Here is a 43,378-nt window from a genome sequence, read left to right as displayed (position 1 = left end):
GGCCGAACCGGAACCGACCAGAACGTCGACAGACTTCAACCCACCGCCGTGACCCCCGGTCACGGCGGTGGTGTCGTCTTGGGGGGCGGGTTACAGGGCCCGATTTCTCGCCGGCTACTGGACAGCCGCGCCTCACCGGTCAAAGGGAAGGGTCGTGTCCGTCTTCCGTCACCCCTTCCCTGCGCCTTCTCCTGACAGGGGAGCCCTTGTCGGTCGCCGCTTCCTGATCGCCAGCGCGCCGTTCGGCCCCTTTGCCCGGGATCTGGCCGCCGCAATCGAGTCCATCGGCGGTGAGGTGCGGCGCCTGATCCTCAACATGGGTGATCTGCTCGACTGGCGTCGGGGTGGGGGCCGCGTCCACCGCGAACCCTTCGAGACCTTTCGCGCGGCCCTGCCCGACTGGATCGGGGAATTCACGGACGTGATCGTGTTCGGAGACACCAGCCCCCATGCGCGGGCGGTTCTGGCCGAGGCCCGCCAGCGGGGACTGTCCACCTGGATCCTGGAGAACGGCTATTTCCGTCCGGACTGGATCACCCTGGAACGGCGCGGGGTCAATGCCGAGGGCTGCAGCCCGTCGCGCCCCGAGGCCTATGCCGATGTGGAGGCCCGAGAGCCTCGGCCGGTGCCGGTCGGGCGGATCCTGCCCTGGCACGTGATCCATATCAGCCTCTATTATTTCATCGAGCTGATGGGGCGGGTGGCGTTTCCTCGCTTTCGACCCGAGTACGATCCCCCGCCCTGGCGTCAGGCCTTTGGCCATGTCGGGCGGGCGATGAAGAGCCGCCGACTTGCAACCCGCCGGCGGATAGAGCGGCTGTTGCAGGGCGATGTGCCGTTCGCTCTGGTCTGCCTGCAGCGGGACGGGGACAGCCAGCTGGTGCGTCATTCCGCCCTGCCGACCAATGTCGCGTTTCTGGAGCGGGTGCTGGACAGCTTCGCCACACACGCCCCGCCGGACCTGCATCTGGTGGTCAAGGGGCACCCGCTGGACGCCGGTGTCGACGACATGGAGGCCCGCACGGGGAGGCTGGCCGAGGCACGCGGCGTAGGCGCCCGGGTGCACTATCTAGACGGCGGCGCCCTCGCGGACCTGTGCCGGGCCTCGACCGGGCTGGTGGTCAACAACTCCAGCGCGGCCCTGTCGGCGCTCGGGTTCGGGACGCCGGTCAAGGTTCTGGGAAAGGCCTTTTTCGACATGGAGGGGCTGACGGATCAGCAGCCCCTTGAGGCGTTCTGGATGAACCCGATCGCACCCGATCCGGATCTGTTCGCCCGGTTTCGCACCTGGGTGATCGACAACACACAGATAAACGGCGGCTTTCACGGACCGGAGGTGCGGCGCGCAACCGCGCTGGCCCTGGTCCGGAAGTTTGCGGACAATCCCGGGCCCGGGGCGTCCTGAGGTCCGGGCCTGCTCTGGAGGTGTGGCACTCCCGCCACCCTTCGGGCCCCGTCACGCGTTTGTCATATTAGTGTCGTCGGAGCTTCCGACGTGCGGCCTAGAGGGAGCCCACTTGTCATCTTTCGTCGCGATTGAGTCCCATTCCGGGCCGTTTCGTGGCGAGTCAGCGGGGATACGCCAGACATGCTGAAGAAGTTCGCCTACGGGGCCTCGGTCGCCGTACTCATGATGACCGCGGCCACCGCGGTTCATGCCCAGGAAACGACCGGCGCCCTTCGCGGCACCGTGCTCGGCGACAACGGCTCGCCGGTGGCCAACGCCACCGTCACCGTGACCCACGTGCCGTCGGGCACCCGTTCGATCACCGTCACCGGCGCCGACGGCCAGTACAACGCCCGCGGCCTGCGCGTCGGCGGCCCGTACATCGTGTCGGTCGACGCTGCCGGCCTGTCGGGCACGCGTGACGTCGCCAGCATCGGCATCGGCGACGCCTCTGTCGCGGACGTCTATGTCTCGGACGGGTCGACCGTCCTGGACGAAGTGGTCGTGGTCGGCAGCGTCGGCGGCGTGGTGCAAACCGCCATCGGCCCCAACGCCGTCTTCACCGCCGAAGACCTGCAGAACGCCCCGGCGATCAACCGCGACCTCCGCGACGTGATCGCGATCGATCCGCGCATCTATGTCGACGAAGCCTTCGTTGATGCCGTCCAGTGCGGCGGCGCCAGCCCGCGCTTCAACAGCCTGACCGTCGACGGCGTCCGCCTGAACGACAATTTCGGCCTGAACTCCTCGGGCTATCCGACCGAGCGCATGCCCTTCTCCTACGACGCCATCCAGCAGGTGGCCGTGGAACTGGCCCCGTTCGACGTCGAATACGGCAACTTCACCGCCTGTAACATCAACGCGGTGACCAAGTCGGGTGGCAACACCCTGTCGGGCGGCTTCTTCTACGACTTCAGCAACCAAGACCTGACGGGCGACTCGCTGGAAGGCAACGACATCGACCTGGGCGAGTTCGAGGAAACCCGCTGGGGCATCAATGTCGGTGGGCCGATCATCCCCGACCGCCTGTTCTTCTTCGCCGCCTATGAAAAGCTGGACGGAACCAACTTCTTCGACCGTACCCCGGCCGGCGGTGGTGGCGCCGAAGTGCAGGGCCTCTCGCAAGCCCAGTACGACGAGATCCTGGACATCGCCCAGACCGTCTATGGCTTCGACCCGGGCGGCGTTCCGGCGCCCCAGGCGAACGAAGACGAAAAACTGCTGATCAAGCTGGACTGGAACATCAACGACCAGCACCGCGCAGCCTTCACTTACAACTATAATGACGGCTTCAACATCACCGAGTCGGACGGCGATTCGAACGAGTTCGAATATTCGGGCCACCTGTACGAGCGCGGTGCCGAGCTGAACGCCTATGTCCTGCAGGTGTTCTCGGACTGGTCGGACAATTTCTCGACCGAGTTCCGCGTCTCCTATTCGACCCTCGACGCCCGGTCCATTCCGCAAGGCGGCCTGGAGGTCGGTGAAATCCAGATCACGACGCTGAACGACCACGACAACGACGGTAACGACTCGCGTGCCACCGTCTATCTGGGTGCCGACGACTCGCGTCATTCGAACGTGCTCAGCTATGAGACGACGAGCTACAAGGCGGCCGGTGCCTATACCTGGGGTGATCACCTGTTCACCTTCGGCTATGAGCGCGAAGAACTGGACGTCTTCAACCTGTTCGTCCAGCACAGCCAGGGCGAGTTCCGCTTCAACAGCATCAACGACTTCCGCAACGGCAATGCTTCGCGCGTCTATTACGGAAATGCGGCCTCGCTGGACCCGAACGATGCAGCGGCCAGCTTCGGCTACGCTAGCAACACCCTGTACGGCCAGGACGAGTGGGTCTTTTCCGACGACCTGACCCTGACCTTCGGACTGCGTTATGACTGGTACGGGTCGGATGATGAGCCGATCCGCAATGCGAACTTCGCAGCACGCAACGGCTTCGACAACACGTCGACCCTCGACGGCAAGGGTCTGCTGCAGCCGCGTTTCGGCTTCCGCTATGACTTCAGCGACAATCTGCAGTTCCGTGGTGGTTTCGGCCTCTATTCGGGCGGCAACCCCAACGTCTGGCTGTCGAACAACTATTCGAATGACGGCATCACCAACATCCAGGTCAACCGTCGCAACATCAACGTCTTCACCGGCACCAGCGGCACGCCGCTGTTTGATATCCCGGACATCCTGGTCGCGGACGTGACCTCGGGTGCCCCGAACGTCAGCGTCAACGCGCTGGACCCCGACTTCGACCTGCCGTCGGCCTGGAAGTTCGCCATCGGCGCGACCTACTGGTTCGACGCGCCGGTTCTGGGTCAGGGCCTGCGGGCCGACTTCGACCTGCTGCATTCGGAAACCCAGGACGCGGCCATCCTCAAGGATCTGACGCTGGCCCAGATCGGCACCATGGTTGACGGTCGCCCGATCTATCGCTCCATCGACCGCAGCGATCCCGACTGTGTCAATCCGTCGGCTGCTGCTTGCTCCAGCCGTGCCTTCAACCAGGACTTCCTGCTGACCAACACCGAGGGCGGCTCGCAGACCGTGGTCTCGGCCAGCCTGACCCAGTCCTATGACTGGGGCTTCGACTGGACCCTCGGCTATGCCTATACCCAGGCTGAAGACGTCAACCCGATGACCTCGTCGGTGGCCTTCTCGAACTATGCCAACGTCGCGGTGTTCGACCCGAACAACCCCGCCGTGGCCACCTCGAACTATGAGATCCCGCATCGGATCACCCTGCAACTGAACTATGAGCAGGCGTTCTTCGGTGACTACATGACGCGCTTCACCCTGTTCGGTCGCGCCAACGAGGGCCGCCCGTTCGGCTTTGCCTTCGCGGACGATGACGGTGATGTGTTCGGAGACGGAATTGACGGCCGTCACCTGCTGTACATCCCGACCGGTCCGTCGGATCCCAACGTGGTGTTCCAGCCGGGCTTCGACCAGGCCGCCTTCTTCGACTTCATCGACGAATATGGCCTGGGTGAGTTCGCCGGTTCGACCATGCCCCGCAACGCCGTCGAGACCGGCTGGTGGAGCAAGTTCGACCTGCGGATCGAACAGGAGCTGCCGGGCCTGATGGAGGGTCACCGCTCCTCGGCCTTCATGATCGTGGAGAACGTGGGCAACCTGCTGAACGACGAATGGGGTATCCTCAACGAACCCTCCTTCCCGCTCACGCAGGACGTGGTGAACGTGGACCGCAACGGTGCCGGCCAGTACGTGTTCGAGGAGTTCTTCCAGCCCGCGGGCCAGTCCCGCGTGACCGGTGCCTCGCTGTGGGCCGTGCGTGTCGGCCTGCGCTACAGCTTCTAAGCCGTAGTCACAGACTGAAGATTGAGGGCGGGCCGGAAACGGTCCGCCCTTTTTCTTTATGGGCCCTGTCGCGCGCGACGCGGGGGAGCGCTGCTTCAGCGCAGCTTGAGGGCGTATATTTCCCATAGCGCTCGCGACGCGGTCGCTCGCTGCTTGAGGGGGAAGCGGTTCATGCCTATCTGGTGCGGCCTGCCCGTATGAAGGATGATCCCCGCATGACCACCTTTCCCGTCCCGGCCGAATGGGCGCCGCACCGCGCCATGTGGGTGGGCTGGCCCAGCCATGCGGAGCTGTGGGAAGACGACCTGGAAGCCGCGCAGGCCGAAGTCGAGGCCTTGGTGCGGGCCTTGGCCGGACCCGGCCGCGAACAGGTGCGGCTCATGGTCGGCAAGGCCGAGGCGCTGGAGGCGGCGCAGGCCCGCTTCGCGGACGTGGAGGGCGTGACCGTCATCGACGGCCGGTTCGGCGACATCTGGCTGAGGGACACGGGGCCAATCTTCGGTCAGGGCTCGGCACGGGCGGCGGCCTTTCGCTTCAATGGCTGGGGCGGCAAATATGAGCTGGAGCATGACGACACGGTCGCCACCCAGATCGGCGAGGCCTCGGGCACGCCTCTCGACCGTCACGACTTTATCCTCGAGGGCGGCGCGCTGGATCACGACGGGCGCGGCACGGTGCTGACGACGCGTCAGTGCCTTTTGAACCCCAACCGCAACCCGGGCTGGACCGAGGCGGTGGCCGAGGCGGCGCTGACCGAGGCGCTGGGGGCAACGCGGGTCGTCTGGCTGGGCGACGGACTGGCCAATGACCACACGGACGGCCATGTCGACAATCTGGCCCGTTTCGTCGGCCCGGGCGTGGTCGCCTGTCCGGTTGGCTGGGGCGCGGACGATGCCAATGCCGACGTCTATGACGCCACGGCACGGGCGCTTACGGCCGAGGGCCTGACGGTCATCCGCATTCCCTCGCCCGGCCGCATCGAAAACGAGGACGGCGAGCCCATCCCCGCCAGCCACATGAATTTCCTGATCGCCAATGGCGCGGTGATCGTGCCGACCTATGGCGACGAGGCCGCCGCCGCTGCGGCCTGCGGGGCCCTGGCGACCATGTTCTCCGGTCGGCAGATCATCGCCCTTCCGTCGCTCGCCATCCTGACGGGCGGCGGATCGTTTCACTGCATTTCCCAACAGGAGCCGGCATGACCCGCTCGATTTCTGTCGCCGCCATCCAGACCGCTTATGGCGAGGATATGCAGGCCAATATCGACAAGACGATCGGCCTTGTGCGCGAGGCGGCGGGCAAGGGCGCGCAGGTGATCCTGCCCAGCGAGCTGTTTCAGGGGCCGTATTTCTGTGTGTCGCAGGAGGAGCACTGGTTCGGCACCGCGTATCCGTGGCGTGAGCACCCGTGTGTGACCGCCCTGTCGCCTGTGGCGGCCGAACTGGGCGTGGCGATCCCGGTCTCGATCTTCGAGCGCGAGGGGCCGCACTATTTCAACAGTCTGGTGATGCTGGATGCCGACGGGCGACCGCTGGGCGTCTATCGCAAGAGCCATATTCCCGACGGTCCGGGCTATCAGGAGAAATACTATTTCCGGCCGGGCGATACGGGCTTCAAGGTCTGGGACACGCGGTTCGGGCGGGTCGGGGTCGGCATCTGCTGGGACCAGTGGTACCCCGAGACGGCGCGGGCCATGATGCTGCAGGGTGCCGAGGTGCTGATGTATCCGACCGCCATCGGCTCGGAGCCCCATGACGACGAGCTGGACACGGCCGAGCCCTGGCGGCGGGCGATGCAGGGCCATGCGGTCTCCAATGTCGTGCCCGTCGTGGGCGCCAACCGCATCGGCCACGAGACGGTGACCGACAAGGGCCAGACCTTTTACGGGCATTCCTTCATCGCCAATCACCGCGGCGATCTGGTCGAGAGCCTTGGCCGGGGCGAGGAGGGGGTGCTGGTGCACAGCTTCGACCTCGATTTTCTGGATCGCCACCGGGCGGCCTGGGGCTTTTTCCGCGACCGGCGCACGGACCTGTACGGACCTCTGGTCAGTGCCCGGCCCTAGGAGCGCAGGGCCAGCCGTTCAGCCGCGCAGGCGGGGTTTTCGAGCGGGTCCTGTTGCGCCCGGTCGATCTCGGACGTGGCGCGCCCGACAAGGTCCGCATAGGCCGGATCGATGCGTGCCGCCTGCCAGACGCTGTGGCCCAGCCTCTGGCCCGCCGCGACGTCCTGGGGCCAGGCGAGCCCGCAGATCGACAGGCTGAGGCCGATTTCCTGGCCGATGCGACGCACAGGCGCGGCGCGGTCGGGGGTGAGGTCGGCCATGGCCTCGGCCCAGACGGTGGCCAGCGCCGCGCCGCCCGAGGGTGACCAGCCATGGCCGCTGTCTCCCTCCGGTAGGCGGATGCAGGCGGTGCGGTCGGTCCCGAGATCGATCGGGCGCGGACGGGCGGTTTTCAGCCTCTGCCACACCGCCTCGACATCCCGTCCCAGCCGCGTGAACAGGTCCATCACAGCGGGGGTTTCGGCCGCGCCCAGCCGGGTGCCGAGGGCGCAGTCGAAATGCTGGGGCGCGAAGGCGGGGCGCAGCTCGACATGGCGGATGGCCAGGTACCAGCGGTCCGTACCGGGCGTCTGGCCCTCACGCGCCCAGATCTGGCGGTCGGCGGCGAGATCGGCGGAGGTCGGGCCGGGAGAGGGGCGATGCGCGCCGGCAATGGCGTCGATCTGATCCAGTGTGACGAAGCCCTGAGGCGTCGAAGGGGCGGACAGAGACGGCAGGTCCGGTCGGCGCTCGGACAGGCTGCAGGCGGCGACCAGCAGCGGCATGAGCAGGAGGAGGGGCGGGCCCCACCTCCTCCGTGTCACTGGCCGGCCGTCCATGTGACGGACACCCGGGTCTGGCTCTCGTCCTCCTCGGAGGGCTCGGCCACAACCTGCAGGGTGGCGCCGCGTCCCTCGGGGTCGACAGCGGCATAGGCCTGGGCCTGGCCCTGTCTGAGGGCCGATACGGTCGACAGGCCGCCGTCACGCGCCCTGGCCTGATAGAAGTCGATCACGGCCTCGGGGCTGTCGGCGGTGGTGAAGGTGGCCGTGCCGCCGAGGTCCGTGTCGGGTGCGTCCGACGGACTGGGGACGGCCCCCGGGTAGGCGGCGGCATAGACGGGGGTGCCGGAGGGCGTGACCTCTGCGGCCGCCGCGCCACCCGCAGGTGTCGCCGGCGCTTCCGATGCGGCAATTTCGGCGTCGGCGGGCGGGGTCTCGTCTTCCGCAGCGCCCTGACCGCAGGCGGCCAGCGCCAGGCCCGCGGCAAACGCGGTCGTCACAGCAAGACGCGCGGAAATTCGGCGCGGGATCGGTTGCAATCTCATGGTCCCGTTCCTGGGTTGGGTCGCGGAATCAGCCTTCTGGCTGGAGCCGGGGGGCACGTTGGCGCAGGACGTGGGCGCCATCAAGGCCATTGTTCAGCCGGTGGAGGCGTCGGCCTCATCGCCGGACGCGCGGTCCTCGCCGGTGTTCTTGACGGGGCCGTTCCCCGGCAGGGCGGCGGGCTGTTTCGACCCGGTGGCCTCGCGGCCCATGCGGGACAGATCCGCATTGATGGCCTCGGAGTCCGGATCGATGTCCGAGCCAGAGGCCGAGCCGCCGCGCAGGGATCCTGCCCGGGTGTCGGAGCCGGAATCGCTGCCGCTCAGGGCCATGTCGAGATGGGCCTGATCCAGGCTGTCGGACAGGGCGTCGGGCGTATGGCCCAGATCGGTGCGCTCACCGACGGCACTGGCCTCACGGCCCTCGTCGGTATCGGGTGGTGTGTCGGGATCGGCCATCTGCGGTCTTGCCTCCATTACAGACGGTAAGCGCCGGCAGACGGCCAAGGTTCCGGACGGATCGGGGCCGATCAGGCCTCGAACAGCTTTTGCCAGCGGCGCTTCTCGCGGTTCTTCCAGGCGCCGCGGTGGTAGGCGTCCGAGCCGATCAGGGGCACGACGGTGGTGGCTTCGGCAAAGACCATCTGCTCGTGGGTGGTCTGGACCTTGCCCCAGCTGGCGGCCTCCTTGAGGGTCGAGGAGGAGCAGGCGCCGTCGCGGACGTCGGCGACCGTGATCTGGACCGCATAACGGTGCATCTCGGCCTCGACGCCGAGGATTTCGGCGCAGACGACCGTGTCCTGGGCGAAATTCTTGGGCACGCCGCCGCCGACCATGAACAGGCCGGTGACGCCCGCCGCGATCTTGATGTCGGTCAGTTCGCGGAAGTCGGCGATGGCGTCCAGCATCATATAGGGCTGGCCGGCTGCGGCCCGCTCCTTCTGGTGCTTGACGAGGCCGAAGCCGGCCGAGGAGTCGACGAAGGCCGGGCAGAAGATCGGCACGCCCTCTTCATAGGCGGTCTGGATCAGCGAGCCGGGCTTTTTGGCATTCCCTTCGGACAGCCACTTGCCCATTTCCCAGATGAATTCGCGCGAGGAATAGCCGCGCGGCTCGAGGCGGTTGGCGATCTCGAGGATGGTGTGATCGCAGGCCTGGAGCTCTTCCTCGTCGATATAGGTGTCGTAGATCCGGTCGATGTAGTTGTCGCGCAGGACGTTGTCGTCCACCTCGCCGGCGGCCTGGTAGTGTTTGAAGCCGAGGGCCTCGAAGAAGTCCATGTCGACGATCGAGGCGCCGGTGGCGACCACGGCGTCGATCATGCCCAGCTTCACCATGTCGCGGTAGACGTGCATGCAGCCACCGGCCGAGGTCGAACCGGCCAGGATCAGCCAGGGCGAGCAGTCCTTGTCTTCCAGCGCCATGTTGAAGATGTCGGCGGCGCGGGCCGTGTCGCGCGACGAGAAGCTCATCTTGCGCATGGAATCGATGATCGGCCGGGCGTCAAAGGACGTGATGTCGATGTGCTCGACGGTGTTCTGGAGCAGCTGGGCCTTGGTGTTCGGCGTGACGGATGCGTTCATTTCAGCGGTTTCCCTCATGATTTGAGCGCCCGTCCGCGAATAGGAAACAGCGGCCCGGACGGAGCGACGGGCCGCTGCTTATACCAGTGTCTGTGTAACCGTTCAGCGTCGGCGCTGTTTGCGCTGTCCGGCCTTGCCCTTGGGACGGCTGAAACGAACGACCTTGCGGGCCTGTTCCTCGGCCGAGGTGCGGACGGTCGGGATCGACCGCGGCGCCAGACCGTAGAGCGAGGCCATCGGGGCGTCCTCGACCATGGCGATGTCGTGCACGCCATAGCCGTTGAAGCCGGTCGACATGGCCACGCCATAGGCGCCCAGCATGCCGATCTCGATATAGTCGCCTTCGCGGATATCGGCGGGCAGGTAGAAGGGCCCGGGCATGTGGTCGATGGAATCGCAGGTCGGGCCGTAGAAGCGGAACGGCTTGAGATCCGTCGAGGCCGAGGCGTCGCGCACCAGCTTGACCGGGAAGGGCCAGCGGGAGTGGGTCGCGTCGAAAAGCGAGCCGTAGGAGCCGTCGTTCAGATACAGGGCATCGCCCTTGCGCAGTTCGACCTGGCACAGGATGGAGCTGGACTCGGCGACCAGCGCCCGGCCGGGTTCACACCACAGCTCGGTGGTCTCCGAGACGGGCATTTCATTGAAGCCGCGATGGATGGCGTCGGCATATTCCTGCATGTCCGGCGGGACCATGCCCGGATAGACCGAGGGGAAGCCACCGCCGACATCGACGATGTCGACGAACACGCCGGCGCGGCTGATCGAGCGGCCAACCTGGGCCATGGCGGCCTCATAGGCGGACGGACGCATGCACTGCGAGCCGACGTGGAACGACACGCCCATCAGGCCGTCCTTGACCGCCTGGCGCACGGCCAGCAGCAGGGCGGGAGCCTGATCCGGCGAGACGCCGAACTTGCCCGACAGGGTATAGGCCGCGCCATCGGCCGAGACGGCCATGCGCACGATCAGATTGAGGTCGGCGGCCTGACCGGTGGCGTCCAGGATCTTGTGCAGCTCCTCGACGCAATCCAGCGAGAAGGTGCGGACTCCATGGTCGAAATAGGCGCGCGTAATCGCCGCCCGGCTCTTGACCGGGTGCATGAAGGCCAGACGTGCCGAAGGGCTGACCGAACGGACCAGTTCGATCTCGGCGAGGGAGGCGACATCAAAGGCAGTGACGCCCGCCTCGACCAGGGTCTCGACGACCCAACGCGACGGATTGGCCTTCACCGCATAGAAGACGTCGGCTTTCAGATTGTCCTGGAACCAGCGCGCCGCTACGGAAACTGAACGCGGCCGCACGAGGGCGACGGGACGTTCAGGGGACCGCTCACGGACCAGGTCCAGGGGAATTTGGTACGTGCGCAATTCACGTAACCCCCTGTAAATTGTTAACCCAGACCGGCGTTAGCGGCGCAAGCATGGGACCTACGGGGTCCGCCGGAACCCGCGATATGGGGAAAAGCCCCTGTCATGTAAAGCGGTAATTTCGTGTCCGTTCCATGCGCACCGCTTGCGGGGGCGGGCCTGACGCCGCATTCAGGGGCGCAAAGACCGGTACGGGGGCGCGGCCACAGATGATCATGACGCCGGACATGCTGCGCGATTTTCTGCGGGGGCTGGGGATCGCGGCGATCGCCGGGGGGGTGCTGGCGGTCAGCGGCGCCTTCAGCGGCCCGGGTCTGCCGCTTGTCGACCGGCTTCTGTACTGGGTGCCGCTGATGGTGGCCGGCGGACTGTGGGGGCAGGTTTGTTCGATGCTTGTCGACCGGTTCGTCAATCTGGATGACCGGCCCTGGCTGATGGCGGCCGCGCTTACGGGGCTGATGTTCGTCCCGATCCTGCTGATGGTGTGGCTGGCGACCGGCCTGTTCTTCGACAACCGCATCTATCCGTTGTCGGCCATGGCGCAGATGGCGGTGCCGGTGCTGGTGGTCACAGGCACCATGAGCGCCATCAATGTGTTCGTGACCAAGGCCCAGACGGTCCAGACCCACGAGGCCCCGCCCGGCCAGGCGCCGTCCCGCTTTCTGGATCGCCTGCCGCCGAAGCTGAAGGGGGCGCGGCTGATCGCGGTGCAGTCCGAGGACCACTATCTGCGGCTGCACACCGACCGGGGATCGGACCTGATCCTGATGCGGCTGGCCGATGCCCTGGCCGAGCTGGAGGGGCTGGAGGGCGCCCAGACGCACCGCAGCTGGTGGGTGGCCCGCGATGCCGTGCGCGACGTGACCCGCGGCGACGGGCGCGCTGTCCTGACACTGGACGGCGGGCTGACGGTGCCGGTCAGCCGCCGCCATGCCCGGGCCCTGCGCGCCGCCGGCTGGTACTGATTAATCGAGAGCCTGATTCACGGCATCGGTGGAATCGCGAAGCGATTCCACCTCAACCGACCAGGGCTCTAGTCCGCCCAGATGCCGTGGAAGCCGGCCGGCAGGGCCGTGTGCGAGCGCCAGCTGGCCACGGGGCCGTCCGACAGCCGGGCCATGTCCAGCACATGCAGTTCGGTGGTGCGGGTCTTGAGGTTGATGGTCGGGCCGACCAGCCAGGCGGAATCCTCGGCGGTCTGACCGGGCTTGGGCACCACGACCATTTCCTCGACCACATGATCGGGGCCAAAGTCGTACTGGTGCGCCTGACCGGTCGACCAGTCGTGCAGGCCGATGGCGGTGGCGAAGGGCCGGTCGGGCGCCTCGCCCGCCGTATGCAGGCTGAAGCGGCGGGACAGGCCGGCGCGGCGCGGGTCGCTGCGCGGGAATTCAGCCACCACAGAGGTGCGCTCCAGCCGGGCAGACCCATCCGGCGACAGGACGGCCAGCGCCAGCCGTGCGGGCTCTCCGCCCAGGGGGACGCCATTCAGGATCTCGGTCGCGCCGGTCGCGGCAAAGCGCATGTCGGCATGGGCGCAGACGTCGAAGCGGATGGTGCCGTCGGCTTCCTCCCAGGCGTCGCCCAGATGGAAGAAGCCGAAGTCGGGCAGGTCGAACAGGCGGCGGCTGTCGAGGTTGTCCTTGTCCAGCACCAGCACCTGGGTGCCGGTTCCGGCCTGCCAGTCGAAGGCGGCCGAGAAGGGCATGGTCTGGCGCACCTGCACCCAGGGCTGGAGTACGATCACCAGATGCCGGGCCGTGGCCGTGAAGTCATGGACATAGGCGGCGCGAGGCAAGCGGACCACGCGGGCGTCCTCGAGTGCCCCGTCGGCGGCCAGGCGCCAGACGATGGCCTGGGCCCCGTTCATGCCCAGATTCCAGATGCGGCCGTCCGGCTCGACCCGGGGGTGGGCGAGGAAGGGCATGCCCTTCAGGTCGTCGCGCAGGGTGACAAAGCCCTTGGTCTCCAGCGTGTCGGCATTCAGGGCCATGGGTGAGCCCGCTTCCCACAGGGCCCAGACATCGTCGCCGACCTTGAGCACCGAGGTGTTGGCGGCATTGGCGTCGTCGTTCGATCCGATCTCGGCGCGCGGGTCGGAGGGGGTGCCGAAGCCGGGCATGACCATGGCGTCCAGCCGGGTTTCCTGACGGCGCTTAGGCGTATCGGCAAAGCGGGCGGCGAGCGTGGCCTCTCCGTCCGAGACGCTGAACTTGCGGATCAGGCCGTCGCCGTCGAACCAGTGCTCGGCCGAGCCGCCGGGGCGGCGGAATTTGGCCGGGCCGTTGCGATAGAGGGCGCCTTCCAGCCCCGCCGGAGCCCGGCCGTGGATCCGCGTCAGCCGGTGCGGGGCGATGTCGCCCTCGACGTCACGGGTGGCCAGTCCCCAGTCGGTGGTGAGGGCATCCTGTGCGGTCAGCAGGCGTGCGGCCTCGGCCACATCGGGGGTGATGACGGTGCTGCCCATGGCGGCGGCACCCAGCAGGAAGGATCGACGGGACGGGATCATGGCGGGGCTCCGGGTTTCAGGGGGTGCGGATCAGCGCAGGCTGATGGTCTGGACGACGGCGCCGTTCACATTGAAGCGGGCGCGCTCCCAGCTGGCGGGGCCCATATTGCCGAGGGCACTGTTGGAGAAGGCATAGGGCTCGATCGGCATGCCGAACGGATTGAAGTTCATCTCGCCGTCGCCGTTCAGGTCATGGAACGACTTCATGCCGTAGGAGCCGGGGGCCAGGCCGTCGAAGGTCACGGCCACCGGGCTGGCGCTGGCGGCGACCGTCATGGAGGCGACGGGCCGGTCACTGTCGTAGCCGGCCTTGGAGCTGAACAGGACGACCATGACCGAGCCGGTGCGGGCACCGGTTTCAAACTCGAAGGTGACGCTGGAATCCTGGGCGAGGGCGGGGGTGACGGCGACGGTGCCGAGGGCGGCGACGGCGGCGGCGATCAGGGCGATACGGGTCTTCATGGCGGTCTCTCCGGTCAGGGGACGGGGCGGTGCGCCCTGTCGATGACCAGACCCTGAGCCGGGCCGTCCGGTGCCGCCACCGCGCTTACGGAAAGCGCCGCGCGGCCTTCGCCAACGGACAGGTCAAAACCGCGCACGGCGGTTGGCGATACGCGAATGGACAGGCTGTTTCCGGCGGGATGCCGTCAGTCGTCCTCGATGCGGTCGATGTCGTCGTCGGTGAGGCCGAAGTGATGGCCGATCTCGTGGATCAGCACATGGGCGATCAGGTCGGTGAGGCCGACATCGCCACGCTCGCACCACTCATCGAGAATGGGCCGCCGGTAAAGGAAGATGCGCGAGGGCTCGGCCGCCGGTCCCATTTCGTCGCGCCGCCCGACATCGACGCCGAAATAGAGGCCGGTCAGCTCGAAGGGTTCCTCCATGCCCAGCGCCTCGAGCGTTTCGGCATCGGCGAAGTCATCGACCCGGAGGACGACGTCCTGAGACAGGCCGCGAAACGGCTCGGGCAGGGCATCGAGGGCCGCGCGCGCCACGGTGGCGAAATCGTCCAGCGAGGGGGCGACGGGATTGTCGCTCCACGGCCGGTTCGGGGGAGATTTGGCAGCGGACAGGGGGTGGTCTCCGGACCGCGCGGGCATGGCGGTGCAAGCGCGCCATCTTGGGGTATGGTGAACGGGCGAATCAAGCCGCCGGGTCGGGTCTTTGGCGGATGGAGGAATGGCAAGCGTGATCGCCGGTGCGGACATCGCCTATGTGGCCACCGTGGGGGCTGCCGGTCTGGCGCTGGCGGTCAGTGCCTGGGCGTGGCGTCTGGATGCCCGCGCCCGTCGCAGCGAAGCCGCGCTGGAAGCCGAGCTTGAGACCCACGCCGATCTGATCGCCACCCGTGATGCCTGTCTGGCGCTGATGCGCGAGGTCCGGGTCCAGATTCTGGGCGACGCCGACGGCGAACTGCGGGCCGGTCAGGTTTTCGGGGATCCCGACCTGATCGCGACCCTGACGCAGGCCGATCAGGCCGCCGGCGATGTGCTGATCGCCCGGGTGCGGGACGCCGATGCGGCCCGGCTGAAGGCGCTGGTCCAGTCAGGGGTCGCCTTTGATCTGGCGCTTCAGACCGATGAGGGCGTGTGGCGGATCGAGGGCCGGGCCCTGGCCGGCTCGGCCTGGCTGCGCTTTACCGATGCCGAGATTTCCGCCGGGCTCGGCGCAGGCGACAGTGCGGCCGGCCTGCTGGCCGATGCCTCGCCGGTGCCGACCTGGGTGGTGGACTCGACCGGCCGTCTGGCCTGGGCCAACCGCGCCTGGCTGGCGGCGGTCAAGGCGGGCAGTCTGGAAGACGCCCTGCAACGCCAGCTGACCTTTGACCGGGGGGCCGAGGCGATCGTCGCCGACGCCCTGCGCCAAGGCACGCGGCAGGAGGGCTTCCGCTGGACCGCCACCGACGGGCGGCGCAAGGCCTGGCGTATTCTGGCCGAACCCAGCGTAGGCGGCGGGGCGGTGACCGCCTTTGCCATCGAGATGACGGAGGCCGAGGAAACGCGCGATACCCTGCGCCGCCACGTCGAGGCCCATGACGAGACGCTGAACCATCTGGCCGATGCGGTCGCCATCTTCGGCCCGTCCAAGCGGCTGGCGTTCCACAACACGGCCTTCCAGACGCTGTTCGACCTGGACCCCGCATGGCTGGACGAGCGGCCGACCCATGCGGAGCTGCTGGACCGGTTGCGGCAGCGCCGGCTGCTGCCCGAGGTGATCGACTATGCCGGCTGGCGGGCGCGCGAGCTGGAGTTCTACGGGGCGACCCAGGCGACGCCCGACGACAGCTGGTCGCTGCCCGACGGACGAACGCTGCGCGTGGTGCGCCAGCCGCACCCGCTGGGCGGCATATTGCTGATCTTCTCGGACATCACCGATGAGCTGAACCTGCGCAGCCGCTTCAACGGCCAGATCCAGGTGCAGCGGGCGACGCTGGACAAGCTGAACGATGCGGTGGCGGTGTTCGGCTCGGACGGGCGGCTGCGGCTGCACAATGAGGCGTTTTCGACCTTCTGGGGGCCGTCGCCGCATCGCTTCGACCCGCAGGCCGATTTCGAGACGGTGGCCGAGACCTGTCGCAAGGTGTTGCCCGATGCCGGGCTGTGGCTGGGGCTGAAGGCGCGGGTCGCCGATCCCGATCCCGAGAGCCGGGTGGCCGTGTCGGGTGAGGGTCGGACGGTCGACGGCCGCATTGCCGCCTGGCAGACGCGGCCGCTGCCGGACGGGGCGACGCTGGTGGCCTTTTCCGATGTGACGGCCCAGCGGGCGCTGGAGCAGGCACTGGCCGAGCGCGAGGCGGCGCTGGCCGAGAGTCAGGCGCTGAAGCGCGAGTTCGTCGGCAGCGTCTCGTACGAACTGCGGACACCGCTGACGACCATCGTCGGCTATTCCGAACTGCTGGAGGCCTCGGGCGAACTGCCGGAGCGTAGCCGCCAGCATGCGGGGGCCATCCGCATCGCCGCGACCCAGCTGGCGCGCTCGATCGACGATGTGCTGGACATGGCCCAGATAGACGCCGGCGAAATGGACCTGTCGATCCAGCCGATCCGTCTGGCCGATCTGCTGGGGGAGGCCGCCGAGGCGGTGCGGGCCCGGATCGAGGGGCGCGGGGCGCGGCTGACGGTCAGCATTCCGCGCGGCATCGGCGAGATCGAGGCGGACCGCACCCGCGTGGCCCAGGCGCTGGATCACCTGCTGGACAATGCCGCCCGGGCGGTGTCCGAAGGCGGGCTGGTGACGCTGGAGGCCGTGGCCGGCGAGAACGAGGTCCGCCTGCGCGTTTCCGACACCGGGCGCGGCATTCCCTATCACCTGCAGCCGCATGTATTCGACCGGTTCGTGCGGCGCGAGCGGGGGGGGCCGGGCGTGGGTCTGGCCCTGACCAAGGCGCTGGTCGAACTGCACGGCGGCTGGGCCGAGGTCGAGAGCGTGCCGGGCGAGGGGGCGACCTTCAGCCTGCACCTGCCCCGGATGGCAGCGGCGGCCCCGGCCGACGGTCTGGAACGCTTTGACACGGCGGGCCCGGCTCACTAACCCGTCGCGGCATCGCTGCCGAGGGAAAGACCATGGCCAGACCGCTGCTGAAGACCGCCCTGATCTATGATTTCGACGGCACCCTTGCCCGCGGAAACATGCAGGAGGTCAGCTTCATCCCCTCGGTCGGGATGGAGAAGGGCGCCTTCTGGGAAGAGGCCGAGACCCTGACCCGCCAGGCCGACGGCGACGGCATCCTGATGTATATGCAGCTGATGCTGCAGCGGGCGCGCGAGAACGATGCGCCGATCACCAGGCGGACGCTGCGCGACCACGGCCATGATGTGAAGCTGTTCGACGGCTTGAAGACCGACCTCACCGGGCCCGGCTGGTTCGACCGGATGAACGCCTTTGGCCGTCACTACGGGCTGGATATCGAGCACTATATCGTCTCGGCCGGGCTGGAAGAGATGATCGACGGCTGTCCGATCCGCGACGCCTTCCGCCACGTGTTCGCGTCGAAATTCGTCTATGATGAGCACGGGGTCGCCGTCTGGCCGGCCGTCGGCGTCAACTACACGACCAAGACCCAGTATCTGTTCCGGATCAACAAGGGCGTGCTCAACCACTATGAGCATGACCGCATCAACCGCTTCATCCCGGATGCCGAGCGGCCGGTGCCGTTCGAGCGGATGATCTTCCTCGGCGACGGCGACACCGATGTGCCGACCATGAAGATGATGCACACCAAGGGCGGCTTTTCGATCGCCGTCTATGACCCGCGCAACAGCGAGCGTGACCAGCAGAAGATCTATTCCCTGATCAGCGAGGACCGGGTGAATTTCGTGGCGGCGGCGGACTATCGCGAGGGCTCGCCGCTGGACCTGATCGTCAAGGGACTGGTGGGCCGGATCGCCGTCAACGCCGGAACCATGCCGGCGGGCTGAGGGTCTGCATCCAATTGCGGCCCTGGCGGCGACTAGAAGACGAAGGGTGCGCGGGCGGTGGTCGTCCCGGCCCGGTTCGTGGAGAGTCGCCCATGTGGAACACCCCCTTTGTGCGTGCCGTGGCCGTCTGTATCGGCGCGCTGGCGCTGACGGTGACGGCGGCGCCGGTCCGGGCCCAGGAGGCGGTGGCGGAGGCCGCCATCGAGGTGACGGCGGTGCCCGGCATTCCGCATGCGCAGGTCTGGCGGCTGGCGGGAGACGAGGCGCGGCCGGTGGTCGTGATCCTGCACGGCGCCGATGGGGGCGATGAGGCGGGTCGGGTGATGGGGCCGATGCTGGCACGTCTGGGCTATGCGGCGGTCGGCCTGCCCTATTATTCGCCGGACTGGGGCGACTATGGACCGCCGCCGCAGTTCCCCGATCTGCCCGGCAGCTTCCTCGACATCCGCGTCGACCAGCTGGCTGATCTGCGTCAGGCCCTGGGGACCATGCCGGGCGTCGATGTCGAGCGGTTCGCCCTGTTCGGTGGATCCAAGGGGTCGGAGTTCGCCCTGATCGCCGCCAGCCGCTATGCGTGGATCGACGCCGTGGTCGCCTATACCCCGTCAGACGTGGTCTGGGAGGGCTGGGGGCTGGAGGTCATCGAGGCCGAGGGCACGCGCTCGTCCTTCTCGTTCGCCGGCGAGGCCCTGCCCTTCATGCCGTACCGGGGCTTTGTCGACGGGCTGCTGGCGGGGGATGCGGCGGACCTGCGGGCCATCCACGAGAACGGCCGGGCCGATCATCCGGAGCGCGAGGCCGCGGCCCGCATCCCGGTCGAGGCCTATGCCGGGCCGGTGCTGCTGATCGCCGGTGAGCAGGACGCCCAGTGGAATTCGGCCCGTCAGGCCCGGAACATCGTGGCGGCGCGCGAGGCGGCGGGTGTGGAGACCGAGGCGCTGATCTATACCGAGGCTGGCCATGACCTGATCGGCGACGGCGGCCCGCGTGACGCGCACAAAAGCGGCGGCACGCCCGAGGCCAATGCCGCCGCCCGGGCCGAGGCCTGGCCGCAAGTGGTGGCCTTCCTCGCCCGGCATCTGCAGCCGTAAGGGATCAGCGGCCGCCGGCGCGGTGCCAGGCGTCGCGGACGGCGATCAGGCGGGACGGCACCAGACCGCGCAGGGTGGCGCCCTCGCCGGTGCGTTTCAGGCCAGCCTCCATGCCCTTTTGCCAGACGATCTGGACGGGGGTGGCGATGCCGGTCGGCAGGTCGACGATGAAGGCCGTGCGCGGCAGGCTGACCGAGCGGTCCAGCCGGATGCGCAGGCCCGAGCGCGACTGGTCGATCAGCCGGCAGGTTTGCTCGACCGCCGGGGCGACCATCAGGGCGCGACCGTCGATCGGGCTGCGGGGTTCAAGGCGACGCTCGATACTCATCCGGCGATAGAGCCCGGTATACGGTTTCGATCCAGTTTAACGGTGACATCGGCCGTCACACCGCCCGCCAGCATGCGCCGGGTGATGCGCTCGAAATACTGGATGAAGTCGGCCAGACGCGCGCGCTCTGCGTCGGGCAGGTCGGCGGGGGCAATGCCCAGCAGGTCGGCTTCCTGCTGGCAGCGCCAGTCCAGCACGACGTCGAACGACGGGGCCTGAAGGAACAGGATCGCATCCAGGCTGTCGGCAAAGGCCCGGTAGGGTCCGGCGATCTGCTCATGGATGGCGGCCCGCCAGCGTCCGTCGGCATCGCGGGTCTGTTCCAGGGCATTGACGGGCCGGGCCAGCGCCGCCGTGTCCTCGGCCACGACGCCCAGACACCAGGCGTCGATCAGTATGGCCGAGGGCCGCCCGCGAAACGGCCGCCAGCGATCCCTGGGCAGGCGGTCATCGCCACGCTTGTCGAAGTCGGGCAGCCAGGTGGTGTCGTCGGGTCCGGCCGCCGCCAGCTGGTCCATGATGTCCGACAGCAGGCCCAGATCATGGGTGCCTGGCGGGCCACGCATGACGAACAGGGGGTGGGCGTCGCGGGCCACGGCCTCGCGCTCGGCCCGGGTCAGATAGACATCGTCGATGGAGATCTGGGCCGCGCCGAAGGCGTGGGCGGCGGCGCGGGCCAGGGTGGTCTTGCCCGAGCCCTGTGCGCCGACGATGGCGATGCGGGCGGGGCGTCCGGCGGGGGCCGCCTCGATCAGCCGTCCGACGAGGGCGAGAAGGTCCGGCGCGATCCGGGGACCGGACACCTCAGTGCTGGTTTTCGGGCAGGCGCACGATCAGCCCGTCCAGATCGTCCGATACCCGGATCTGGCACGACAGGCGCGAGTTCGGCTCGACGTTTTCGGCGAAGTCGAGCATCGACTCCTCCATGGCGCTGGCCCGGCCCGTCTCGGCGGCAAAGGCCTCATCGACATAGACGTGACAGGTGGCGCAGGCGCAGGCCCCGCCGCAGTCGGCGTCGATGCCCGGGACATTGTTGCGGATCGCGCCTTCCATGACGCTGAGGCCGTTCTTGACCTCCACGACATGCTCGGTGCCGTCATGCTCGATATAGGTGATCTTCGCCATCAGGCCTCGGCCTTGGCCTTCTTGCGACCGGGGGCGACCATCAGCTTCTTGGTTTCGGCGATGGCCTTGGCCGGGTTCAGGCCCTTCGGACACACCTGGGCGCAGTTCATGATGGTGTGGCAGCGATAGAGCTTGAACGGGTCCTCGAGGTCGTCGAGGCGCTTGTCAGTCGCGTCATCGCGGCTGTCGGCGATCCAGCGGTAGGACTGCAGCAGGGCGGCCGGGCCGAGGTATTCGGTCTGGTTCCACCAGTAGCTGGGGCAGGAGGTCGAGCAGCAGGCGCAGAGAATGCACTCGTACAGGCCGTCCAGCTTTTCACGATCCGCCGGTGTCTGCAGGCGCTCGGTGGTCGGGTCCGGCTCGTCGGACTGGAGGTAGGGCTGGATCGAGTCGTACTGGGCGTAGAACAGGGTCAGGTCGGTGACCAGATCCTTGACCACGGGCTGGTGCGGCAGCGGCGCGATCGAGATGTTCGACGAGGAGCATTCGTCCCAGCCCTTGGTGCAGGCCAGGGTGTTACGCCCGTCGATGTTCATCGAGCACGAGCCGCAGATGCCCTCGCGGCACGAGCGGCGGAAGGCCAGCGTCGGGTCGATGGTGTTCTTGATGTGGATCAGGGCGTCCAGCAGCATCGGGCCGTGGTCGTCGGTCGAGACCTCAAACACGTCCCAGCGCGGATTGGCATCCACCTCGGGGTCATAGCGATAGACCTTGTAGGTCTTGACGTTCTTCGCCCCCTTGGGGGCCTTGTGCACCTTGCCCCGCTTGGGCTGGGACGCACGGGGGAGGGAAAGTTCAGCCATGGCTTAATACACCCGCGCCTTGGGTTTGATGTAGTCGATCTCGTCGGTCAGGGTGAAGTCGTGGACGGCGCGGTAGTCGATCCTGACCGTCTGGCCCGGCGATTTCCACGCCAGGGTATGCTTCATCCAGTTGGCGTCATCGCGGTCGGGGAAGTCCTCGCGCGCGTGAGCCCCACGGCTTTCCTTGCGGTTGGCCGCGCTTTCGATGGTGACGACGGCCTGGGCGATCAGATTGTCGTATTCCAGGGTCTCGATCAGGTCGGTGTTCCAGATCATGCCGCGGTCGGTGACGCGGATATCGCCGATGGCGTCATCGATGGCGCGCAGCTTGGCCACGCCCTCGTCCAGCGTTTTGCCGGTGCGGAAGACGGCGGCGTCCGACTGCATGGCGCGCTGCATGCTGAGGCGTAGCTCGGCGGTCGGGGTCGAGCCCGAAGCGTTGCGGAAGCGGTCCAGACGGGCGATGTGGGCGTCGGTCGCCGAGGCCGGGGCGTCGGGCACCTTCGAGGCCTTGTCGACCACTTCACCGGCGCGCAGGCCGGCGGCGCGGCCGAACACCACCAGATCGGTCAGGGAGTTGGAGCCCAGACGGTTGGCGCCGTGCACCGAGACGCAGGCGGCCTCGCCCACGGCCATCAGGCCCGGGACCACGACACTGCCGTCGTCGCCGGCCTTGGTCAGGACCTCGCCGTGATAGTTGGTGGGAATACCGCCCATATTGTAGTGGACCGTCGGCAGCACCGGGATCGGCGCCCTGGTCACATCGACCCCGGCGAAGATCTTGGCCGACTCGGAAATGCCCGGCAGGCGCTGGTGCAGGACCTTGGGGTCCAGATGGTCGAGGTGCAGGAAGATGTGGTCCTTGTTCGGACCGACGCCGCGCCCCTCGCGGATCTCGATGGTCATCGAGCGGCTGACGACGTCGCGGCTGGCCAGGTCCTTGGCCGAGGGGGCGTAGCGCTCCATGAAGCGCTCCCCTTCCGAGTTGGTCAGATAGCCGCCCTCGCCCCGGGCGCCCTCGGTGATCAGGCAGCCGGCACCGTAGATGCCGGTCGGGTGAAACTGGACGAACTCCATGTCCTGCAGCGGCAGGCCGGCGCGCAGCACCATGGCATTGCCGTCACCCGTGCAGGTGTGGGCGCTGGTGGCCGAGAAATAGGCGCGGCCGTATCCGCCGGTGGCCAGAATGACCATCTTGGCGCGGAAGCGGTGCAGCTGGCCGGTGTCGAGCTGAAGCGCGGTGACGCCGGTGCAGGCGGCGGGGCCCGAGGCCTGCTCCTGCATGATCAGGTCCAGCGCGAAATATTCCACGAAGAACTTCACCTCGCGGCGCACGGACTGCCCGTACAGGGTGTGCAGGATGGCGTGGCCGGTGCGGTCGGCGGCGGCGCAGGTGCGCTGCACCGGGCCCTCGCCATAGTTCTTGGTCATGCCGCCAAAGGCGCGCTGATAGATCTTGCCTTCCTCGGTGCGCGAGAAGGGCACGCCCCAGTGCTCCAGCTCATAGACGGCCTTGGGGGCCTCACGGACCAGATATTCGATGGCGTCCTGGTCGCCCAGCCAGTCCGACCCCTTGACGGTGTCGTACATGTGCCATTTCCACGAGTCCTCGCCCATATTGCCGAGCGAGGCCGAGATACCGCCCTGGGCCGCGACCGTGTGCGACCGCGTCGGGAAGACCTTGGTCACGCAGGCGACCTTAAGGCCCTCGCGGGCCGCGCCCAGCGCCGCGCGCAGGCCCGAACCCCCGGCGCCCACGACAACGACGTCATATTCGTGATCGACGAATTCGTAAGAGGCCAAACGACTAGACTCCGAAGCCGGCCGGCAGCGGGTCAGAGCCCACCGCCAGTCGTGTGATGAACAGCAGGCCGATGACGGCCAGAGACAGGCACAGCAGGGTGTTGAGGCCCAACAGCAGGCCCAGCGTCGAGCGCTTGTGGATGTAGTCCTCGACGATGACCGTGATGCCCATATTCATGTGCCAAAGGGTGAACAGCCAGGTGGCGGCCAGCAGCCAGGCGTTCAGGGGCTGGGCAAACCAGTCCAGCGCGCCTTCATAGCCCGTGCCGGCGATCATGGCGGCCGACCACAGGGCCCACAGGGTCAGGGGCACCAGCACCAGCGACGACAGCCGCTCGGCCAGCCAGCCGCCCGCGCCCTTGCGCTCGGCGACCTTGACGTTCTTGCGATAGACAGACCTGTGCGCGCTCACAGCGTCACCTTTCCGGAAGCGAACAGCCAGCCCCAGAAGGCCAGGGTGGCGACGACGGCAAACACCAGCGTCACGGTGGTCAGGGTCGAGGCGCCTTTCGGCGACAGGCCCGCGCCCGTATCCCAGATAAGGTGCCGGACGCCGGACGCCAGGTGGTAGAAACCGGCCAGCGACAGGGCGAACCAGACGATCAGCCCCAGCGGCGAGCCGGCCAGCCCGACGAAGGTCTCATAGGCCTGGGGCCCGAAGGACAGCGCGCCCAGCCAAAGCACGACCAGCACGGCGCCGCCCACCAGACCCGAGCCGGTGATGCGGTGCAGGATCGATCCCAGCATGGTCACATGCCAGCGCCAGATCTGCAGGTGGGGCGAGGTCGGACGGACGCGGCCGTTCGGCTGGGGAGTATAGAACTGGGGCGGTCCGGCCGGATCGGCGGGGCTGCCCGAAAGGGGTTCCGACATGCGAATGGTTCTCAAAAAACCCGGGACAAAACAACGGACGGGAACGGCCAAGGCTTTAGAGAGCCGCGCGAGCCCCTGTCAACGAAACGCCGTGTCACAGGGGAAGTTACGAAGCCGGAAACGTGCCGGGATTGCCGGGGTGGCCATCTGCCGCAGTCGCGCGTTAGGCTTGGACCATGATCGCGACTGTTCCTGCTCTTCTGATCGTTCTGTCCGGCCTGCAGGATCCCGGCCCGCCGCCGCAGGATCCGGTGCCCCTGCCCAGCCAGTCCCTGTATGAGGCCCCGGCGATCCGCCCGTTCGAGCCGCCCGCCGGCTTCGGGGACGATGGCGCCGAGGGCGACGACACCACCGGCACCTATCGCGGTCCGATCCGCGGCATGGTGACGATCAATGCCTATGAGGGCCAGTTCGAGGCCGGACCGACCGATGCGGCCCTGGCCTATGACCAGGGTGTGATCTCGGCCGAGATGCGCATGGATCAGCGGATGGGCCCGATGGACGGCGCCTGGCAGCTGGTCGATCCCGAGGGTGGGGTGCTGATGTCGATCATTCTGGTCGATTTCGGCCCGGGTCAGCCGATCGAGGGGGCGTGGATGTCGCGGACCACGCCGGCGGCGGGCACCCTGACCTCGGGGACCCGGGACGGGGATACCGTCAGCCTGCTGCTGATCGGCCAGGGCGCGGCCGAGGGCGGGCGGCTGGAGTTGCAGCGGGTCGGGCGCGGCTGGTCCGGCACGCTTCAGGGCGAGCGCCGCCGGTTGACGGTAAGCCTGGTCCCGAAACCCGACTAGTCAGCCCGAATTATCGTCATCAGGGTCTCGCGTTCGGGGGCGGTCCACGGCTGAGGTGTGCCGCGTCCCCAGACCGGATCAGGCCAGACCGGATCATCGCGCCGTCGCCCGATGACGTGCAGATGCAGCTGGGCCGTGACATTGCCCAGGGCGGCCATGTTCAGCTTGTCGACCGGCCGCCCCACAGTCTCACCGAGGTGCCGGACCAGCGCCCCGGCCCGCAGCCCCTCGTCCAGAAACCGGGTCCGGTCGTCGGGCGTCAGGTCCTCGATCTCGACCAGACCGGACACGCGCGGGATAAGGATCAGCCAGGGAAAGCGCGCATCGTCCTGCAGCCGCACCTGACAGAGCGGCCAGTCGGTGACGGCGAGGGAGCCGGCATCAAAGGCCGGGTCGGCGACAAAGGCGGTCATGCCTCAGCCTTGCAGTGCGGTGCGCCCGGGTCTAGACCGCCGCCCAGACTTTTTACCTCCCCATCGCTGACTGGAGACTGCCCATGGCTCGCGCCAAGATCGCCCTTATCGGTGCCGGAATGATCGGCGGCACCCTGGCCCACGTCGCCGCGCGCGAGGCGCTGGGGGATGTGATCCTGTTCGACATCGCCGAGGGCATGCCCCAGGGCAAGGCGCTGGACATCGCCGAGGCCACCGCCGTGATCGGCACCGACGTCGCCCTGAAGGGCGCCAATGACTATGCCGACATCGCCGGCGCCGACGTCTGCATCGTCACCGCTGGCGTGCCGCGCAAGCCGGGCATGAGCCGCGATGACCTGATCGGCATCAACCTCAAGGTCATGAAGGCCGTGGGTGAGGGCATCAAGGCCCACGCGCCGAACGCCTTCGTCATCTGCATCACCAACCCGCTGGACGCCATGGTCTGGGCCCTGCAGAAATTCTCGGGCCTGCCGAAGGAGAAGGTCGTCGGCATGGCCGGCGTGCTGGACTCGGCCCGCTTCGCCTATTTCCTCGCTGAAAAGACCGGCGTGTCGATCCAGGACATCCACGCCTGGACGCTGGGCGGTCACGGTGACGACATGGTGCCCATGGTGCGCCACTCGACCGTCGGCGGCCTGCCCCTGCCGGACGCGGTCTCGGCCGGCTTCCTGTCGCAGGGCGAGCTGGACGCCATCGTCGAGCGCACCCGCAAGGGCGGCGGCGAGATCGTGGCCCTGTTGAAGACCGGTTCGGCCTTCTATGCCCCGGCGGAATCGGCCATCGCCATGGCCCGGTCCTACCTGCTGGACCAGAAGCGCGTCCTGCCCTGCGCCGTCTGGCTGTCGGGTGAATACGGCCTGTCCGACCTCTATGTCGGCGTGCCGGCCCTGATCGGCGCGAACGGCGTCGAAAAGGTCATCGAATTCTCGACCAATGACGACGAGAAGGCGATGTTCAAGAAGTCGGTCGAGTCGGTCCAGGGCCTGATCCAGGCCTGCAAGGACATCGACGCCTCGCTGGCCTGAATGCAGTGATCCCTGGTGTTCCTGCCCGTCCTCAGCGGATGGGCAGGGTCACCGGCGGCGGGGGTGCGGTCTGGTTGGTGGGGGCGAACACACTTTCGATGAAGCCGGCCAGAAGTTCCAGCCAGACGACGGTCGGGTCGTTCAGCTGTTCCACGCCAAGACCGGCCGACAGCAGCACGTCAAACTGCAGCACGGCCGTCGACGCTGACTGGTTCGGCTGCAGATAGGCCTTCACGAACCGCTGCTCCCGGTTCCAGGCGTTGATCCGATCCAGCGACAGTCCGTCTGCAACGACGCTGGCCGCGAACTGGATATCCTGGCAGCGGCCCGTGGCGTCGCAGCCATAGAAGAAGATCAGCCAGGTGGCGCTGCCGTCATTGACCCGCAGCAGGGTCTGGCCCTGGATGGTCTGCGGTTCCTCGACCGTGGCGCCCTTTTCGGTCAGCCAGGCGCGGACCTCGGCCGGGGTCAGGCCGGAGACGGCCTCTTGCGTCGGGGCGGCGACCGGGCCGGTCACCGGGGCAGCACCCGGATCGCCGGCGGCAAGGGCAGGCACCGCCATCAGCAGGGCGGGGGCGGCGATCAGGGGCGCCAGGGCGCTCAAACGACGAAACATCAACATCTCCCTTTGGGGTTCATCAGGCTGTAGGGGCCGAGGGGGGCGATCCTGTGGCGGACAACCAGGCCTTGCCGGTCATTTCCTTCAGGCGCGATACGGTGCGGCCGAATTCGAAGGTCTCCTGTCCTTCGGGATAGAGGTCTTCGGGCGATGCGGCGGCCAGAACCACCAGCCGCGTGCGCGCTTCATACAGGGCATCGATCAGCGTCACCAGACGGCGAGCGGCGGCGTGATCGTCGGGGCGCAGCACCGGCGCATCCTCAAGGAACAGGGTGTGGAAGCGGTCGGCCAGCGCCAGATAGTCATTGGCGCCCAGCGCCCGCTGGCACAGCTCGGCGAAGGTGGCCCGGGCCATACCCCCCGCTGTCCGTTCGATGACCACGTCGCGGCCGGTCACCTGCATGTGCGCGGGCTCTTCCGGCTGGTCGCCCTTCAGGTCGTCCCACAGTTTGTCGAAGGCCATCCGGCGGCCCGCGTCAGCGGGGGCATACCAGACGCGCGAGGTCGCCAGCCGGTCGATGCGCCAGTCGCGCTCGCCCGCCACCTCGATCCGCTCGCAGCGGGCCTCGATCAGGTCGATGAAGGGCACGAACAGCTCGCGGTTGACGCCGTTGAGATACAGGTCCTGCGGCCGGCGGTTCGAGGTCACGGCCAGCACCACCTTGTGCTCGAACAGGGCCTGGAACAGCCGCCCGAGGATCAGGGCGTCGGCGATGTCGGTGACCTGAAGCTCGTCAAAGCACAGCAGGCGGGCCTCGGAGGCGATCAGGGCGGCGACGGGACCGATGGGATCGTCGCCCTTCCACTGGCCGAAGGTGGCCTTGCGCGCGGCCTTGTCGCCCTCGCGCCAGCTGCGCATCAGGGCGTGGACGCGCGACAGGAAGGCGTGGAAGTGGGCGCGGGTCTTTCGCGGCTCCTGAACATTGGCAAAGAACAGGTCCATCAGCATGGATTTGCCGCGTCCGGGCGGGCCGTACAGATAGACGCCGCGCACCTCGGGCACGCCGCCGAACAGGCCGCGCCGCTTCAGGTCCTTTTCCAGTCGCGCCAGGGCCTTGAGGGCCTCCGCCTGCCCCGGATCGGGCCGGAGAGAGCCATCTTTCAGCTTTTTCGCGTGGACGCGTTCGATACGGGACACCATGCGAGGGGGATAGCGGGCGTCGCCGCGACTGAAAAGCGATTGCGTGGCCCGGGGGAATGACTACATGCAGGGCCTGCACCCGCTTTCCCCAACAGCCCTCAAGTAGCGAGCGCCCGAGGCGCGAGCGCAGGGCGTCCGAAGGACATGACCATTATGGGCTATCGCGTCGCCGTCGTAGGCGCCACCGGCAATGTCGGCCGGGAAATGCTGAACATCCTCGAGGAACTGAACTTCCCCGTCGAGACCCTGCACGCCGTGGCGTCGCGCAAGTCCAAGGGGATCGAGGTCAGCTTTGGCGACCGGACGGTCAAATGCGAGAGCATCGACAGCTTTGACTTCTCGACCGTCGACCTGGTGCTGATGAGCGCCGGCGGCGACGCCAGCCGCGAATGGTCGGAGAAGATCGGCAAGGCCGGTCCGATCGTGATCGACAATTCCTCGGCCTTCCGCATGGATCCGGACGTGCCGCTGATCGTGCCCGAGGTGAACCCGGACGCCATCAAGCTGGCGACGAAGAAGAACATCATCGCCAATCCCAACTGCTCGACCGCCCAGCTGGTGGTGGCGCTGAAGCCCCTGCACGATGCGGCCAAGATCACGCGGGCCGTGGTCTCGACCTATCAGTCGGTGTCCGGCGCGGGCAAGGCGGGCATGGACGAGCTGTGGACCCAGACCAAGGCCATCTATGGCCTGGGCGACGCCCGGCCCAAGCATTTCCCCAAGCAGATCGCCTTCAACCTGATCCCGATGATCGGGGCCTTCCGCGACGACGGCTATACCGACGAAGAGGCCAAGATGTGGGCCGAGACGAACAAGATCCTCGACCCCGACATCAAGCTGACCGTCACCTGCGTGCGGGTGCCGGTGTTCGTCGGCCACTCCGAATCCGTCAATCTGGAGTTTGACCGCCCGATCTCGCCCGATGAGGCCCGCGAGATCCTGCGTGACGCGCCCGGGGTGCTGGTCGTCGACAAGGCCGAGGCCGATGGCTACATCACGCCCATCGACGCGGCAGGCGAGTTCGCCGTGTTCGTCAGCCGCATCCGCAAGGATCCGACGGTCGAGAACGGCCTGAACCTGTGGGTCGTCTCCGACAACCTGCGCAAGGGCGCGGCGCTGAACGCCGTGCAGATCGCCCAGCTGCTGGACGAAACCGGCATGATCAAGCCCGCGGGCGGCTATCGCACCCTGACGGTCTGAGGTGGCGACGTCCGCGCCGGATGGCCGCGCGGCCCTGCTGGCGGGGCTGGGCTGCTATGTGCTGTGGGGCCTGTCGCCGCTCATCTATCAGCCGATGGGCGCGGCGGGCGCCGATGCCTTTGAAATCATGGGCCACCGGGCGGTCTGGGGTCTGTTGTGGGCCGCCGTGCTGGTGCTTTTGGCGCGCCAGTCGGGTCAGGTGAAGGCCGCCTTTGCCGACCGGCGGACGCTGGGCTGGCTGATGCTGTCCACCGCCCTGATCGCCCTGAACTGGGCCCTGTTCGTCTGGGCGGTCAACAATGGCCACACCCTGGAGACCAGCCTCGGCTATTATCTGAACCCGCTGTTCAACATGGCGCTGGGCGCCTGGCTGTTCCGCGAACGGATCAGCCGCGCGGGGCTTGTGGCCATCGCCCTGGCGGCGGCGGGCGTGGCCCTGCAGGCCGTGGCGCTGGGACGGCTGCCGATCGTGTCGCTGACGCTGGCGGTGTCGTTCGCCGCCTATGGGGTGATCCGCAAGCGCGTGCGGGCCGATGCCCAGGCGGGCCTGTTCGTCGAATGCCTGCTGATGGCGCCGTTCGGCCTGGCGTGGCTGATATGGCTGCAGACGCAGGGCGCCGGGGTATTCTTCGACAGCCCGAACGCGGCCTTCTGGCTGGCCATGGCCGGGCCGGTGACGGTCGGACCGCTGGTGCTGTTCTCCTGGGCGGCCCGGCGGCTGCCCCTGACGACGATCGGCTTTCTGCAGTTCATCGCCCCGACCATCAGCTTCGTCATCGGCGTCAGCCAAGGCGAGGATTTCACCTGGCTGCGCGGGGTGTCGTTCGGCTTTATCTGGCTGGGGGCCGCCGTCTTCCTGTGGGCCGCCTGGCGCCGGGCGCGGCTGGCCCGCAAGGCCCTGGAATCGCAGGCGGAACCCGTCTAGCTGACCGCGCGGCGCAGGGTCAGCAGGGCCTGCTCGGTCAGGACGGCATCGCCGACCGCGAGAATGCGGCCGTCGTCGTGCGGAGGGTTGCCCAGCCAGTCGGTGACCGTGCCGCCGGCGGCCTCGATCAGGGCAACCAGTGCGGTCCAGTCCCAGGGTTTGAGGCCGGTCTCGGCGACCAGATCAAGATGGCCCGAGGCCAGCATGGCATAGGCATAGGCATCGCAGCCCAGACGGGCGAGGCGGGCGGTGGCACGCACCTGTCGCCAGGCGCCCAGTTCGGCGCCGGTGAAGATGTCGGGGTCGGTGGTCGAGATCACCGCGTCATTCAGTTTCGCACAGGCGCGGGTGGCAATCGGCTTGTCCGTCCCGCGCATGACGCAGCGGGCCCCCGACGGGCCGCCCAGAAACACCTCGTCCAGATAGGGCTGGGCCACGGCCCCCACGACCGGGCGTCCCTGATGGGTCAGGCCGATCAGCGTGGTCCACAGCGGCAGGCCGGCGACGAAGGCGCGTGTGCCGTCCACCGGATCCAGTACCCAGACCCAGTCGGCATCCGGCCGGTCGGCGCCATATTCTTCACCCACTACGCCGTGATCGGGAAAGGTCGCCTCGATCAGGCGGCGCATGGCGGCCTCGGCCCCCCGATCGGCCTCGGTCACCGGGTCAAAGGCGCCCGGCAGTCCCTTGTCCTCGGCCAGGGCCCCGGTGCGAAACAGCGGCAGGGTCACGCCTGCGGCGACGCGGGCAAGCTCGAGGGCGAAGGCTTCATGTGCGGTCATGGGTGGGCGGCATACAGACGCCGCCGCCCGTCGTCACCCATTTAAGCTACCGCATCACCCTCGGTGTGTAGGGACTTGGCCAGATCCAGCAGGCGACGGCGCGGCCGCTCGCCGAGCTGGTAGTAGGCCTGGATCAGGTCGAGGGTTTCCTTGCGGGAAAACATCTCACCGCCCGCGCCCCCGGCGGTCTCGCTGCGCTCCAGCGCCTCGGTCAGGCCGTCGTAGAAATAGCTGACGGGCGTTTCCAGCGCCTCGGACAGCTGCCACAGGCGGGCCGCCGAAATGCGGTTGGCGCCGCACTCATATTTCTGGATCTGCTGGAAGCGGATGCCGACCTGGGTGGCCAGCTGCTGCTGTGTCAGGCCCAGAAGGCGGCGGCGGCGGCGCAGGCGGCGCCCCAAGTGAAGATCGATGTCAGTGGCCATGGCCAGTTTCCCCGTGTTGCGACCTGTCCCGAAACGGAACGGCTCGCCCTCCACGCGGCAAACCTCATGCCGGTATCGCGTCACGAGGGAATGACAGGGTTATGCGATTGCGGCGGAATGCGGACCTTCATGCAACCCGGGGCGGCGGAGCGCATTTACACTTCAGCTTGGGTATTCAATGGAAGGAAGCACACATGAACATCATTTTCTGGATCATCGTCGGTATCATCGCCGGCTGGCTGGCTGAACAGATCATGGGCCGCAGCCACGGCCTGCTCACCAATCTCATCGTCGGCATCGTCGGCGCCGTGATCGGTGGTTTCCTGGCCGGAGCGCTGGGCTTCTCGTGGGGCGGCTGGATCGGTTCGACCATCGTCGCCACCATCGGCGCCATCATCCTGCTGTTCCTGCTGGGACTGGTGAAGCGTCGCGCCTGATACGGCTGACGGACTGACAAGAGAAAGGGCGGCTCCTTGCGGGGCCGCCCTTTTTTCATGTCCGGTTGATCGCCGACCCTATTCCGGGCGGACGCGCTTCTTGCGGAACGAGGGGTTCAGCGTCTGCTTGCGCAGGCGGATCGACTTGGGCGTGACCTCGACCAGTTCGTCCTCATCGATATAGGCGATGGCCTGTTCCAGCGACATGACGCGCGGCGGGGTCAGGCGCACGGCCTCGTCCTTGCCCGAGGCGCGGACGTTGGTCAGTTGCTTGCCCTTGATCGGGTTGACGTCCAGGTCGTCCCAGCGGCTGTTCTCGCCGATGATCATGCCCTGATAGGTCTTCTCGCCGGCGCCGACGAACATGACGCCGCGATCCTCGAGGTTCCACAGGGCGAAGGCGGCGGTTTCACCGTCGGAGTTCGAGATGAGCACGCCCTTCAGACGGCCGGCGATCTCGCCCTTGAAGGCTTCATAGTGGCTGAACACCCGGTTCAGCACGCCCGAGCCGCGGGTATCGGTCAGGAACTCGCCCTGATAGCCGATCAGCGAGCGCGACGGGCATTTCAGCTGGATGCGGGTCTTGCCGGCGCCCGAGGGCCCCATATCGGTCATCTCGGCCTTACGGGCCGACAGCTTCTCGATGACGATGCCCGAGAACTCGTCGTCGACGTCGATCATGACGTCCTCGATCGGCTCCAGCTTCTCGCCGTTCGGGCCTTCCTGGAACACCACGCGCGGACGCGAGATCGAGACCTCGAAGCCTTCGCGACGCATGTTCTCGATCAGCACGCCCAGCTGCAGTTCGCCGCGGCCGGCCACTTCATAGGCGTCGCCGCCCTGGGTGGTGGTGACGCGGATGGCGACATTGGCCTCGGCCTCTTTCAGCAGGCGGTCACGGATGACGCGCGACTGGACCTTGTCGCCTTCGCGGCCGGCCAGCGGGCTGTCGTTGACCGAGACGGTCATGGAGATGGTCGGCGGGTCGATCGGCTGGGCGGGCAGGGCCTCGGTGATTTCCATGGCGCACAGGGTGTCGGCCACGGTCGCCTTGGACATGCCGGCGATGGCGACGATGTCGCCCGCCTCGGAGCCCTCGTCCAGGGCCGTGCGCTTCAGGCCGCGGAAGGCCAGCACCTTGGTGATGCGGCCGCGCTCGATTTCCTTGCCTTCGCGGTCGAGGGCGTGGATCGCCATGCCGGGGACAGCCTTGCCGCTCTCGATCCGGCCGGTGAGGATCCGGCCGAGGAACGGGTCGGACTCGATCAGCACGTTCAGCATCTGGAACGGCTTGTCCTTGTTGTCCTGAACCTTGGGCGGCGGGACGTGGTCGACGATCAGGTCGAACAGCGGCGCCAGATTGTCGTTCGGCTGGTTCAGGTCCAGCGTCGCCCAGCCGTTGCGGCCCGAGGCGTAGATGTGGGGGAAGTCCAGCTGCTCGTCGGTCGCGCCGATGGCGGCGAACAGGTCGAAGGTCTCGTTGTGGACGCGGTCGGGATCGGCGTGGGCGCGGTCGACCTTGTTGATGCAGAGGATGGGACGCAGGCCCATCTTCAGCGCCTTGGTCAGCACGAATTTGGTCTGGGGCATGACGCCCTCTTCGGCGTCGACCAGGATGACGCAGCCGTCCACCATGCCGAGGATGCGTTCGACCTCACCGCCGAAGTCGGCGTGGCCGGGGGTGTCGATGATGTTGATCCGGGTCTCGCCCGCCTTGCCGTTCCAGAGCACCGAGGTGCATTTGGCCAGGATGGTGATGCCGCGCTCTTTTTCCTGATCGTTGGAATCCATGGCGCGCTCGGTGGTCGCCTCATTGGCGCGGAAGACACCGGACTGGGCCAGAAGCTGGTCGACGAGCGTGGTCTTGCCATGGTCGACGTGGGCGATGATGGCGACGTTACGAAGGTTCATTGGAATATCAGACGTGCAGGGCGGCCGGCAGATGCGGGCCGCAGGGTGAGGGCGACGGTGCGGGGAGCGCGCGCCTCATACAGGGCCGCGCGACGAAAGGCCAGCCGTTGAGGGTTCAACGATCGCGGATCACCGGCCGGGCCGTGCGTCCGCCCGACATGGAGTGGGCCGGCTCTCGGCATCGCCGGGCACGACGAACAGGTGGCGCACCCGCTGACCGGTCGGCCCTGTGGGCACGGTGACGGACGGCAGCGGGCGGGCGCCGGGAACCGGCGAGATCCCGGGGCAGGCCGTGACCAGCAGGCCCGGGTGCCCGGTGTCCGAAGCGTCCAGCGCCCGGGCCATTTCATAGTAGTGTTCCGGGCCCTGCCCCGGCGGTGCAGGCCAGACGCGCACCTTCAGGGCGGTGTGCCGGAGATAATAGGTCAACTGGGCGGCATCCGTCCGGGTCTCGGCGATCACGGTCCGGACGCCCTCGGCCCGGGCGCGTGCGGCAACGGCCTCCGACAGGGCCGCCCCGCCCCGGACGCGCTGATAGGGCTCGCTGCCGAACAGGGTGAACCGGTCTGCCTGCGCATCGCCCACCAGCAGCAGGCCCTGGAACACCAGCCCGACCATCAGGCCCGCGACCGGCCATATCCGGAGACGCCAGCGCGCGAACAGCAGACCGCTGAGGACCCAGGCCGCGATCAGGGCCGTCGCCGCCCAGTTGGCATGGGCCCGGCCCAGAAAGGCCAGCACGGTCAGGGCTGCCAGCACCGGCAGCGACAGGGCCAGCATCAGCCGCTGGTCCCGGCTGAGCGTCGGCGCGCGCGCGGCCGCGATGGCGACCACGGCCATTGTCACCGGCCCGGCCAGAAGAAATTGGGCGGCGATGAATTCCAGTCCGCTGCCGATATCCAGTGCCAGACCCTCGCCCCGGGCATTGTCGGCCGTATGCTGGAAGGTGACGGCGCCGTTCAGGGTATTCCACACCAGATTGGGGCTGAAGATTAGCAGGCCGGCCGCCAGCGCCAGCCAGACGGCGGGTCGCTGGAGGGTCTTGCGGCTCAGGGGGTCGACCAGGGCCGCGATCGCCAGACAGGCCAGCAGATAGACCATGGCGTATTTCGACAGCAGGCCGAGACCGAGCGACACCGCCAGCAGGGCCAGCCAGCCCCGGCCGCCGTCGGCCCTCAGGCGCACAAAGGCCAGCACAGCCAGCGCCCAGAACATCAGGAGTGGCGCGTCGGTCGAGGCGATCCGCGCGGAAAAGGCGGCGCCGGGGGCCAGTAGCACGCCGAGGCCCGCCCACCAGGCCGCCTTGCGACCGCCGAGGATGGCGGCGGTGGCCGAGACGGCGAGCGCGGTCGCCGCCCAGCTGAGCGTCGCGGGCGCCCGCACGCAGGCCTCGGTCGAGCCGCAGACCGGCTCGGTCGCCGCGATCATCCACGCCAGGAACGGCGGCTTGGAGAAATAGCCCCAGGCGAGGTGCTGGCTCCAGGCCCAGTACTGGGCTTCATCGACATAGAGGTCGGTGCGCGCGGTCCACAGGCCGATCAGTCGCACGGCGGTCAGAGCCGCGACCGCCGCGACCAGGCCCAGGGGGATCAGGCCAGGGCAGGCGCCGATCCCTGGCGTGCCCGACGTCTGCGTCGCGCCCGGCGCGCCGCCACGGGGCAGTAGAGCATCAGGCGATGCAGCAGACAGAGAACCAGAACGGTGATGGCCCATGACAACACGATGTCCGACAGGAAATGACCGCCGAACAGCAGGCGGTTGAACGAGAGGGCGGCCGCGTAGGCGAAGGCGCCCGGGATCAGGATGGCGCGCCAGGGTTGCGGCGTCATGACGACCGCTGCCGCCGCAATCCAGGCGGCAGACGACGCCTCGCCCGAGACAAAGGAACAGTTCGAGGCGCACTGGTCCGCGATCGCCCATGCCCGCGTGAACTCGGCCTCGCCGCCGAATGCTTCGATCTGGATCGGCCGGGCCCGGCCCCAGCTCGCCTTGAACAGGCCGTTCACGACCAGACCCGAGGCCAGGGCCAGGCCTGCGATCAGGAACAGCGCCTTCCTCGCTTCGCGGCGACGGGTCCACACGCCGCGGACGGCGACGACGATCAGCGCGAGCAGCACCAGGCCCATGACCCAGGTCGACGACTTGCGCAGCGCCCTCAGCGCCGGGTCAGAGGCGGCGACGAACCCCTGCTCGGCATCGAAGAAGGCCTGGGTGACGGCCAGATCCACGCCCGGCAGCAGGACGAAGAAGGCCGACAGGGTCATGGTCGCGACGAGGGCGGTGCGCACCGGCGCGGTGGTGTCGAGGCCCGCCGCCCACGACAGCCTGAGCCGCTGGAACTCCCGGCGCAGGCCGCGCCGGACTCCCGTCCATCGATCGGCCGGGTACGCGCCGGACACCGCCTGCACATGCGTCATCGATCCCCCCAAACCGGACGTCGCCCCGGGGATGCGAATGCCTGACTCGTGTGGCGCCCGCGTCACCGATCCATGTGCGCCCCGTGGCGCTTCGACGCCGGTTCCATGGCAGGTCGTCCCGGGTCGGACTGACGGCGGGGTCGGGGGGGGCGTGTCCGCGGGTCGCGGACTCATGTCGGGGAGCTCATTGGTCTTGCCGTCCGGGCTGGCGCTTGCGGTACGGACGGGACTGATGAGGGAGGCCGTGAGGCCCGGCCAACGTCAATGCACGAACGGTCGCCCTGCCTGCACGAGTGGCGCCGGGCGGCGGCTGTGCGGCACGATCAGGCCACGAATTGAGCGTTCGATCTCACGAACGGTCAGGTCTGCGCGGGGCGGGTCTCCCCTGCGAGATTGGCCGCCACTTCGGCCCGCCGGTTTCGCGCCACCGGCAGGACCAGTCCGTTGGACAGGCGCACGCTGGTGCGGCCCCGCTCCCGCATGACGTCAGCGACGAACGTCGGATCGATCCAGTGGGAGCGATGGATGCGGATCCCGGCCTGCGGGCCCAGCTGGTCCAGGGCCGCGCCGAAGCCCTGCAGGATCAGGCTGTCGCCGAGGGTCGTATAGACCCGCAGATAGTGAAGTTCGGCGCTGAGGGCGATGAGCTGCCCCCGCCGACCCGGCGGAAGCCGCCGCATGAAGCCCGGCTCCGCGCGCTCGCCGGCGCTCTCTGGCGTCGACGATGACTCCGGGTCGGGCAGCCGCAGAAACCGCACGGCGTTCAGGCCCAGCCAGACCAGCGTCGCGGGGGCCGCCAGACTGGCCCATTCCTCGATCAGTCCGGCCCAGGTCCAGCCGCTCGCTTCGGCGGGATCGAGGGGGGCGACCATCAGGTGATCGAGGACCAGCGCCATCGGTGCCAGCAGCGTCGACGCCAGAATCCCCGCCGCCACGATCGCGGCCCAGGGGTTGGCCTTCGGCGCGACATGGCGGGAGACGAGCACCTGCGACGCCTGGGCGAGCGCCAGGAAGAGAAAGACGTGCGCGCCCCAGAAGGCGATCAGCGCGGGCAGGCTCAACACCTGCGTCGGCGTCGGCTCCAGGAAGACGAACAGGGTCGTCAGCCCTGCGCCCGCCGCGCCCAGAAAGCCGAGCCAGGTGCGTGTGGGGTCTATCCGCTCAAGCAGGGTCATGGCCGAGAAATAGCACCGCTGCCCGGCAAGCCAAGCGACAGGCTGACCTTTCGGCATGTCGCTGGCGTTGCCCGTCTGCTAGGGACCGGGCAGTTGTTCCGAAGGCCCATGCGATGCCCGAACTTCCCGAGGTCGAAACCGTCAGGCGGGGTCTGGAGCCGGTGCTGGCCGGAGCTATCGTCGGGCGCGTGCGCCAGAACCGCGCCGACCTGCGCTTTCCCTTTCCCGACCGGTTTGCGGACCGGCTGGCGGGGGCGACCGTGCTGTCGGTCGGGCGCCGGGCCAAATATCTGCAGATGCCGCTGTCGACCGGCGACACCTGGGTGACCCATCTGGGCATGACCGGGCGGTTCACCCTGGATGGCGATCCGCTGGGCGAGTTCGAGACCGATGCCCCGGTGCGCGGCCCGCACGAGCATCTCAGCCTGTGCGCCACGCGAGACGGGACGGCCACGCGGGTCGGCTATGCCGATGCCCGCCGGTTCGGTTTCATGGGCCTGATCCCCACGGAGGAGGTCGAGGCGCATCCGTGGTTCGCGGGTCTCGGCCCCGAGCCGATGGGCAACGGCTTTTCCGCTGATCATCTGAAGGCCCGCTTCAGGGGCCGCAGCCAGCCGGTCAAGGTGGCCCTGCTGGACCAGCGGCATGTGGCGGGGCTGGGCAATATCTATGTGTGCGAGGCGCTGTGGCGGGCGCAGATCTCGCCCTTTGCCGCGTCGGGCAGTCTGTCGGCCGCGCGGCTGGAGCGGCTGACGGTGGCGGTGCGCGATGTGCTGGCCGAGGCCATTGCGGCAGGCGGATCGACCCTGCGTGACTTTGCCAATGCCGAGGGCGGTCAGGGTTATTTCCAGCACCGGTTCGATGTCTACGGCCGCGAGGGTCAGCCCTGCCGCCGCAACGCCGACCACCCGGTCATCCGGCGCGAGGTCCAGGGGGGTCGCTCGACCTTCTGGTGCCCGACCTGCCAGAGGAGATAGCCATGGACCAGCGCATCATCCTGTTTCGCGGCATGAACACCGGCGGGGTACGGGCGCCCGTGGCCGAGCAGCGGGCCATGGCGCTGGAGATGGGTCTCGGCAATCCGCGCACGCTTCTGGCCAGCGGCAATCTGGTGGTCGACAGCGACCGCGATCCCACCCGGCTAGAGGGTGAGGTCGAGGCGGCCATGGAGGCCCGGTTCGGGCTGAAGGTGGCGGTCATGGTCCGGACGCCGGAGGACTGGCGTCGCCTAATCGCGGCCAATCCCCTTGCAGGGGAGGCGGCCGGGGATCCATCAAAGGTGCTGGCCATGGTGATGAAGGCGGGGCTAAAGGCGGGCGCGCTGGAGGCCTGTCGCGCCCTGGCCGAGGGGGGCGAGCGGGTCGAGGCGGTGGGCGACGTCCTCTATTTCTGGTTCCCGGAGGGTCAGGGCCGATCAAAGATGGCGGAGAAGGCCACGCCGCGCTTGCTGGGCAGGGGTACCGGGCGCAACTGGAACACGGTGCTGAAGCTGGGCGAGATGGTCGGGGTATCGCCGGACTGACGGTCTTTGGTAGGAAGGCGCCGGATTCAGAAGGAGTGCCCCATGACCGACGCTGCGACCGACACCTATGACACCCTGGCGATCGAACGCCACGACGACGGCTATGCGGTGGTGACGCTGAACCGGCCCGAGGCGCTGAATGCGCTGAACTCGGCCCTGTTTCGCGATCTGGCGGCGTTTCTGGATGCGGTCGAGCAGGACGATAGCGTCCGCTGTCTGATCCTGACCGGCTCGGGCGACAAGGCGTTCGCGGCCGGGGCCGACATCAAGGAGATGGCCGACCAGACCTATGCCCAGATGTATACGGGGAATTTCTTTGCCCTGGGCCACGACCGGATCACCCGGTTCCGGAAGCCGATCATCGCGGCGGTCAACGGCTTTGCCCTGGGCGGCGGGTGCGAGCTGGCCATGCTGTGCGACTTCATCGTGGCCTCGGACAAGGCGAAGTTCGGCCAGCCCGAGATCAATCTGGGCGTGGCGCCCGGCATCGGTGGCTCCCAGCGCCTGACCCGACTGGTCGGCAAGTCCAAGGCCATGGACATGGTGCTGACCGCCCGCATGATGGATGCGGCCGAGGCCGAGCGCGCCGGGCTGGCCAGCCGCGTCGTGCCGCACGACACGCTCATGGACGAGGTCCGCAAGATCGCCGCGCGGATCGCGGCCCAGAGCCCGCTGGCCGTCATGGCCAACAAGGAGATGGTCAATGCCGCGCTGGAGACGACCCTGACCCAGGGCGTCCAGTTCGAGCGACGCCTGTTCCACAGCCTGTTCGCCTTCGAGGACCAGAAGGAAGGCATGTCGGCCTTTGTCGAAAAGCGGAAGCCGGCGTTCAGGGGGAGGTGAAACGACGCGCGGACTCGCGTTGACCCCTACATAGCTTTCCGCTATAGCCGCGCGCTCTTGAGATTTCTGCGCCGTGGATCGGTTCCGCGGCGCTTTCTGTTCAAAGGTTCTGACTGATGGCCAACAACGCCGGTGCCAAGAAGGCGATCCGCAAGATCGAGGCCCGTACCGAAGTGAACAAGGCGCGCCGCACGCGCGTCCGCACCTTCCTGCGCAAGTTCCAGGAAGCCGTGACGGCCGGTGACGCCGGCGCCGCCAAGACCGCTTTCGTCGAGGCCCAGTCCGAGCTGATGCGGGCCGTGTCCAAGGGCGTGGTTCACAAGAATACGGGCTCGCGCAAGGTGTCTCGCCTGGCCGCCCAGCTGAAGAAAATTTCTGCAGCCTGACGACGGCCGCTTCGGCGGCACCCGGACGGCCCTTCACGCGGCTGTCACGTGAAAATCGAGAAAATTCAACGGCGAGACAGGGTTTCCTGTCTCGCCGTTTGCATGTCCGCAGATAACCATTCGCAACGAATTCTGTGCTCGCCTGTGTGGCGAAATCGACAATTTCTCAAGCGTGAAATGGCTTTAGCGGAGTCAACAAATTTAACTGCGTTTGGGCTGGCGAATCAGCGTTGACGCTCCCCGTCGCGGGAGTAGTTTGGGCCTCCATCGCACTTCCATCCCAACACGGATGAAGGCGGCGCGGAACGCGATTTCGTGTCGGCGGGAGATGTCTGTTCGAGTGCCTTACCAGGCCTGAAAAGCACATGCTTTTCGGGGTGGGCAGGGTCGTCCCTGAAGTCGGGGGCGCCTCCGGGGCGATCGGGCAGGAGGTGCGGGGGCAGAAGCTTGGGATGCGTGATGCAGGGTGGCACAATGATGGCGAGCGAGACGACGGCGATGACCGATCCTGACCGGATCTGGACGGAGGCGGCCGTGCGGCTGCGTTCGGAAATCGGCGACGGACCGTTCAGCTCCTATATCGCGCCCTCGGCGGTCCGCGTGGACAGCTCGGGCCAGCTGATCCTGGTCACGCCCACCGCCTATGCCCGCGACTGGGTGCGCAAGAATGCCCTGCGCCGCGTCAATGAACTGTGGCTGGGCCTGGACGGGCTGTCGCGCCGGCTCGAGGTTCGCTGCCGGGCCGAAATGGGCTCGGTGCCGCCGGCCTCGGCCGTGCAGGGCGCGCCCGCGCCTTCCGCCCCCTCGGCCGGGTTCCAGCCCATGCCGGCCCCGACGGTCGGCCCCGTGGCCGACGGCCCGCGCGCCGTTCGCGCCGCCGGTCTCCAGGATCGGCTGACGTTCGACGGCTTTGTCGAGGGGCATGGCAACGCCTTTGCGCTGGCGATCGCCAGACAGGTCGCGGCCTGGGCCGACGGCCATTTCAATCCGGTCTTCCTGTGCGGCCCCTATGGCTTCGGCAAGACCCACCTGCTGAACGCGATCGCCTGGGAGGCCCAGCGCCTGCGGCCCGAGGCCCGCGTCGTCTATCTGACGGCCGAGCGCTTCCTGTCGACCTTCGTCAAGGCCATGCAGGACCGCCAGACGGCGGCCTTCAAGGACAGCCTGCGCAACGCCGACATGCTGCTGATCGACGATGTGCAGTTCGTCGGCGGCAAGACCTCGACCCAGGAAGAACTGCTGTCGACCCTGACCGCCTTGATCCAGGACGGACGCCGGGTGGTGCTGTCGGCCGACCGGCCGCCGCTGGCCCTGACCGAGATCGAGCCGCGCCTGCGCGGGCATATGGCCTCGGGCCTGACCTGCCCGATCGAGCCGGGTGACCGGGCGCTGAAGCTGGCCGTGGCCCGCAACCGTCTGGAAGCCTTGTCGCGCCTCGGCGTGGTCGACGGCGTGATCGGCGATGCCGTGCTGGAACATCTGGTCGACCGGACCCCGGGCTCGATGCGCGAGCTGGAAGGCGCGGTCACGACCCTGGCCGCTGTCTCCGGCGGACGGTTGTCGGCCCTGACGGTCGAGGACACCCAGAAGCTGCTGGGCGCGGCCCTGCGCGGCGGCCCCGAGCGGCGCATCACCGTCGACGAGATCCAGAAGACGGTGTCCGAGCATTTCAATCTGAAACAGGCCGACCTGCTGAGCGAGCGGCGCACCCGCGCGGTCGCCCGTCCGCGCCAGATCGCCATGTATCTGTGCAAGCAGCACACGACGCGGTCCTATCCCGACATCGGCCGGCGCTTCGGCGGGCGCGATCACACGACCGTGCTGCACGGTGTCCGCAAGATCGACAGCCTGCTGGCCACTGACGAACAGATCGCCCGCGACGTCGAGGCCCTGACCCGCAAGCTGCGCGGCTAGGGCCTGCCGCAGCCGGGGCCGGGGCGCTCCGTCCACACCCTTATCCACACCTGCCGTCAGGGTTGGGCAAGGGGGCGGGGCCTGATGTTCAAGCCCTTTCTTGCTCTGGCCGCGCGATACGCTAGTGTCCAAGGCCCTTCTTTCTCGTGGCGTCCGTGAGTCGCCGCGTCCGGGCGAGACGACATGCAGCTGACTATCGAACGATCCGCGCTCCTCAGGGCTCTCAGCCACGTCCAGAGCGTTGTCGAACGCCGCAACACCATTCCGATCCTGGCCAATGTGCTGCTCAGCGCCGGCCGCGACCGGCTGTCGTTCTCGGCGACCGACCTCGACATGGAAATGGTCGATGAGGCCGAGGCCGTCGTCCAGGTCGAGGGGCAGATCACGGCCCCCGCCCACACCCTGTACGAAATCGCCCGCAAACTGCCCGAAGGGGCCGAGGTTTCGCTGGTCTATTCGGGCGACGATCCGCGCCTGACGGTTCAGGCGGGCCGCTCGAAGTTCAACCTGCCGGTGCTGCCGGCAGGCGACTTTCCGGTCATGTCGACCGAGGCGGGCGGGTCGCGCTATTCGCTGGCCAAGGAAGACCTGATCCGGCTGATCGACAAGACCCGGTTCGCGGTCTCGACCGAGGAAACCCGCTATTATCTGAACGGCCTCTACCTGCACACGGTGGCCGAGGACGGCGTGCCCCTGCTGCGCACCGTGGCCACCGACGGTCACCGTCTGGCCCTGGCCGAGACCCCGGCCCCCGAAGGCGCCGCCGGCAGCCCCGGCGTGATCGTGCCGCGCAAGACCATCGATCAGGTCCGCCGCCTGCTGGACGACGGCTCGGGCGCGGTCGAGGTGATCGTCTCGCCGCAGAAGATCCGCTTCGAATTCGGCCAGGCGGCCCTGACCTCCAAGGTCATCGACGGCGCCTTCCCCGACTATATGCGCGTCATCCCCAAGGGGAATGACAAGCAAGCTGACATCGACCGCGCCGTCTTTGCCGCCGCCGTCGACCGGGTGGCCACCATCTCGGCCGAAAAGAGCCGCAGCGTGAAACTGGCCTTCGAGCTGGATCGCGTGACCCTGACGGTGCGCAACATGGAAGCCGGACAGGGCGTCGAGGAGGTCGAGATCGGCTATTCCGAAGAGCCCTTCGAGATCGGCTTCAACGCCCGCTATCTGCTGGACGTCTGCGGCCAGATCACCGGCGAGAATGCCGCCTTCAAATTTGCCGATCCGGCCAGCCCGACCCTGGTCCTCGATCCCGGCGATCCCGGCGTCCAGTATGTGCTGATGCCGCTGCGGGTGTAGGGCGTGCAGACTCCCCCGCCCGAAGAGGTCGGCGCGCCGCTTGAAGCGGCGATCGCCGCCGCACAGGATGGCGGAAA

The 43,378-nt window shown here is 67.9% G+C and carries 44 protein-coding genes (1 of these 44 only partly in view); 20 read left to right on the top strand and 24 right to left on the bottom strand.

Annotated features, from left to right (window positions below):
* Positions 1-154: 154 nt before the first annotated feature.
* The 4 genes from V7672_RS12700 to aguB all read left to right on the top strand — a co-directional run bounded on the left by V7672_RS12700 (position 155) and on the right by aguB (position 6,842).
* On the top strand, positions 155-1,405 hold the full coding sequence (locus V7672_RS12700) for a capsular biosynthesis protein (RefSeq protein WP_335624965.1): 1,251 nt from the start codon (positions 155-157) through the stop codon (positions 1,403-1,405).
* Between the two features lie 183 nt (positions 1,406-1,588).
* On the top strand, positions 1,589-4,777 hold the full coding sequence (locus tag V7672_RS12695) for a TonB-dependent receptor (RefSeq protein ID WP_335624964.1): 3,189 nt from the start codon (positions 1,589-1,591) through the stop codon (positions 4,775-4,777).
* 215 nt (positions 4,778-4,992) lie between these two features.
* Positions 4,993-5,979: an agmatine deiminase family protein gene (locus V7672_RS12690; RefSeq protein WP_335624963.1), complete on the top strand. Its 987-nt coding sequence runs from the start codon at positions 4,993-4,995 to the stop codon at positions 5,977-5,979.
* Positions 5,976-6,842: an N-carbamoylputrescine amidase gene (gene aguB / locus V7672_RS12685; protein WP_335624962.1), complete on the top strand. Its 867-nt coding sequence runs from the start codon at positions 5,976-5,978 to the stop codon at positions 6,840-6,842. Before V7672_RS12690 ends, aguB begins: the two co-directional genes overlap by 4 nt.
* Here aguB and V7672_RS12680 read toward each other — a convergent pair.
* The 5 genes from V7672_RS12680 to V7672_RS12660 form a co-directional block, all read right to left on the bottom strand.
* Positions 6,839-7,606, bottom strand: a complete 768-nt coding sequence (locus V7672_RS12680; protein ID WP_335624961.1) for a PA-phosphatase — start codon at positions 7,604-7,606, stop codon at positions 6,839-6,841. The two genes, aguB and V7672_RS12680, sit on opposite strands and share 4 nt — an antisense overlap.
* Before the next feature lie 35 nt (positions 7,607-7,641).
* Positions 7,642-8,148, bottom strand: a complete 507-nt coding sequence (locus V7672_RS12675; protein WP_335624960.1) for a hypothetical protein — start codon at positions 8,146-8,148, stop codon at positions 7,642-7,644.
* A gap of 93 nt (positions 8,149-8,241) precedes the next feature.
* Positions 8,242-8,604 carry a ribonuclease gene (locus V7672_RS12670; RefSeq protein WP_335624959.1) on the bottom strand — a complete coding sequence of 121 codons (363 nt, stop codon included), beginning with the start codon at positions 8,602-8,604 and terminating at the stop codon, positions 8,242-8,244.
* A 71-nt stretch (positions 8,605-8,675) separates the two neighbouring features.
* Positions 8,676-9,728, bottom strand: coding sequence for a 1,9-bis(guanidino)-5-aza-nonane synthase (locus tag V7672_RS12665; RefSeq protein ID WP_335624958.1), 1,053 nt, complete (start codon positions 9,726-9,728; stop codon positions 8,676-8,678).
* A gap of 102 nt (positions 9,729-9,830) precedes the next feature.
* The gene (locus V7672_RS12660; protein WP_335624957.1) at positions 9,831-11,096 is read right to left on the bottom strand and encodes a type III PLP-dependent enzyme; all 1,266 of its coding nucleotides are present in this window, start codon (positions 11,094-11,096) and stop codon (positions 9,831-9,833) included.
* A 209-nt stretch (positions 11,097-11,305) separates the two neighbouring features.
* On the opposite strand from V7672_RS12660, the gene V7672_RS12655 reads away from it, so the two are divergent.
* Positions 11,306-12,061, top strand: a complete 756-nt coding sequence (locus tag V7672_RS12655) for a LytTR family DNA-binding domain-containing protein (protein ID WP_335624956.1) — start codon at positions 11,306-11,308, stop codon at positions 12,059-12,061.
* Between the two features lie 68 nt (positions 12,062-12,129).
* Here V7672_RS12655 and V7672_RS12650 read toward each other — a convergent pair whose 3' ends face one another.
* From V7672_RS12650 to V7672_RS12640, 3 genes are all read right to left on the bottom strand, one after another.
* Positions 12,130-13,605 carry a carotenoid oxygenase family protein gene (locus tag V7672_RS12650; RefSeq protein WP_335624955.1) on the bottom strand — a complete coding sequence of 492 codons (1,476 nt, stop codon included), beginning with the start codon at positions 13,603-13,605 and terminating at the stop codon, positions 12,130-12,132.
* Positions 13,606-13,635: 30 nt separating this feature from the next.
* On the bottom strand, positions 13,636-14,067 hold the full coding sequence (locus V7672_RS12645) for a DUF2141 domain-containing protein (protein ID WP_335624954.1): 432 nt from the start codon (positions 14,065-14,067) through the stop codon (positions 13,636-13,638).
* A 185-nt stretch (positions 14,068-14,252) separates the two neighbouring features.
* Positions 14,253-14,708 carry a metallopeptidase family protein gene (locus V7672_RS12640; RefSeq protein ID WP_335624953.1) on the bottom strand — a complete coding sequence of 152 codons (456 nt, stop codon included), beginning with the start codon at positions 14,706-14,708 and terminating at the stop codon, positions 14,253-14,255.
* A 79-nt stretch (positions 14,709-14,787) separates the two neighbouring features.
* Here V7672_RS12640 and V7672_RS12635 point away from each other — a divergent pair, with 79 nt between their 5' ends.
* The 3 genes from V7672_RS12635 (at position 14,788) to V7672_RS12625 (ending at position 19,117) form a co-directional block, all read left to right on the top strand.
* Positions 14,788-17,139: a sensor histidine kinase gene (locus tag V7672_RS12635; RefSeq protein WP_335624952.1), complete on the top strand. Its 2,352-nt coding sequence runs from the start codon at positions 14,788-14,790 to the stop codon at positions 17,137-17,139.
* A 32-nt stretch (positions 17,140-17,171) separates the two neighbouring features.
* Positions 17,172-18,026: a haloacid dehalogenase-like hydrolase gene (locus V7672_RS12630; protein WP_335624951.1), complete on the top strand. Its 855-nt coding sequence runs from the start codon at positions 17,172-17,174 to the stop codon at positions 18,024-18,026.
* Positions 18,027-18,118: 92 nt separating this feature from the next.
* Complete coding sequence (locus V7672_RS12625; protein WP_335624950.1) at positions 18,119-19,117, top strand: alpha/beta hydrolase family protein; 999 nt, start codon at positions 18,119-18,121, stop codon at positions 19,115-19,117.
* Positions 19,118-19,121: 4 nt separating this feature from the next.
* Here V7672_RS12625 and V7672_RS12620 read toward each other — a convergent pair whose 3' ends face one another.
* The 7 genes from V7672_RS12620 to sdhC are packed head-to-tail and all read right to left on the bottom strand — an operon-like array spanning position 19,122 to position 24,049.
* Positions 19,122-19,445, bottom strand: coding sequence for a PilZ domain-containing protein (locus V7672_RS12620; RefSeq protein WP_335624949.1), 324 nt, complete (start codon positions 19,443-19,445; stop codon positions 19,122-19,124).
* Positions 19,442-20,248: a kinase gene (locus V7672_RS12615; protein ID WP_335624948.1), complete on the bottom strand. Its 807-nt coding sequence runs from the start codon at positions 20,246-20,248 to the stop codon at positions 19,442-19,444. Before V7672_RS12615 ends, V7672_RS12620 begins: the two co-directional genes overlap by 4 nt.
* 1 nt (position 20,249) lies before the next feature.
* Positions 20,250-20,570 (bottom strand): 2Fe-2S iron-sulfur cluster-binding protein, encoded by a 321-nt coding sequence (locus V7672_RS12610; protein ID WP_305487267.1) that lies wholly within the window; start codon positions 20,568-20,570, stop codon positions 20,250-20,252.
* Positions 20,570-21,373, bottom strand: coding sequence for a succinate dehydrogenase iron-sulfur subunit (locus tag V7672_RS12605; protein WP_335624947.1), 804 nt, complete (start codon positions 21,371-21,373; stop codon positions 20,570-20,572). The genes V7672_RS12610 and V7672_RS12605 overlap by 1 nt, the downstream gene beginning before the upstream one ends.
* 3 nt (positions 21,374-21,376) lie before the next feature.
* Positions 21,377-23,176: a succinate dehydrogenase flavoprotein subunit gene (gene sdhA / locus V7672_RS12600; protein WP_335624946.1), complete on the bottom strand. Its 1,800-nt coding sequence runs from the start codon at positions 23,174-23,176 to the stop codon at positions 21,377-21,379.
* Positions 23,177-23,180: 4 nt separating this feature from the next.
* Positions 23,181-23,588 (bottom strand): succinate dehydrogenase, hydrophobic membrane anchor protein, encoded by a 408-nt coding sequence (gene sdhD / locus V7672_RS12595; RefSeq protein ID WP_335624945.1) that lies wholly within the window; start codon positions 23,586-23,588, stop codon positions 23,181-23,183.
* Positions 23,585-24,049 (bottom strand): succinate dehydrogenase, cytochrome b556 subunit, encoded by a 465-nt coding sequence (sdhC, locus tag V7672_RS12590; protein ID WP_335624944.1) that lies wholly within the window; start codon positions 24,047-24,049, stop codon positions 23,585-23,587. The genes sdhD and sdhC overlap by 4 nt, the downstream gene beginning before the upstream one ends.
* Positions 24,050-24,225: 176 nt before the next feature.
* Here sdhC and V7672_RS12585 point away from each other — a divergent pair, with 176 nt between their 5' ends.
* Positions 24,226-24,843, top strand: a complete 618-nt coding sequence (locus V7672_RS12585; RefSeq protein ID WP_335624943.1) for a hypothetical protein — start codon at positions 24,226-24,228, stop codon at positions 24,841-24,843.
* Here the strand turns inward: V7672_RS12585 and V7672_RS12580 are convergent.
* Positions 24,840-25,256, bottom strand: a complete 417-nt coding sequence (locus V7672_RS12580) for an HIT domain-containing protein (RefSeq protein WP_335624942.1) — start codon at positions 25,254-25,256, stop codon at positions 24,840-24,842. The genes V7672_RS12585 and V7672_RS12580 overlap by 4 nt on opposite strands.
* Positions 25,257-25,339: 83 nt before the next feature.
* On the opposite strand from V7672_RS12580, the gene mdh reads away from it, so the two are divergent.
* Complete coding sequence (gene mdh, locus V7672_RS12575; RefSeq protein ID WP_335624941.1) at positions 25,340-26,302, top strand: malate dehydrogenase; 963 nt, start codon at positions 25,340-25,342, stop codon at positions 26,300-26,302.
* Positions 26,303-26,333: 31 nt separating this feature from the next.
* Here the strand turns inward: mdh and V7672_RS12570 are convergent, their stop codons facing one another.
* Positions 26,334-26,918, bottom strand: coding sequence for a YbjN domain-containing protein (locus tag V7672_RS12570; RefSeq protein ID WP_335624940.1), 585 nt, complete (start codon positions 26,916-26,918; stop codon positions 26,334-26,336).
* Between the two features lie 22 nt (positions 26,919-26,940).
* On the bottom strand, positions 26,941-28,062 hold the full coding sequence (zapE, locus tag V7672_RS12565; RefSeq protein ID WP_335624939.1) for a cell division protein ZapE: 1,122 nt from the start codon (positions 28,060-28,062) through the stop codon (positions 26,941-26,943).
* Between the two features lie 153 nt (positions 28,063-28,215).
* On the opposite strand from zapE, the gene V7672_RS12560 reads away from it, so the two are divergent.
* Complete coding sequence (locus V7672_RS12560; RefSeq protein WP_335624967.1) at positions 28,216-29,262, top strand: aspartate-semialdehyde dehydrogenase; 1,047 nt, start codon at positions 28,216-28,218, stop codon at positions 29,260-29,262.
* A 1-nt stretch (position 29,263) separates the two neighbouring features.
* Positions 29,264-30,187, top strand: a complete 924-nt coding sequence (gene rarD / locus V7672_RS12555) for an EamA family transporter RarD (RefSeq protein WP_335624938.1) — start codon at positions 29,264-29,266, stop codon at positions 30,185-30,187.
* Here rarD and hisN read toward each other — a convergent pair.
* Positions 30,184-30,969 (bottom strand): histidinol-phosphatase, encoded by a 786-nt coding sequence (gene hisN, locus V7672_RS12550; protein ID WP_335624937.1) that lies wholly within the window; start codon positions 30,967-30,969, stop codon positions 30,184-30,186. The genes rarD and hisN overlap by 4 nt on opposite strands.
* A 41-nt stretch (positions 30,970-31,010) precedes the next feature.
* Complete coding sequence (locus tag V7672_RS12545) at positions 31,011-31,394, bottom strand: helix-turn-helix domain-containing protein (RefSeq protein ID WP_322256698.1); 384 nt, start codon at positions 31,392-31,394, stop codon at positions 31,011-31,013.
* Positions 31,395-31,588: 194 nt separating this feature from the next.
* Here V7672_RS12545 and V7672_RS12540 point away from each other — a divergent pair, with 194 nt between their 5' ends.
* Positions 31,589-31,831, top strand: a complete 243-nt coding sequence (locus tag V7672_RS12540; RefSeq protein WP_322256699.1) for a GlsB/YeaQ/YmgE family stress response membrane protein — start codon at positions 31,589-31,591, stop codon at positions 31,829-31,831.
* Between the two features lie 78 nt (positions 31,832-31,909).
* Here V7672_RS12540 and typA read toward each other — a convergent pair whose 3' ends face one another.
* From typA to V7672_RS12520, 4 genes are all read right to left on the bottom strand, one after another.
* The gene (typA, locus tag V7672_RS12535; protein WP_335624936.1) at positions 31,910-33,742 is read right to left on the bottom strand and encodes a translational GTPase TypA; all 1,833 of its coding nucleotides are present in this window, start codon (positions 33,740-33,742) and stop codon (positions 31,910-31,912) included.
* Positions 33,743-33,871: 129 nt separating this feature from the next.
* On the bottom strand, positions 33,872-35,290 hold the full coding sequence (locus tag V7672_RS12530) for an ArnT family glycosyltransferase (RefSeq protein WP_335624935.1): 1,419 nt from the start codon (positions 35,288-35,290) through the stop codon (positions 33,872-33,874).
* A gap of 41 nt (positions 35,291-35,331) precedes the next feature.
* Positions 35,332-36,159, bottom strand: a complete 828-nt coding sequence (locus tag V7672_RS12525) for a phosphatase PAP2 family protein (protein WP_335624934.1) — start codon at positions 36,157-36,159, stop codon at positions 35,332-35,334.
* Between the two features lie 359 nt (positions 36,160-36,518).
* On the bottom strand, positions 36,519-37,334 hold the full coding sequence (locus V7672_RS12520; protein WP_335624933.1) for a LytTR family DNA-binding domain-containing protein: 816 nt from the start codon (positions 37,332-37,334) through the stop codon (positions 36,519-36,521).
* A 113-nt stretch (positions 37,335-37,447) separates the two neighbouring features.
* Between V7672_RS12520 and mutM the strand changes: the two genes are divergently transcribed.
* The 7 genes from mutM to V7672_RS12485 form a co-directional block, all read left to right on the top strand.
* Positions 37,448-38,311 carry a bifunctional DNA-formamidopyrimidine glycosylase/DNA-(apurinic or apyrimidinic site) lyase gene (gene mutM / locus V7672_RS12515; protein WP_335624932.1) on the top strand — a complete coding sequence of 288 codons (864 nt, stop codon included), beginning with the start codon at positions 37,448-37,450 and terminating at the stop codon, positions 38,309-38,311.
* A gap of 2 nt (positions 38,312-38,313) precedes the next feature.
* The gene (locus tag V7672_RS12510; RefSeq protein WP_335624931.1) at positions 38,314-38,856 is read left to right on the top strand and encodes a DUF1697 domain-containing protein; all 543 of its coding nucleotides are present in this window, start codon (positions 38,314-38,316) and stop codon (positions 38,854-38,856) included.
* A gap of 42 nt (positions 38,857-38,898) precedes the next feature.
* Positions 38,899-39,699, top strand: a complete 801-nt coding sequence (locus V7672_RS12505; protein ID WP_335624930.1) for an enoyl-CoA hydratase-related protein — start codon at positions 38,899-38,901, stop codon at positions 39,697-39,699.
* 116 nt (positions 39,700-39,815) lie between these two features.
* Positions 39,816-40,085 carry a 30S ribosomal protein S20 gene (gene rpsT, locus V7672_RS12500; protein WP_322256709.1) on the top strand — a complete coding sequence of 90 codons (270 nt, stop codon included), beginning with the start codon at positions 39,816-39,818 and terminating at the stop codon, positions 40,083-40,085.
* A 459-nt stretch (positions 40,086-40,544) separates the two neighbouring features.
* Entirely contained in the window at positions 40,545-41,999 is a 1,455-nt protein-coding gene (gene dnaA / locus V7672_RS12495; RefSeq protein WP_335624929.1) for a chromosomal replication initiator protein DnaA, read from the top strand.
* Positions 42,000-42,182: 183 nt separating this feature from the next.
* Positions 42,183-43,301, top strand: coding sequence for a DNA polymerase III subunit beta (gene dnaN / locus V7672_RS12490; protein WP_335624928.1), 1,119 nt, complete (start codon positions 42,183-42,185; stop codon positions 43,299-43,301).
* A 3-nt stretch (positions 43,302-43,304) separates the two neighbouring features.
* A protein-coding gene (locus tag V7672_RS12485) for an SseB family protein (RefSeq protein ID WP_335624927.1) crosses the window boundary here: on the top strand, positions 43,305-43,378 show its 5' portion. Its footprint extends 343 nt past the window's final position; only the first 74 of its 417 coding nucleotides appear in the window; its start codon is at positions 43,305-43,307; the stop codon falls past the right edge of the window.

The sequence above is a fragment of the Brevundimonas sp. genome (assembly GCF_036963785.1).
In the GTDB taxonomy this organism is placed as follows: domain Bacteria; phylum Pseudomonadota; class Alphaproteobacteria; order Caulobacterales; family Caulobacteraceae; genus Brevundimonas.
This window is presented reverse-complemented; position numbering and strand designations above follow the sequence as displayed.

Coding starts and splice junctions, on each gene's coding strand:
- V7672_RS12695 (WP_335624964.1), top strand. CDS start 1,589: ATGCTGAAGAAGTTCGCCTACGGGGCCTCGGTCGCCGTACTCATGATG.
- V7672_RS12690 (WP_335624963.1), top strand. CDS start 4,993: ATGACCACCTTTCCCGTCCCGGCCGAATGGGCGCCGCACCGCGCCATG.
- aguB (WP_335624962.1), top strand. CDS start 5,976: ATGACCCGCTCGATTTCTGTCGCCGCCATCCAGACCGCTTATGGCGAG.
- V7672_RS12680 (WP_335624961.1), bottom strand. CDS start 7,606: ATGCCGCTGCTGGTCGCCGCCTGCAGCCTGTCCGAGCGCCGACCGGAC.
- V7672_RS12675 (WP_335624960.1), bottom strand. CDS start 8,148: ATGAGATTGCAACCGATCCCGCGCCGAATTTCCGCGCGTCTTGCTGTG.
- V7672_RS12670 (WP_335624959.1), bottom strand. CDS start 8,604: ATGGCCGATCCCGACACACCACCCGATACCGACGAGGGCCGTGAGGCC.
- V7672_RS12665 (WP_335624958.1), bottom strand. CDS start 9,728: ATGAACGCATCCGTCACGCCGAACACCAAGGCCCAGCTGCTCCAGAAC.
- V7672_RS12655 (WP_335624956.1), top strand. CDS start 11,306: ATGATCATGACGCCGGACATGCTGCGCGATTTTCTGCGGGGGCTGGGG.
- V7672_RS12650 (WP_335624955.1), bottom strand. CDS start 13,605: ATGATCCCGTCCCGTCGATCCTTCCTGCTGGGTGCCGCCGCCATGGGC.
- V7672_RS12645 (WP_335624954.1), bottom strand. CDS start 14,067: ATGAAGACCCGTATCGCCCTGATCGCCGCCGCCGTCGCCGCCCTCGGC.
- V7672_RS12640 (WP_335624953.1), bottom strand. CDS start 14,708: ATGCCCGCGCGGTCCGGAGACCACCCCCTGTCCGCTGCCAAATCTCCC.
- V7672_RS12635 (WP_335624952.1), top strand. CDS start 14,788: ATGGCAAGCGTGATCGCCGGTGCGGACATCGCCTATGTGGCCACCGTG.
- V7672_RS12630 (WP_335624951.1), top strand. CDS start 17,172: ATGGCCAGACCGCTGCTGAAGACCGCCCTGATCTATGATTTCGACGGC.
- V7672_RS12625 (WP_335624950.1), top strand. CDS start 18,119: ATGTGGAACACCCCCTTTGTGCGTGCCGTGGCCGTCTGTATCGGCGCG.
- V7672_RS12620 (WP_335624949.1), bottom strand. CDS start 19,445: ATGAGTATCGAGCGTCGCCTTGAACCCCGCAGCCCGATCGACGGTCGC.
- V7672_RS12610 (WP_305487267.1), bottom strand. CDS start 20,570: ATGGCGAAGATCACCTATATCGAGCATGACGGCACCGAGCATGTCGTG.
- V7672_RS12605 (WP_335624947.1), bottom strand. CDS start 21,373: ATGGCTGAACTTTCCCTCCCCCGTGCGTCCCAGCCCAAGCGGGGCAAG.
- sdhC (WP_335624944.1), bottom strand. CDS start 24,049: ATGTCGGAACCCCTTTCGGGCAGCCCCGCCGATCCGGCCGGACCGCCC.
- V7672_RS12585 (WP_335624943.1), top strand. CDS start 24,226: ATGATCGCGACTGTTCCTGCTCTTCTGATCGTTCTGTCCGGCCTGCAG.
- V7672_RS12580 (WP_335624942.1), bottom strand. CDS start 25,256: ATGACCGCCTTTGTCGCCGACCCGGCCTTTGATGCCGGCTCCCTCGCC.
- mdh (WP_335624941.1), top strand. CDS start 25,340: ATGGCTCGCGCCAAGATCGCCCTTATCGGTGCCGGAATGATCGGCGGC.
- V7672_RS12570 (WP_335624940.1), bottom strand. CDS start 26,918: ATGTTTCGTCGTTTGAGCGCCCTGGCGCCCCTGATCGCCGCCCCCGCC.
- zapE (WP_335624939.1), bottom strand. CDS start 28,062: ATGGTGTCCCGTATCGAACGCGTCCACGCGAAAAAGCTGAAAGATGGC.
- V7672_RS12560 (WP_335624967.1), top strand. CDS start 28,216: ATGGGCTATCGCGTCGCCGTCGTAGGCGCCACCGGCAATGTCGGCCGG.
- hisN (WP_335624937.1), bottom strand. CDS start 30,969: ATGACCGCACATGAAGCCTTCGCCCTCGAGCTTGCCCGCGTCGCCGCA.
- V7672_RS12545 (WP_322256698.1), bottom strand. CDS start 31,394: ATGGCCACTGACATCGATCTTCACTTGGGGCGCCGCCTGCGCCGCCGC.
- V7672_RS12540 (WP_322256699.1), top strand. CDS start 31,589: ATGAACATCATTTTCTGGATCATCGTCGGTATCATCGCCGGCTGGCTG.
- typA (WP_335624936.1), bottom strand. CDS start 33,742: ATGAACCTTCGTAACGTCGCCATCATCGCCCACGTCGACCATGGCAAG.
- V7672_RS12525 (WP_335624934.1), bottom strand. CDS start 36,159: ATGACGCATGTGCAGGCGGTGTCCGGCGCGTACCCGGCCGATCGATGG.
- V7672_RS12520 (WP_335624933.1), bottom strand. CDS start 37,334: ATGACCCTGCTTGAGCGGATAGACCCCACACGCACCTGGCTCGGCTTT.
- mutM (WP_335624932.1), top strand. CDS start 37,448: ATGCCCGAACTTCCCGAGGTCGAAACCGTCAGGCGGGGTCTGGAGCCG.
- V7672_RS12510 (WP_335624931.1), top strand. CDS start 38,314: ATGGACCAGCGCATCATCCTGTTTCGCGGCATGAACACCGGCGGGGTA.
- V7672_RS12505 (WP_335624930.1), top strand. CDS start 38,899: ATGACCGACGCTGCGACCGACACCTATGACACCCTGGCGATCGAACGC.
- rpsT (WP_322256709.1), top strand. CDS start 39,816: ATGGCCAACAACGCCGGTGCCAAGAAGGCGATCCGCAAGATCGAGGCC.
- dnaA (WP_335624929.1), top strand. CDS start 40,545: ATGCAGGGTGGCACAATGATGGCGAGCGAGACGACGGCGATGACCGAT.
- dnaN (WP_335624928.1), top strand. CDS start 42,183: ATGCAGCTGACTATCGAACGATCCGCGCTCCTCAGGGCTCTCAGCCAC.